49 protein-coding genes and 4 pseudogenes (2 of these 53 running past the window's edge) are annotated in these 57,671 nt (G+C 60.2%); 22 read left to right on the top strand and 31 right to left on the bottom strand.

Annotated elements, in window-relative coordinates; translation table 11 throughout:
• Nucleotides 1-865, top strand: the 3' portion of a protein-coding gene (locus tag JOE56_RS09830; RefSeq protein WP_204515832.1) for a ferrochelatase. The gene continues 233 nt to the left of window position 1, outside the view; only the last 865 of its 1,098 coding nucleotides appear in the window; its start codon lies beyond the left edge, outside the window; the stop codon is at nt 863-865.
• 3 nt (nt 866-868) lie between these two features.
• Here JOE56_RS09830 and JOE56_RS09835 read toward each other — a convergent pair whose 3' ends face one another.
• Nucleotides 869-1,090: a hypothetical protein gene (locus JOE56_RS09835; RefSeq protein ID WP_102238224.1), complete on the bottom strand. Its 222-nt coding sequence runs from the start codon at nt 1,088-1,090 to the stop codon at nt 869-871.
• A 273-nt stretch (nt 1,091-1,363) separates the two neighbouring features.
• On the opposite strand from JOE56_RS09835, the gene JOE56_RS09840 reads away from it, so the two are divergent.
• Nucleotides 1,364-1,666, top strand: coding sequence for a DUF4193 domain-containing protein (locus JOE56_RS09840; RefSeq protein ID WP_102238223.1), 303 nt, complete (start codon nt 1,364-1,366; stop codon nt 1,664-1,666).
• Nucleotides 1,667-1,682: 16 nt separating this feature from the next.
• On the opposite strand, the gene JOE56_RS09845 is transcribed toward JOE56_RS09840, so the two are convergent.
• On the bottom strand, nt 1,683-2,132 hold the full coding sequence (locus JOE56_RS09845; RefSeq protein WP_102238222.1) for a DUF3093 domain-containing protein: 450 nt from the start codon (nt 2,130-2,132) through the stop codon (nt 1,683-1,685).
• Between the two features lie 80 nt (nt 2,133-2,212).
• Between JOE56_RS09845 and dut the strand changes: the two genes are divergently transcribed.
• Genes dut through JOE56_RS09860 form a run of 3 tightly spaced genes read left to right on the top strand, consistent with a single transcriptional unit; the run spans nt 2,213 to nt 3,736 of the window.
• On the top strand, nt 2,213-2,653 hold the full coding sequence (gene dut, locus JOE56_RS09850; protein ID WP_293847569.1) for a dUTP diphosphatase: 441 nt from the start codon (nt 2,213-2,215) through the stop codon (nt 2,651-2,653).
• A gap of 7 nt (nt 2,654-2,660) precedes the next feature.
• Complete coding sequence (locus JOE56_RS09855) at nt 2,661-3,431, top strand: DUF3710 domain-containing protein (protein WP_204515833.1); 771 nt, start codon at nt 2,661-2,663, stop codon at nt 3,429-3,431.
• Between the two features lie 38 nt (nt 3,432-3,469).
• The gene (locus tag JOE56_RS09860; protein ID WP_146004621.1) at nt 3,470-3,736 is read left to right on the top strand and encodes a single stranded DNA-binding domain-containing protein; all 267 of its coding nucleotides are present in this window, start codon (nt 3,470-3,472) and stop codon (nt 3,734-3,736) included.
• Here the strand turns inward: JOE56_RS09860 and JOE56_RS09865 are convergent.
• Nucleotides 3,729-4,382 (bottom strand): potassium channel family protein, encoded by a 654-nt coding sequence (locus JOE56_RS09865; protein WP_102238367.1) that lies wholly within the window; start codon nt 4,380-4,382, stop codon nt 3,729-3,731. The two genes, JOE56_RS09860 and JOE56_RS09865, sit on opposite strands and share 8 nt — an antisense overlap.
• Entirely contained in the window at nt 4,382-5,050 is a 669-nt protein-coding gene (locus JOE56_RS09870; RefSeq protein ID WP_204515834.1) for an NAD-binding protein, read from the bottom strand. The genes JOE56_RS09865 and JOE56_RS09870 overlap by 1 nt, the downstream gene beginning before the upstream one ends.
• Before the next feature lie 130 nt (nt 5,051-5,180).
• Here JOE56_RS09870 and JOE56_RS09875 point away from each other — a divergent pair, with 130 nt between their 5' ends.
• The 3 genes from JOE56_RS09875 to acnA all read left to right on the top strand — a co-directional run bounded on the left by JOE56_RS09875 (nt 5,181) and on the right by acnA (nt 11,194).
• Nucleotides 5,181-7,100, top strand: a complete 1,920-nt coding sequence (locus JOE56_RS09875) for an APC family permease (protein WP_239530427.1) — start codon at nt 5,181-5,183, stop codon at nt 7,098-7,100.
• Nucleotides 7,097-8,350, top strand: coding sequence for a class I SAM-dependent RNA methyltransferase (locus JOE56_RS09880; RefSeq protein ID WP_204515836.1), 1,254 nt, complete (start codon nt 7,097-7,099; stop codon nt 8,348-8,350). The genes JOE56_RS09875 and JOE56_RS09880 overlap by 4 nt, the downstream gene beginning before the upstream one ends.
• Before the next feature lie 156 nt (nt 8,351-8,506).
• Complete coding sequence (gene acnA / locus JOE56_RS09885; RefSeq protein ID WP_204515837.1) at nt 8,507-11,194, top strand: aconitate hydratase AcnA; 2,688 nt, start codon at nt 8,507-8,509, stop codon at nt 11,192-11,194.
• 104 nt (nt 11,195-11,298) lie between these two features.
• Here acnA and JOE56_RS09890 read toward each other — a convergent pair whose 3' ends face one another.
• On the bottom strand, nt 11,299-12,777 hold the full coding sequence (locus JOE56_RS09890) for a DUF5129 domain-containing protein (protein WP_204515838.1): 1,479 nt from the start codon (nt 12,775-12,777) through the stop codon (nt 11,299-11,301).
• 177 nt (nt 12,778-12,954) lie between these two features.
• Between JOE56_RS09890 and dxs the strand changes: the two genes are divergently transcribed.
• Complete coding sequence (gene dxs / locus JOE56_RS09895) at nt 12,955-14,892, top strand: 1-deoxy-D-xylulose-5-phosphate synthase (protein WP_204515839.1); 1,938 nt, start codon at nt 12,955-12,957, stop codon at nt 14,890-14,892.
• A 4-nt stretch (nt 14,893-14,896) separates the two neighbouring features.
• On the opposite strand, the gene JOE56_RS09900 is transcribed toward dxs, so the two are convergent.
• Entirely contained in the window at nt 14,897-16,138 is a 1,242-nt protein-coding gene (locus tag JOE56_RS09900) for an HRDC domain-containing protein (protein WP_239530428.1), read from the bottom strand.
• A complete protein-coding gene (locus JOE56_RS09905) occupies nt 16,057-16,668 on the bottom strand; it encodes a DUF3000 domain-containing protein (protein WP_204515840.1) in 612 nt (203 codons plus the stop codon). The genes JOE56_RS09900 and JOE56_RS09905 overlap by 82 nt, the downstream gene beginning before the upstream one ends.
• 122 nt (nt 16,669-16,790) lie before the next feature.
• Here JOE56_RS09905 and hemE point away from each other — a divergent pair, with 122 nt between their 5' ends.
• Genes hemE through hemQ form a run of 3 tightly spaced genes read left to right on the top strand, consistent with a single transcriptional unit; the run spans nt 16,791 to nt 19,944 of the window.
• On the top strand, nt 16,791-17,837 hold the full coding sequence (gene hemE / locus JOE56_RS09910; protein ID WP_102238213.1) for a uroporphyrinogen decarboxylase: 1,047 nt from the start codon (nt 16,791-16,793) through the stop codon (nt 17,835-17,837).
• Nucleotides 17,834-19,243 carry a protoporphyrinogen oxidase gene (gene hemG / locus JOE56_RS09915; RefSeq protein WP_102238212.1) on the top strand — a complete coding sequence of 470 codons (1,410 nt, stop codon included), beginning with the start codon at nt 17,834-17,836 and terminating at the stop codon, nt 19,241-19,243. The genes hemE and hemG overlap by 4 nt, the downstream gene beginning before the upstream one ends.
• The gene (hemQ, locus tag JOE56_RS09920; protein WP_204515841.1) at nt 19,240-19,944 is read left to right on the top strand and encodes a hydrogen peroxide-dependent heme synthase; all 705 of its coding nucleotides are present in this window, start codon (nt 19,240-19,242) and stop codon (nt 19,942-19,944) included. The genes hemG and hemQ overlap by 4 nt, the downstream gene beginning before the upstream one ends.
• Before the next feature lie 49 nt (nt 19,945-19,993).
• Here the strand turns inward: hemQ and msrB are convergent, their stop codons facing one another.
• On the bottom strand, nt 19,994-20,380 hold the full coding sequence (gene msrB, locus JOE56_RS09925) for a peptide-methionine (R)-S-oxide reductase MsrB (protein WP_204515842.1): 387 nt from the start codon (nt 20,378-20,380) through the stop codon (nt 19,994-19,996).
• A gap of 74 nt (nt 20,381-20,454) precedes the next feature.
• On the opposite strand from msrB, the gene JOE56_RS09930 reads away from it, so the two are divergent.
• Nucleotides 20,455-21,648, top strand: coding sequence for an alpha/beta hydrolase family protein (locus JOE56_RS09930; RefSeq protein WP_180965283.1), 1,194 nt, complete (start codon nt 20,455-20,457; stop codon nt 21,646-21,648).
• Here JOE56_RS09930 and JOE56_RS09935 read toward each other — a convergent pair.
• Together JOE56_RS09935 and JOE56_RS09940 are read right to left on the bottom strand one after the other, a co-directional pair.
• Complete coding sequence (locus tag JOE56_RS09935; RefSeq protein WP_204515843.1) at nt 21,638-22,429, bottom strand: dihydrofolate reductase family protein; 792 nt, start codon at nt 22,427-22,429, stop codon at nt 21,638-21,640. The genes JOE56_RS09930 and JOE56_RS09935 overlap by 11 nt on opposite strands.
• Nucleotides 22,426-23,217 (bottom strand): L,D-transpeptidase family protein, encoded by a 792-nt coding sequence (locus tag JOE56_RS09940; RefSeq protein ID WP_102238207.1) that lies wholly within the window; start codon nt 23,215-23,217, stop codon nt 22,426-22,428. Before JOE56_RS09940 ends, JOE56_RS09935 begins: the two co-directional genes overlap by 4 nt.
• A gap of 83 nt (nt 23,218-23,300) precedes the next feature.
• Between JOE56_RS09940 and JOE56_RS09945 the strand changes: the two genes are divergently transcribed.
• From JOE56_RS09945 to JOE56_RS09960, 4 genes are all read left to right on the top strand, one after another.
• Nucleotides 23,301-24,302 (top strand): DUF6636 domain-containing protein, encoded by a 1,002-nt coding sequence (locus JOE56_RS09945; protein WP_204515844.1) that lies wholly within the window; start codon nt 23,301-23,303, stop codon nt 24,300-24,302.
• Between the two features lie 163 nt (nt 24,303-24,465).
• The gene (leuA, locus tag JOE56_RS09950) at nt 24,466-26,226 is read left to right on the top strand and encodes a 2-isopropylmalate synthase (protein ID WP_102238204.1); all 1,761 of its coding nucleotides are present in this window, start codon (nt 24,466-24,468) and stop codon (nt 26,224-26,226) included.
• Nucleotides 26,223-26,951: a DNA repair protein RecO gene (gene recO, locus JOE56_RS09955; protein ID WP_204515845.1), complete on the top strand. Its 729-nt coding sequence runs from the start codon at nt 26,223-26,225 to the stop codon at nt 26,949-26,951. The genes leuA and recO overlap by 4 nt, the downstream gene beginning before the upstream one ends.
• Nucleotides 26,948-27,724: an isoprenyl transferase gene (locus tag JOE56_RS09960; RefSeq protein WP_204515846.1), complete on the top strand. Its 777-nt coding sequence runs from the start codon at nt 26,948-26,950 to the stop codon at nt 27,722-27,724. Before recO ends, JOE56_RS09960 begins: the two co-directional genes overlap by 4 nt.
• Here JOE56_RS09960 and JOE56_RS09965 read toward each other — a convergent pair.
• The 8 genes and pseudogenes from JOE56_RS09965 to JOE56_RS10000 form a co-directional block, all read right to left on the bottom strand.
• Entirely contained in the window at nt 27,721-28,746 is a 1,026-nt protein-coding gene (locus JOE56_RS09965) for an ABC transporter ATP-binding protein (RefSeq protein ID WP_420867789.1), read from the bottom strand. The two genes, JOE56_RS09960 and JOE56_RS09965, sit on opposite strands and share 4 nt — an antisense overlap.
• Nucleotides 28,747-29,020: 274 nt before the next feature.
• Complete coding sequence (locus tag JOE56_RS09970) at nt 29,021-29,362, bottom strand: VOC family protein (protein ID WP_204515847.1); 342 nt, start codon at nt 29,360-29,362, stop codon at nt 29,021-29,023.
• A 101-nt stretch (nt 29,363-29,463) separates the two neighbouring features.
• On the bottom strand, nt 29,464-30,663 hold the full coding sequence (locus JOE56_RS09975) for an IS110 family RNA-guided transposase (RefSeq protein WP_204515848.1): 1,200 nt from the start codon (nt 30,661-30,663) through the stop codon (nt 29,464-29,466).
• A 301-nt stretch (nt 30,664-30,964) separates the two neighbouring features.
• Nucleotides 30,965-31,878, bottom strand: a pseudogene (locus tag JOE56_RS09980) (transposase); the annotation flags it as partial.
• Nucleotides 31,879-32,697: 819 nt separating this feature from the next.
• Nucleotides 32,698-33,178 (bottom strand): annotated as a pseudogene (locus JOE56_RS11675) (transposase-like zinc-binding domain-containing protein); the annotation flags it as partial.
• Nucleotides 33,179-33,469: 291 nt separating this feature from the next.
• Entirely contained in the window at nt 33,470-34,150 is a 681-nt protein-coding gene (locus tag JOE56_RS09990; RefSeq protein ID WP_102238197.1) for a 4'-phosphopantetheinyl transferase family protein, read from the bottom strand.
• On the bottom strand, nt 34,147-34,392 hold the full coding sequence (locus JOE56_RS09995) for a phosphopantetheine-binding protein (RefSeq protein ID WP_035007435.1): 246 nt from the start codon (nt 34,390-34,392) through the stop codon (nt 34,147-34,149). Before JOE56_RS09995 ends, JOE56_RS09990 begins: the two co-directional genes overlap by 4 nt.
• Nucleotides 34,385-35,698, bottom strand: coding sequence for an MFS transporter (locus JOE56_RS10000; RefSeq protein ID WP_035007433.1), 1,314 nt, complete (start codon nt 35,696-35,698; stop codon nt 34,385-34,387). Before JOE56_RS10000 ends, JOE56_RS09995 begins: the two co-directional genes overlap by 8 nt.
• Nucleotides 35,699-35,823: 125 nt before the next feature.
• Here JOE56_RS10000 and JOE56_RS10005 point away from each other — a divergent pair, with 125 nt between their 5' ends.
• On the top strand, nt 35,824-39,492 hold the full coding sequence (locus JOE56_RS10005) for an ABC transporter ATP-binding protein (protein WP_102238195.1): 3,669 nt from the start codon (nt 35,824-35,826) through the stop codon (nt 39,490-39,492).
• Between the two features lie 245 nt (nt 39,493-39,737).
• Here JOE56_RS10005 and JOE56_RS10010 read toward each other — a convergent pair whose 3' ends face one another.
• Nucleotides 39,738-41,069, bottom strand: coding sequence for a type I restriction endonuclease subunit R (locus JOE56_RS10010; RefSeq protein WP_204515849.1), 1,332 nt, complete (start codon nt 41,067-41,069; stop codon nt 39,738-39,740).
• 15 nt (nt 41,070-41,084) lie between these two features.
• Here JOE56_RS10010 and JOE56_RS10015 point away from each other — a divergent pair, with 15 nt between their 5' ends.
• Nucleotides 41,085-41,438 carry a hypothetical protein gene (locus JOE56_RS10015; protein ID WP_204515850.1) on the top strand — a complete coding sequence of 118 codons (354 nt, stop codon included), beginning with the start codon at nt 41,085-41,087 and terminating at the stop codon, nt 41,436-41,438.
• Nucleotides 41,439-41,578: 140 nt separating this feature from the next.
• Here JOE56_RS10015 and JOE56_RS10020 read toward each other — a convergent pair.
• From JOE56_RS10020 to JOE56_RS10035, 4 genes and pseudogenes are all read right to left on the bottom strand, one after another.
• A pseudogene (locus JOE56_RS10020) lies at nt 41,579-41,932 on the bottom strand (type I restriction endonuclease subunit R); the annotation flags it as partial.
• A 383-nt stretch (nt 41,933-42,315) separates the two neighbouring features.
• Nucleotides 42,316-43,686 carry an MFS transporter gene (locus JOE56_RS10025; protein ID WP_102238194.1) on the bottom strand — a complete coding sequence of 457 codons (1,371 nt, stop codon included), beginning with the start codon at nt 43,684-43,686 and terminating at the stop codon, nt 42,316-42,318.
• Complete coding sequence (locus JOE56_RS10030; RefSeq protein ID WP_204515851.1) at nt 43,673-44,527, bottom strand: siderophore-interacting protein; 855 nt, start codon at nt 44,525-44,527, stop codon at nt 43,673-43,675. The genes JOE56_RS10025 and JOE56_RS10030 overlap by 14 nt, the downstream gene beginning before the upstream one ends.
• A gap of 203 nt (nt 44,528-44,730) precedes the next feature.
• Nucleotides 44,731-45,390, bottom strand: a complete 660-nt coding sequence (locus JOE56_RS10035; protein WP_239272740.1) for a M20/M25/M40 family metallo-hydrolase — start codon at nt 45,388-45,390, stop codon at nt 44,731-44,733.
• Here JOE56_RS10035 and JOE56_RS11355 point away from each other — a divergent pair.
• Nucleotides 45,313-45,537: a hypothetical protein gene (locus JOE56_RS11355; protein ID WP_239530883.1), complete on the top strand. Its 225-nt coding sequence runs from the start codon at nt 45,313-45,315 to the stop codon at nt 45,535-45,537. The genes JOE56_RS10035 and JOE56_RS11355 overlap by 78 nt on opposite strands.
• Before the next feature lie 8 nt (nt 45,538-45,545).
• Here JOE56_RS11355 and JOE56_RS10040 read toward each other — a convergent pair whose 3' ends face one another.
• The 6 genes and pseudogenes from JOE56_RS10040 to JOE56_RS10065 form a co-directional block, all read right to left on the bottom strand.
• Entirely contained in the window at nt 45,546-45,794 is a 249-nt protein-coding gene (locus tag JOE56_RS10040; protein WP_204515852.1) for a thiamine pyrophosphate-dependent enzyme, read from the bottom strand.
• Between the two features lie 378 nt (nt 45,795-46,172).
• A pseudogene (locus JOE56_RS10045) lies at nt 46,173-47,399 on the bottom strand (IS256 family transposase).
• Between the two features lie 273 nt (nt 47,400-47,672).
• Nucleotides 47,673-49,415, bottom strand: coding sequence for an ABC transporter ATP-binding protein (locus JOE56_RS10050; protein WP_102238190.1), 1,743 nt, complete (start codon nt 49,413-49,415; stop codon nt 47,673-47,675).
• A gap of 14 nt (nt 49,416-49,429) precedes the next feature.
• Complete coding sequence (locus JOE56_RS10055) at nt 49,430-51,172, bottom strand: ABC transporter ATP-binding protein (protein WP_201612957.1); 1,743 nt, start codon at nt 51,170-51,172, stop codon at nt 49,430-49,432.
• 35 nt (nt 51,173-51,207) lie between these two features.
• The gene (locus JOE56_RS10060) at nt 51,208-53,535 is read right to left on the bottom strand and encodes an ATP-binding cassette domain-containing protein (protein WP_338028663.1); all 2,328 of its coding nucleotides are present in this window, start codon (nt 53,533-53,535) and stop codon (nt 51,208-51,210) included.
• Nucleotides 53,528-54,121 (bottom strand): ECF transporter S component, encoded by a 594-nt coding sequence (locus tag JOE56_RS10065; protein WP_204515854.1) that lies wholly within the window; start codon nt 54,119-54,121, stop codon nt 53,528-53,530. The genes JOE56_RS10060 and JOE56_RS10065 overlap by 8 nt, the downstream gene beginning before the upstream one ends.
• Nucleotides 54,122-54,414: 293 nt before the next feature.
• On the opposite strand from JOE56_RS10065, the gene JOE56_RS10070 reads away from it, so the two are divergent.
• Nucleotides 54,415-54,672 (top strand): helix-turn-helix domain-containing protein, encoded by a 258-nt coding sequence (locus tag JOE56_RS10070; protein ID WP_041630930.1) that lies wholly within the window; start codon nt 54,415-54,417, stop codon nt 54,670-54,672.
• Nucleotides 54,673-54,779: 107 nt separating this feature from the next.
• The gene (locus JOE56_RS10075) at nt 54,780-55,886 is read left to right on the top strand and encodes a DNA-methyltransferase (protein ID WP_204515855.1); all 1,107 of its coding nucleotides are present in this window, start codon (nt 54,780-54,782) and stop codon (nt 55,884-55,886) included.
• On the opposite strand, the gene JOE56_RS10080 is transcribed toward JOE56_RS10075, so the two are convergent.
• Both JOE56_RS10080 and JOE56_RS10085 read right to left on the bottom strand, forming a co-directional pair.
• On the bottom strand, nt 55,867-57,048 hold the full coding sequence (locus JOE56_RS10080) for an ABC transporter ATP-binding protein (protein ID WP_239530429.1): 1,182 nt from the start codon (nt 57,046-57,048) through the stop codon (nt 55,867-55,869). The genes JOE56_RS10075 and JOE56_RS10080 overlap by 20 nt on opposite strands.
• Before the next feature lie 12 nt (nt 57,049-57,060).
• Nucleotides 57,061-57,671, bottom strand: partial view of a DEAD/DEAH box helicase gene (locus tag JOE56_RS10085; protein ID WP_204516131.1) — the 3' end only. It continues 1,156 nt past the right edge of the window; the window shows 611 of its 1,767 coding nt (coding positions 1,157-1,767); its start codon lies off the right edge, out of view — the gene reads right to left on this strand; it ends in the stop codon at nt 57,061-57,063.

A 57,671-nucleotide genomic window follows, 5' to 3' on the forward strand; every position in this document is an offset into this window, starting at 1 on the left:
AGGTATCACCACTCCAATCCTGTGGGGCAACCGCAACTGGAACCCGTTCCTCACGGACACCATCCGTGCCCACCACCAACGCACAGGTGCCACGAAGTTCCTGGCGATTACCACCTCGGCGTACTCTTCCTACTCATCTTGCCGGCAGTACCGGGAAGACTTTGGCGCAACGGTAGACACCCTGAAAGCCGAAGGTATTGACGTGACCTTCAACAAAGTGCGCCAGTACTACAACCACCCGGGGTTCGTGAACGCTCAGGTGCAGATCATGCGTCACGCGCTCGTAGACTTTGAAGCGAAAGTGGGCGAACTCGACCCGCAAAAGCACCGCATTCTGTACGTCACCCACTCGATTCCCACCTCGATGCAAGAGGCGTCCGAGGTGGCAACGGCTGGGTACGCAGACCAGCACCTGCAGTTGATGAACGCGATCGATCAGCAACTCGACGATTCGCTTCCGCACGAACTGGTGTTTTGCTCACGGTCGGGCCCGCCTCACGTCCCATGGCTTGAACCGGACGTGAATGACCGCATGGAGAAGCTTGCTTCACAAGGCATCACCGGAGTGATCGTGGCGCCCATTGGGTTCGTGTCCGACCACATGGAAGTGAAGTATGACCTGGACGTCGAAGCCGCTGAAACCGCTGAACGTGTGGGCTTGGCGTATGAGCGCGCAGCGACTGTGGGTACCAACCCTGCATTTGTCATGGGTCTTGTGGACTTGCTCGAAGAAAAAGCCGCCCAGGTACGTGGGGAAGAACCACACCAGCCGGCTCTTACCCCTGAAGGCCCGGTTGACGGGTGTACCTTGGCGCAGTCGGGTCAGTGTTGCAAGGGGAGAGTAGAGAAACCAGTTATGCCCTAAGGCTTAGGACTCTTCCTCGACGACGGGGAGCTGACCGGTTTCGGCGGCGATGACCTGTCGGATCTCCGAGGTGTCCAAGTTGTGATCGCGAGCGATCAGTTCGATGTTGCGGAGTTCGTCAACGAGCTGTTCGGCGAGGAATTCGTTGTCGTTTTCGCGAGCCTCGACAATCTTTTCACGTAACAGATCGGCCTTGCGCTCGACCTCTTCGGTAAATTCGCTCATACGTTTTCCCTTCTGAGCCAGTTCGTGATTAAGACAGCATTATGTGAACAAGGTACATGACGATGACCTTCCGTGCGGTGACGGTTTGTCAAATTATGGTCGAATCGACACATATTGACGTGAGTTCATCTGCCGTTTACTCTTATGCGGTAAATCACATGCGCAGTTGCTTTTGTGTTCTTGCCAAAAGCTCACTGAGAATGCAAAATGCTTTAGACATTGCGCATCAACGTGTGCGCATCTGACACTTGTACAGGAGTGTGATTAGGGTTCATGGCCACCGACTACGACGTTCCGCGTAAGCAGGATGAGGATCTTTCGAGCGATTCGATCGAGGAACTGAAGGCCCAGCGCAATCAGCAGCAGGCAAGTCAGGTTGATGAGGACGAAACTGCAGCTGCCGAAGGGTTCGAACTTCCTGGCGCAGACCTCTCCAACGAAGAACTGTCGGTGCGTGTTTTGCCCAAGCAGAACGACGAATTCACCTGCACTGAGTGCTTTCTGGTGCGTCACCGTTCACAGATGTCTGAAGAATCAGAAGAAGGTAGCCCAGTCTGCACGGACTGCGCTGACTAGGCTGACAAGTACGTCTTTAACCTTGTGGGGCGAGGACCCGGGCGAGTTCGTCCGGGTTGTGCGTCGAGACAATCCAGTACGGCGTGGGATCGTTCGGATCTTCGATATCGACTTTGACAAGGGATGAAGCCCACGGGCGTGTCACCAAAAAAGCCCGTGCGTCAAGATCTTGACCGCGTGCCTGAAACGCGTCTTCGCCCGTCATGGGTGTTGCGCCCGTGATGAATGAGCGCTCAATGTGAGCAGGGCCAGCAAACAGCACGTCTTGGGTCACCGTCACTCGTGGAATCAGCGAACGCAAGGTCAACGCAACCGCAATAAAAACGACGATCGGAACGATGATTCCGGCGATCCACGACAGTGGGATCACCATGAGGGACGTCATCGCAGAAAGAACGAGTGCCACAACCCACCACCAGATGGATGGGGTTACGCGTTCTGAATAAAGCGGAGAAGGTGCAGTCATAGGGGCTATTCTTCCATGGCTCACATGTTTCTTCTGCAACTCGGCTTTTCTTACGTTTCCTAGGTCGATAGAGTCAAGGCGTGGAAACCTTACCCATTCAACTCATGCGCGTTCATGAAAGCGCACAGGTCCCCACTTATGGTCATCCAGGGGACGCCGGTGCGGACCTCCGTGCATGCATCGATGTGACAGTCCAACCTTTTGAACGCGTGACCGTTCCCACGGGTATTGCGCTAGCCATCCCCATTGGGTACGTGGGGCTGGTTCACCCGCGATCGGGACTGAGTAGCAAGCACGGTCTTACGGTCGTCAACGCTCCGGGCACCATCGACGCGGGCTACCGGGGGGAAATCAAGGTCGCGCTGATCAACCTTGACCCACACGAACCCGTGCAGATTTCGGCAGGCGACCGAATCGCGCAACTCGTCATTCAGAAGGTTGAGCAAGCAGACTTCGAAATTGTCGATTCACTCGACGAAACCCAACGTGGAGACGCTGGGTTCGGATCAACGGGAAAGTAGACACACAATGGGATTGTTTAAGAGCTTTTTTGGTCGCAAGGACAACGCAGACGACGTTGACATTGAGCCAGAAGACGAGCTCGTGGAAGACGAAGCCGGTGACGCCGCTGACAGCGACGACGATGACAGTGACGACGGAGCTCAGAAGGAAGCACCTCGGGACCGTGTAAAGAACGGGCCCTGGGACGAATCCGAGGAGGCTGGAGAAGCCAACCGAATCGACCTCGGGACACTGCGGATCCCCGTCATTGACGGAATGCAGGTGCAGCTTGAAGCGCAAGAAGAAAGCGGGTTGATCCTCGCTGTTTCGCTCATCCACAAGGGTGGAGCGTTGCGCGTTCAGGCGATGGCCGCTCCTAAGACTGAAGGCCTGTGGTCGCAGGTGCGTAGCCAAGTTTCGGCCAGTGTCACCGCGGCTGGGGGATCGGCGAAGGAAATTTTCACCGACCTGGGATACGGCTTGTCGGCGGCAATCCCACACAAAATTGACGAAGATCAGGTTGGGGTGCAGAACCACGAATACGTGGGTGTTGACGGACCCCGTTGGTTCCTCATGGGAATTATTGCCAAGACCGACGGCTTGCCTGAAGAGGTTCGCGAGGAGCTCGTCGAAGTGTTCCGTGGCATTATTGTGGTCCGCGGTGACGCCCCTATGCCACCCGGACAGTTCCTTGAACTCACTCCGCCTAACCTCGAGCCAGACGCAGACTCCGAAGACTCATCTGACGATGACATCGACCCGTTTGAACGCGGGCCAGAAATCGCAGAAGTGCGTTAAAGGCGGTCGCGCTGAACGCAATCTCAAACTTCGCGGACGTGCGCGCCCGCGAACAGTTGTGCGCCCGAGGTGTCGTGTCCTCGGTGACTCGCTCCACCCCGTTGGAACCACCTCGGCTAGAAATCACCGTGTCAGACGGGCGTACTGAAATTCACGCCGTTTTCATGGGACGGCGCGACGTTCCTGGACTCACGGTGGGCCGCCCGGTCACCGTGTGCGGGCGGTTCACAACCGTGGACGGCGACCTGGTGACGCTCAACCCCGAATACGAGCTGCTCACCAACGTAGGTGGAGAAACTAGCTAAACAGCTCGCGCAAACGCGGTTTTGCCGAGGTGTTCGCGAGGAAGAACAGCTCGTCGCCGTCGACCAGGGTGTCGTCGTCTTGAGGCGCGAAAGCCCGGTCTGAACGGACAACAGCCACCAGAACGGTGTCCTGGGGGAGGTCGATGTCGCCGACCCGTTTGCCCAAGACCTCCGACGCTTCGTGGAGTGTCATCTCCATGAGGGTGGTGCCAGCCTGTTGCAAGGTCAGAAGTTGCACCAGGTTACCCACCTCGACCGCCTCTTCCACCAAGGCGGTCATGAGCCGAGGGGTGGACACCGCCACATCGACGCCCCAGTTGGAGTCGAAAAGCCATTCATTGCGCGGGTGGTTCACCCGCCCAACCGTGCGGGGCACTCCAAATTCGGTCTTTGCCAGCAAACTCAACACCAGATTGGTTTTGTCATCACCCGTAGCGGCGACAACTACATCGCAGTCTTCCAGCTGGGCGTCGGCAAGGCCGTCGAGCTCGCACGCATCCGTGTGAATCCACCTGGCGTCGGGGACCAGGTCCCGGCGGATCGCCTGTTTGTCGTTGTCGATCATGACGATCGTGTGGCCCTTGTCGATGAGTTCACGTGCAACCGAACGTCCGACTGATCCGGCTCCTGCAATCACGACCTTCATCAGTTGTCCCCTTCCGTAATCGGGCCGTCGAGTGACCTCACGACGTCGTCGAGGGCTTCGGACCGGCACATCACGTGTACTAGATCGCCGTCTTGAATGAGAGTGTCAGGGGTGATGTCGATACCTTCGCCCATCCGCGTGAAGTATGCGACGCGGGCGCCACTGTGGGCCTCTAATTCACTGACGGAACGGGCAACCCAGTCGGGGTGAACATGGACCTCCGACAGCACCATGCGCCCGGACGGGTCACGGAACTCGTTGACCGCTCCAGAAGGGATAAGTCGCCGCATCATTTGGTCGGCAGTCCACCGCACTGTTGCCACCGTGGGAACACCCAAACGTTCAAACACCTGGGCGCGCCGAGGGTCGTAGATGCGGGCGGCGACGTGCTTTACGCCGAATGTTTCCCTGGCAACTCGGGCGGCCAGAATGTTGGAGTTGTCCCCGGAGGATACGGCCGCGAAGGCGTATGCGTCCGAGGTGCGTGCCCGCACGAGCGTGTCGCGGTCAAAGCCGATGCCGGTCACCGTAGTGCCCGTGAAGTTCTTGCCCAGCTTCACAAATGCGTCGGCGTTCTTATCGACGACAGCAACAGTGTGGCCCTTGGTATCGAGTCCGCGGGCCAGTTGGGCTCCAACGCGTCCACATCCCATGATGACGAAGTGCACGATCCAAACTCCCTTTGACGTACCATTGGTGCCCGTGGCAAACAATTTTGCTCTTCTCAAGCGAATTATCGTTGGGCGACCTTTCCGCAGTGATCACTTTAGACGCGAAGCTCTCCCAAAACGTTTCGCCATGCCAATTTTCGCATCAGATATGTTGTCTTCTGTTGCGTACGCGCCCGACGCGATTCTTTTGGCCCTATCGCTTTCAGGCTTTGTCGCAATTTCGACGGCACCGTGGATCGGTATCGCAGTTGGTGTGCTCATCCTCATATTGGTGGGAAGTTACCGGCTAAACCTGAAGGCCTACCCAGGTGGCGGTGCCGACTACGATGTGGCCACCCGCAATCTGGGCTACCGCCCTGGACGTGCAGTCGCCGCAGCGCTTCTGGTGGACTATGTTCTCACGCTGTCGGTGTCCATGGCAGTTCTCGCCAGTTACTTAGCGTCGGCCTTTCACGTGCTTGAAGGCTACCTGACCCTCATCACCACGATTGGGATCGCAGTCGTAACGTTGTTTGGGTTGCGCGGTGGGCGCGCAATGCCGTTGCTTTTGGCGATCCCCACCTATTTGTTTGTGGGTGCCGTTCTCGTCACGGTGGGCTACGGGGCGATTCGTATAGCTCGCGGCGATGAGATCCAGGCCGCTACCGCTCACTTGTCGGTGGTGCCGCTCGACGGTGATCTGCACTGGCACGGCGCCGTTGTCACGATCATTATTCTTCGCGCGTTTTCTTCTGGTCTGGTTGCCGTAGCGGGTATTGAAACGGTGGGGACGGCCGTTCCCAAGTTCGCAAAACCCCGAGGTGTCAACGCCGGGAATACCTTGGCGTTTACCGGGCTCTTGAGTGCCGCAATGCTGATTGGGCTCACGTGGCTGGCTACGCAAGTTGGCGTCAAATACGTGAGCAATCCGTCGACTCAGCTGTTTGAGCGTAGCCAGCCAGTGGGGGAGGAGTTCCACCAAGTTCCGGTTCTCGCGCAATGCGCCGACGCAGTGTTCGACCACATGCCGGCAGTCGCCACGGCGATCACCCTCATCACCGCCCTCGTTCTGCTGGTGGCGGCCAACACGTCCATGGAAGGATTCCCCGGCCTGGCATCCAAGCTGGCGCGCGACTCGTTCTTGCCTAAACAGTTGGCGTCCTTGGGTGACCGCATGACGTTTTCGAACGGCGTGGTGGTCCTGTCGATCAGCTCGATCATCTTGGTGATCCTGACCGGCGCCAACGCCGAACGCCTCATCGACATGTATCTGGTAGGAGTCTTCGCCTCCTTGGCACTGGGCCAGTGGGGCATGGTGAAGCACTGGACCAGCCGGATCAGGGCAATCGTGTCGGGTCCAGTGCGCACGCGCATGATGTTTAACCGGGTCGTGAATACGATCGGTGCAATCACCGCAACGGCGATCCTGGCCGTTGTCCTGGTCTCAAAGTTCTTCTTAGGCGCGTGGCTGGCGCTCGCACTCATGCTGGTGGGCTACGTGGCCATGGGACTCATCCACCGCCACTACACGCGCGTGGCACGCGAACTCAACGTCAATCCCAAAGACGGAAGCGTCAAGGCGCTACCACCTCGGACGCGGGCCGTGGTCGTTGTATCCGAAATCAACAAACCTACGATGCGCGCGGTTGCTTTCGCGCGCGCTACCCGCCCCAACGTCCTCACCGCCGTCGCCATTGCCGTGGACGAAGACCAAGCGGCACTGGTGCAAAAACGATGGGACGAACTCAAACTTCCCATCCGGCTCACCCTGTTGGACTCTCCCTACCGCGAACTGATTCGCCCCGTGATGAACTACATCGCCCACATGCACGCAAAATCACCGGACGACCTCATCACGGTGTACGTACCGCAATACATCGTGGGGCGCTGGTGGGAACAGATTTTGCACAACCAAGCACTCTTGGGGCTCCGCAAACGTCTGCTGTTCTTGCCCAACGTGCAGGTCGTCACCGTGCCGTGGCGGCTCAAGTCCTTCAACCGCAACCGTGAATTGCTCATGGGCCGTGGCGGACACGTCGACGAACGCGTCATGAGGATGTACGAATGAACCACGTAGAACTCACGGTAGATGCGCCGGCGGCCGGCGGAGAGTCTGTAGCGCGTACCGAAGATGGCGTCATTTTTGTATCCGGTGCGATCCCGGGTGAGCGAGTCCGCGTCGAAATCACCCAAACGAAGAAGTCGTTTTCGCGTGGCCGGGTGGTGGAGGTGTGTGAACCGTCCCCGCACCGCGTGCCCGATAGGCGCATCGCGTGGGGGTGCCCGGACGTGGGTGGTGTCGAGTACGCCCACGTCACTGTGGAGCATTCGCGCGAACTCAAGCGGTTAGCCGCTATGGATCAGTTCTCCCGAATCGGCAAGTTCGACCGCGATCTCATGGACCGTCTTAAGCGAGAGTTTCGCGTGACGCCTCCGCACCACGATGGGGAAGAATGGCGCACCCGTGTCCAACTTGCGGTGACGGGTGGCCGCATTGGCATGTACCGGGCGGGCAGCCATGAAACCGTTCCGGTGACCCACGTGCCCCTCGCAGCTCCCGCGATCAACGACCTGAACCTGCACCAGATCGATCTCACGGGCGCTGAGCGCGTTGAGATCGCCGTGGGTGACACCGGGGGAGCGGTGACTGTGGTGGGGCGTGAAGAAGTTGCGCACAAGCTCGCCGAGGTCGTTCCCCCTGAGTGGTCGCTCATGAGTCGCGCTGCCGGCAGGCGGAACCGGTCAGCCGGGCGAACCACGCTCATTGCAGGTGCAGGGCGCGTGAGCCATACCGTGCGTGGGGTTACGTTTGACCTCGACGCTGAAGGGTTCTGGCAAGTCCACCCGGACGCGGCTGACATTCTGAGCCGAGGTGTCGTGGAGCGGGTACGTGGCGACGTGGTCGATCTGTTTTGTGGCGCGGGACTACTCGCCATCATGGTCGCCCGCGAAACCGGGGCCCGTGTGTGGGGTGTCGAAGGGTCGTCTCTGGCGATTGCGAGTGCACGTGCTAACGCGCAGCGAGCCGGGGTGGAGGCCACATTCGACGTGAGCAGAGTCGAGAAGTTGGGCGCACTCACAGACGCTGACACGGTCGTGGTGGACCCACCTCGGGCGGGCCTTGACCCTGCCGTTATCCGATTAATTGCGTCTTCGACGTGTAAGCGCGTGGTGTACGTGTCTTGCGACGGAGCCACGTTTTGTCGTGACGCACAACGGTTGCAAAACTCCGGTTTCGAGTGCCGTGACATTCAAGCGTTCGATCTGTTTCCGCTCACCGCACACGTGGAATTTATTGGGTCGTTCGACCGGGTGTGACGGTAGAGAACTACTGGGATATGCGATAGAATTTATCTTGATGTCAAGATACTTTAGGTAACAGATGTGTGCCCTAAATAGATCGTCTGACGGTCCCGGGTACGCGTTGGGACAGACCCGCAGTTGCCGGTATCTTCGCAACCAAAAGAGGAGACCATGAGTACTGTCGACAGCTTTAAGTCGAAGAGCACCCTGGACGTTGGTGCTCAGTCGTACGAAATCTACCGCCTAGACGCCGTAAAGGGTTCCGAAAAGCTTCCTTTCAGCCTGAAGGTGCTTCTGGAAAACCTGTTGCGCACTGAAGACGGCGCTAACATCACCAAGAAGCACATCGAAGCGCTCGCTCAGTGGGACGCGAAGGCTGAGCCAAACACGGAGATCCAGTACACTCCGGCTCGTGTGGTCATGCAGGACTTCACCGGTGTTCCTTGCATCGTGGACTTGGCAACCATGCGTGAAGCCGTGAAGGAACTGGGCGGAGACCCTTCGAAGATTAACCCACTGGCTCCTGCTGAACTCGTGATCGACCACTCAGTTCAGATTGACGCGTTCGGAACTGAGCAGGCAATCGAACGCAACATGGACATCGAATACCAGCGCAACGGCGAACGCTACCAGTTCCTGCGCTGGGGTCAGACCGCATTCGACGACTTCAAGGTCGTGCCTCCAGGTATGGGTATCGTCCACCAGGTCAACATCGAGCACTTGGCTCGCGTTGTCATGGCCCGCGAGGTTGACGGTGTGAAGCGTGCATACCCTGACACCCTCGTTGGTACCGACTCCCACACCACCATGGTGAACGGTCTGGGTGTCCTCGGTTGGGGTGTAGGTGGTATTGAAGCCGAAGCAGCAATGCTGGGTCAGCCAGTTTCCATGCTGATCCCACGTGTTGTAGGTTTCAAGCTCACCGGTCAGATTCCTTCCGGTGTGACTGCAACCGACGTCGTTCTGACTATTACTGACATGCTCCGTCAGCACGGTGTGGTTGGAAAGTTCGTAGAGTTCTACGGTGAAGGTGTGACCGCTGTTCCTCTGGCTAACCGTGCCACCATCGGTAACATGAGCCCCGAATTCGGTTCCACCGCAGCGATCTTCCCTATTGACGACGTGACGCTTGACTACCTCAAGCTCACCGGCCGTAGCGAAGAGCAGATTGCCCTGGTTGAGGCATACTGCAAGGAACAGGGCCTGTGGCACGACCCTAAGAACGAAGTTGAGTACTCCGAATACCTCGAACTCGACCTCTCCACGGTTGTTCCTTCGATCGCCGGACCTAAGCGTCCGCAAGACCGCATCGAACTGTCCGACGCTAAGGCGCAGTTCGCTAAGGACCTGCCTAACTACACCAAGCCAGGTGAAGAAGCGAAGTCCGCTCCAGTGAAGATGGGCGACGGACGCGAGTTCGAACTCACCAACGGTAGCGTTGCAATCGCATCGATCACTTCGTGTACAAACACGTCCAACCCATCGGTCATGATGGCTGCTGGTCTGTTGGCTCGCAATGCCCGCAAGCGTGGCCTGAACTCCAAGCCATGGGTCAAGACCTCGATTGCTCCCGGTTCACGTGTTGTCACCGACTACTACGAAAAGTCGGGACTGATCGAAGACCTCGAAGCTCTCAACTTCTTCGTCGTCGGTTACGGATGCGCAACCTGTATCGGTAACTCCGGTCCACTGGAGCCTGAAATCTCGCAGGCGATCCAGGACAACGACCTCGCTGTGACAGCGGTCCTTTCCGGTAACCGTAACTTCGAGGGCCGTATTAGCCCAGACGTCAAGATGAACTACTTGGCTTCGCCTCCTCTGGTCATCGCATACGCACTTGCGGGAAGCATGGACTTCGACTTCGAATCGCAGCCTCTGGGCAAGGACGCTGACGGCGTCGACGTGTACCTCAAGGACATCTGGCCAACACCTGAAGAAGTCGAATCGGTCATCGAAACCTCGATTGACACTGAAATGTTCGACAGCAAGTACTCCACCATCTTCGACGGTGACGAACGCTGGCAGGCAATCGATACCCCTGAAGGAAACCTGTTCGCATGGGACGAGAACTCGACCTATGTGCGCAAGCCAAACTACTTCGACGGCATGTCGCTCGAACCTGACGCTGTTGCCGACGTCAAGGGCGCACGCGTTCTTGCGAAGCTGGGCGACTCGGTGACCACCGACCACATCTCACCAGCTGGTTCGTTCAAGGCTGACACGCCTGCAGGTCAGTACCTGGTGGCTAACGGTGTCGAACGCAAGGACTTCAACTCCTACGGTTCCCGCCGTGGTAACCACGAAGTCATGGTGCGCGGTACGTTTGCCAACATCCGCCTTCAGAACCAGTTGCTCGACGGTGTTCAGGGTGGCTTCACGCGTGACTTCACGCAGGCAGGCGCTCCTCAGACCACCATTTACGATGCAGCGATGAACTACCAGAAGGCTGGAACGCCACTGGTTGTTCTGGGTGGTAAGGAATACGGTTCAGGTTCGTCACGTGACTGGGCTGCCAAGGGTACCAAGCTCCTGGGTGTTGCCGCTGTTATCGCGGAGTCCTTCGAACGTATCCACCGTTCCAACCTGATCGGTATGGGCGTTCTGCCACTTCAGTTCCCTGCAGGCGAAACCGCTGAGTCGCTGGGTCTGGACGGCACCGAAGTCTTCGATATCGAAGGCATCACCGAACTCAACTCGGGAACCACGCCTAAGACCCTTCACGTCACTGCGACCAAGGAAGACGGCCAGAAGGTCGAATTCGACGCAGTCGTACGTATCGACACACCGGGTGAAGCAGACTACTACCGCAACGGCGGTATCTTGCAGTACGTTCTGCGCCAGCTGGTCAAGAAGGGCTAAGAGCCTCACGTAAAAAGCGCTCCGGGTGTTATGCCCGGAGCGCTTTTTGTTGGTCAAATGCTGGGGAAGTCGCTACTAAACCAACGCTGCTGGAACTTGCGGGTCTAGAACCGCGACGAGCTTCCTGCGCCGGAGAACCCGCCTCCACTGCTGCCGTAGCCAGTTGTGGTTCCGCCACTACCGCCACTGCTGCGCGATTCTTTGTAACTCTCATAGTCGCGGAGCCCGTTGTTGTATCCGGTGGCAAATGCAGCGGGCGCGTAGAAGGAGCGTGTGTCGAAGTACCCGGTCAGTGAGTGGGAGCGCGCCCGGTTACTTCGGAGACTGCGTTCAGTGGCTTCCTGGATGAAACGCTTCTGTTTGCCAGAGCGAAGTAGAACATCTTCCTGAATGTTGTTCATGCGTGACGTGAGCTCTTCCCTGATCCGCGCAATTTGGTCCAGGTAGGCCGAGGTGTTGGTTCCGTCGTCGTAGGACACGCCGTACTCGATCTGGTCGAGCTTCTGGATACCTTCCTTGGCGAATTCGCACAGCGACTGGTACAGGGAGGAGTCCGCCTTGGTTGCGAGTGTGCGGTCGCTCAGCACAGTTTTCAGATGTGAACGGGTGTCGTCGATCTCTTGCTTCCACACGGCTTGCCAGTTCTGTTCGTCACGCGAATATAGGGCAGTTGCCCGGTCCACCATGTCGGTGGCGTTTTCAATCTGGTCTGTTTTGTCAGAAAATGCGTCGATGCGCTTCTTGAGGGGCCGGTTGAGAACATTGAGCGCGAAGAATGACGTGGACTTAATCGAGTCGCGGAGGTCCAGGGCATCCGTGTAATTGCGCAACAGCGTTGCCGCTGCGTTGTGGATTTTGGCCCCGAATCCTTCGTCGAGAATGAAGTCCGTAGCCGCGACGCGTTCGTTGACGTTGACCGTGACGGCGTCGAATACCTTGGCATCGGATTCGAACCGCCTGACACGCCTGAACGCGGAAACGAAGTTCACGACGCTGAAAACGGCGACTGCAAGCGCGATTCCTTGTAAGACGGTGGGGTTGCGTACGGCTGGGCGCGCCATGCGTCTCGCGTTAGCTTCAGTGATCGCAACGACTCCTTGCGACCAGTTGCGTTGTTTGAAGTATTGGTAGCCGGGTTCACGCAGTTCTGTCTGTGCTTCAGCGCTAGCGATTTTGATGTCTTCGCCAAAGTACGTGCCCACTTGGCCCGAGCCGCGGGTCGAGTTGTCCTCAACGGACACGGTGATGATGAACGTGCCATTGGACCACGCAGGGCCGGACATCAAGTTGAGATCTTGGTGCTGGCGTGCCCAGTTGAGTGTTTCGGCGTTGATATTGTCCTGGGGTGAACCGTTTCGAGTCCACACGATGACGCGCGTGTCCTTGAACGTGTTTACCCGCGAGAGTTCTCTTTTGACAAGAGTGGAGTCGAGTATCTGGGCATCGTCGAATATTTCGACGTCTCGCACCGGGTGCATGGGTCCGGTAAACAGGTAAAAGGCAAGGCAACCGATCGCAACCAGTACAGTGACGAGGGTGCCGGCGACAGCCACAAAGGTGAGATTCAAACGTAGTTTCGTCATGCGCAGACCTAATGTGGGGATCATGTGAGGGCAGAGCTTCAGCACCATCGTACATTTTCGGTATCACTCTCAATGCGTGTGACAGGCGACGTCAATGCCTGTGTGGCACGTGCAGTCCGCTTTCTGCAGGCGTTAGGATAGTGACTCGACTATACGACTACAACACGAGGTAAGCCCGTGACGTTTCTTGAACGCATCGCATCTCCTGCCGATGTGCGAGCACTTTCTGTGGCTGAATGCCAGGTTCTCGCAAAGGAGATTCGCGACTACCTCATATCAATTGTGTCGACAACGGGCGGGCACTTGGGGCCCAACTTGGGTGTCGTCGAACTGACAACCGCAATCCACCGCGTTTTTGAGTCACCCCACGACACAATTCTGTTCGACGTGGGCCACCAGGCGTACGTCCACAAGTTGCTCACCGGAAGGTACAACGACTTTCCCACCCTGCGTCAGCGTCATGGACTTTCAGGCTACCCGTCGCGAGCCGAAAGCGAACACGACGTCATCGAGAACTCACACGCGTCCGCCGCGCTGTCATGGGCAGACGGAATCGCAAAAGCACACCAGCTGCGCGGTGAACTGGACCGGCACGTGGTCACGGTGATCGGTGACGGTGCGCTGACCGGCGGAATGGCGTGGGAAGCACTTAACAACATTGGCGCCGACAAGTCGGAACCACCTCGGAAAATGGTCATTGTCGTCAACGACAACGGACGCTCATACGCGCCTACGGTCGGAGGGTTCGCACAACACCTCGACCACCTGCGCACCATGGGGAGCTACGAGAAGCTCCTGTCGTGGGGCAAAGAACAACTCCAAGAGTCCGGGCCTCCCGGGCGAGCCGTGTACTCAGCCATTCACGGCATGAAACGCGGGCTTAAAGACATGGTGTCTTCGCGTGAAGCCGGAATGTTCGACGAACTCGGAATCAAGTACATCGGTCCAGTTGACGGCCACGACCTCGAAGCGATGGAACGCGCGCTCTACCGGGCAAAGAAGTACGAATACGGGCCCGTTATTGTCCACGCCATTACGCAAAAGGGCCGCGGATACGCTCCCGCCATTCAGGACGAAGACGACCAGTTCCACGCTGTGGGTGTCATCGACCCGGCAACCGGGAAGGCGACAACGAAATCCTCAACGTCGTGGACCCAGGTCTTTGGTGAAGAGATCGTCAAGGCAGCGCGCAAACGCACAGACATCGTGGCGATCACGGCAGCTATGCTCAAGCCAGTGGGGCTCGATAAATTCGCCCACGAGTTCCCCGAACGCGTTTTCGACGTGGGAATTGCCGAACAGCACGCCGTGACCTCGGCAGCTGGATTGTCATACGGCGGCCTGCACCCCGTAGTGTGCCTGTACGCCACTTTCTTTGGACGTGCATTTGACCAACTTCTCATGGACGTGTCCCTGCACAATCAGGGCGTCACGTTTGTTTTGGACCGTGCAGGCGTCACGGGCCCCGACGGCGCGTCCCACCACGGAATTTGGGACATGGCAATGCTGCAGATCGTGCCGAATCTGCGACTGGCAGCCCCGCGCGACGCCAAACGCCTGGCGGAAGAGTTCAACGAAGCGATCGAAATTCGCGACATTCCCACGGTTGTGCGGTTCTCCCGAGGTAAAGTCGGTTCCGATATCGACGCGCTCACACGCACCTCGGATGGTGTGGACATTCTGGCCGTTCCAGAAGGCACAGACGCGAACAACGCTGAAAGTGCCGACATCCTGATTGTGTCGGTCGGTGCCCTGGCAGACCGCGCTCTGGCCGTCAAGGAGGCCTTGGCAAAAAAGGGTTTGAGCTCCACGGTTGTCGACCCGCGTTGGGTTCTTCCCGTTCCGCAGTCGGTCCTGGACATGGCCGCTGAACACGAGCTGGTCGCAGTCATTGAAGATGGCGTCAAGGTAGGTGGGATCGGTTCCCAGCTTCGCCAAGACCTTCGCGATGAACTGGTGCGCACGGGTGTTGTTGAACTGGGAGTTCCCGATTCGTTCTTGCCCCACGGAACCCGTGAAGAGATCCTGTCTTATGCCGGTCTCGACATTGACGACATGGTGGAAAAGATCATGGACATGCTTCCACCGGATCTGCTCAAACAGGTCAGCGAGTAGCGTCCTACGACCCCGAGGCGTGTGCTGCCTTGGCCAGGGGTTCTGTCACCAGCTCGATCTGCCAGGGCCGTGCTCCTTGGTCCCGCAAGAAATCGGCAATGTCACTTTCGTCGCCAATCGTGGTGAGTGACGCGAGGCGTTTCACATAGCGCGGAGTCACCACCAGGTCGTGTGGCATGTCCAGTTCCTTGGCAATCTGAGCAATTGCCGGTTTCATGTGCTCTAAACGCTGTTTCGAGGTCATCCTATCTGCGCGCTTGACTCGAGGTGTGTTCCGCACAGGCGGCATAAACGAGTCGGGCAGGCGGTCGGCTGCCTTGATGACGCGGAAGAACTCGCCTGCATCCTCGGAGTCCATGCGCGAAAACTGACGCTTGAGGTCTCTTTCAGACTTCACCGACTCCACTGCGAGCGCAATCATCGCGCGGTCGGGCAGAATTCGAGACGGGGCGATGTCGCGTTCTTCTCCAAGGTCGTCGCGCAGGGCCCACATGGCACGGACGCGACCCAGACCTCGGGCGGTTTTGACTCGTCCCAAACCGTGGGTGCGTCGCCACGGTTCGTCGTGAACAGGAGGCGTAAACGACAGCAGGTGGTCAAACTCCTGCTGGGCGTATTCCCATTTGCCGCTTGAGCGTAGGCGGTCAGCGAGTTCGGTGCGCAGATGGCCCAGGACTTCGACGTCGAGTGCCGCATAGGCGAGCCATTCGTGGGGGAGTGGCCGGGTGGACCAGTCGACGGCCGAGTGTTCTTTAGCCAAGGTCACGCCCATGATCTCTTCGGTCAGTGAGGCCAGTCCGAAGCGTTCAAAGTTGAGCAGACGAGCGGCGAGTTCGGTGTCAAAGAGTGCGTCGGGGCGCATCCCTTTTTCGGCCAGGCACCCCAGGTCTTGCGTTGCCGCGTGGAGGATCCACTCGACCCCGTGGAGGGCCGCGTTTAAGGAGGACAGTACGGGGAGCGCTTCTGAATCGATCAGGACGATCCCTGCGCCTTCGCGTTTGAGTTGGACAAGGAATGCACGGTTGCCGTATCTGATTCCCGAGGCGCGTTCCGTGTCGATCCCTACCGGCCCGTGACCGTGTTCGAGTTGGGTAGCAACAGTTTGGAGGTCCTCCGGGGAGTCGGTGACGGGAGGGACCCCTTGCTCAGGTTCAGACAGCAGGGTTAGCGGAGGCGACCCGGAAATGCCGAGACTCCTTCCGGAAGAGGGGGAACCCCAGCCACTGTGGACAGCAGGTGCGCCCATGCGTGAACGTGGGACTTAAGTTCTTTGGGGTGTTGGATGACGGGAGTCCAGGAAGCCCGCATTTCTAAGTCGATCGTGGCGGGTCGTGCTGCCAGGGTGCCAAAAGACTCACTCAAGGCACGGGTGGTGGTGCCTCCCACCTCGGTCACGTTACATTCGTGGGATTCGAGGGCATCCGTGAGCCATGACCACGCGACGGGCCCTAAAAGAGCTTCGTGGCCCAGTTCGTGCTCGAGTTCGGCGCGGATATAGGTGACCAGCCGGAACTGCCCCTTCCACGACTCTGGTTCGGACGGGTCGTACAGGAGGACTACCCGGCCCGTGGCGACTTCATCTTCGCAACTGGGAGTGTGGGGGACGGCATTGGCATCGACGTCTCCGTTGAGGGCAAAGGCCCAGGGGGCTAAGCGACCGGGAGCGGGGATCTCTTCCAGGCTGATGTGTGGTGTGGACCCGGATTCGCAAAATGTGCGCAACACGTCTGAGGCTTGCGCAAACGGCTCTGGAGTAAAGGGGACTGGAGCGACCACGTTTCTAATGTACGTTTTGTGGGTAGGGGAGTGAAGCTCCCACGCGGAGGTCTTGTGAGACTTGGCATATTGCAGAGTGAGCGTGTGGCGACCCGCTGGGTAAGTCTGAAAAGATGAAGGGCATGGTAACGCTTACTCGTGCTGCATTGTCTGAGCCTGTCAGTCGTACTCCCGTGTGGTTTATGCGGCAGGCTGGCCGGTCGCTTCCGGAGTACCGGGAGGCACGCGAAGGAATTGCGATGCTCGACGCCTGCCTCATGCCCGATCTCACCGCGGAGATCACCTTGCAACCGGTGCGTCGGCACGGCGTGGACGCGGCTATCTTCTTCTCCGACATTGTTGTGCCTTTGAAGATCGCCGGAATGGACGTCGAGATCAAACCGGGTGTGGGCCCAGTGTTTGCCCACCCAGTGCGCACGCGTGAAGACCTGGCCCGAATCCCAGACCTCACAGCAGAAATGTGCCACGCGATTTCCCAGGCGGTGACCCTCACCCGCGAAGGTCTTCCAGACGACACCGCGCTGATCGGGTTCGCGGGAGCGCCGTTTACGGTGGCCAGCTACCTCATTGAGGGTGGCCCCAGTAAGAACCACGAGAAAACCAAGGCCATGATGCTGGGGGAGCCGGAACTGTTTTCGGCGATCCTGAGCAAACTCGCCCACATGTCCGCGACGTTCATCCAGGCTCAACTTGACGCGGGGGCGCACGCATTCCAGCTGTTCGACTCATGGGCTGGATACCTGAACCGTACTGACTATGAGCGCTATGTTCTCCCACATTCGCGCACCGTGTTTGACGCGCTCGCCCACAACGACGTCCCGTCCATCCACTTTGGTGTGACTACGGGAGAACTGTTGGGCTCCATGTCCCGTGCGGGGTCCTCGGTCATGGGCGTCGACTTCCGCGTGGCACTGGAAGATGCTTCGAAGCGGGTCCAACCCGGCCAGGCACTACAAGGGAACCTGGACCCGGCCCTGGTCTTCGCGCCGTGGGAGGTCATCGAATCAAAGATCGAAGACATTGTGCGGGCCGGTCTGCGTCACGGTGGCCACATTTTCAACCTGGGCCACGGGGTTCTCCCCACATCTGACCCAACCGTCCTCACCCGGATCGTGGAAGAGGTCCACACTGTGTCGTCACGACTCATTGCATCGGGTGAGTTCGCGTGAGCACAGCCGTTATTGGCGCCGGTATTTCTGGCCTGACCGCGGCGTTTGAGCTGGCTCAAGCGGGTGAGAAGGTGACTGTTTATGAGGCGAACCACCGGGTAGGTGGAAGCCTCGTGGGTTCTGATCTTGGCGGTTATGCCCACGGCGATGTGGGTGCTGAAGCGAGTTTGTACGCCCGCCCTGAGACCCGGGAACTTATGCAACAGCTGGGTCTTGAACCTCAGTATCCGTCCACGGAACACAAGTCGCAGCTCTTGGTGGGCGGCCAGTTGATGAAGATTCCCGCGGGTACTCTTATGGGCGTGCCCGGCCGTCACACGGATGTGACTGGTGTGGTGAGCCCGGCTGGGGTTGAGCGTCTACAGCAGGAACAGCTGAACGGGTCGCAGGACGACCCGTCTGTGGGAGATTTCATTGCCCAGCGTCTGGGTGCCGAGGTCGTTGACACTCTGGTGGACCCCCTCCTTGCCGGGGTGTACGCGGGGTCGGCGTACCACTTGTCGTTACGGTCAACCCTGCCAGCTTTGGAGACAGCGGCGCGGGAGAACACCTCGGTCTTGGACGCTGTCGATCAGATTCTGGCGTCCCGGAAAGTGACCCAGGGTGCGAACATTCCGGGAACCACCGCCCGTCCCGTGTTTGTGAGCCTGGACGGTGGCATGAACGGTTTGGCGCGTGCCCTCTATGAGCGCTGTCGCGAACTGGGCGTGACGTTCCGGCTGGGGGAGAAGGTGAGCCGTGTGCGGGCTGGGTATTCGCTGACGGTGAGTGGTCCGCAGGGGGAACGCGCCGAGGTGGCAGACCGTGTGTTGGTAGCCACACCTGCGCCTGTTGCGGGGCAGCTACTGGGGTCGTTGGGTGAGGACCTGGGAAATTCTGAGCTTGCGGGCGCCGGCGTGGCCCTTGAGCGGGTGGAGACTGCCGATTCGGCAGTGGTCACGGCCGTTCTGGAGTGTGCGTCGGAGCTTACCGGTTCGGGTTTTTTGATTCCGCCCAATGAACCCACGTTTATTAAGGCCTCTACGTTCGCGTCGAACAAGTGGCCGTGGTTGCAGGGGCGTATTCCAGACGGCACCGCTGTTGTGCGCATGAGTGTGGGCAGGTACCGAAGTACCGAACTTGCGACGCACACGGATGAACAGCTTGCCCAGAAGTCGGTGGCTGATTGGATGTCGATCACGGGGCGTAGCGACCGGGTTCTGCACACCGAGGTGTGGCGTCACGTGGGAGCGTTGCCACAGTACCAACCTGGTCACGCCCACATGGTTTCTGGCGTAGATTCAGTTGTGAAACGGATTCCCACGCTGGGGCTTGTGGGGAACGCGTTCGAAGGCGTGGGGATCCCAGCCTGCATCAACCGAGCAAGAAGTGAAGTACAGCGTCTCATAACAGAAAGGACAGCATGAAAGACTACGAAGCGCCCTCGAGGCACGAAGCTGAAGAGCTCAACCAGCAGATCCGTTACTTGTCGTATTCGGTTTTCCGGGTCGCAGGTGACTTGGGTGATCTGAACCGTGAGGACTTGGCTAACGAGCTCACGGAAGCGATTTCGCAGGTGGACAACGTGGTTGTGCGCGGAATCTACGACGTGTCGGTTTTCCGCGCCGATGCCGACATCATGTTCTGGTACCACGCACCTGCGGTAGAAGACCTGCAGAAGGTGTACGCCGCGATCCGCACCTCAGCACTGGGGTCGGTTCTTGAACCCGTGTGGTCCGTGGTGGGAATCCACCGCCCAGCCGAGTTCAACCGCTCGCACGTTCCTGCGTTCCTCACCGACGACGACCCAGGCGAATACCTGTGCGTCTACCCGTTTGTCCGTTCGTACGAGTGGTACCTGCTGGAACCACGCGAACGTGGCAAGATGCTTCACGACCACGGAAAAGCGGCGTCGGGCTACAAGGACATCAAGGCCAACACCGTGTCGGGCTTTGCCCTGGGAGACTACGAATGGTTGCTCGCGTTTGAGGCCCAGCACCTTGAGCGCATCGTTGACCTCATGCGCGACCTGCGCAACACCGAAGCGCGGATGCACGTGCGCAAGGAGATCCCGTTCTTCACTGGTCCCCGTAAGGAACTGGTCGACATCATTTCCGGCTGGCGTTAAACACGCCTGAGCCGTTCAGGCGCCTAGCCAGACACCCCCAGACGCCCGCTTAATCCTCGAGTGTCAGACACACCGAGTTGATGCAATAGCGGGCGTCTGTGGGTGTCTCGAAGCCTTCACCGTAGAACACGTGGCCCAAGTGGGAGTCACATGCCGTACACCGCACTTCCACGCGTTCCATGCCTAGGGACGTATCGCGGATGTAGCGCACGCGGTCTTCTGCCAGCGGGGCGAAGAACGCGGGCCAGCCACACATCGCGTCAAACTTGGTCTCCGAACTGAACAGCGCAGCCCCGCACGCGCGACACGAGTACGTGCCAGTGCGCGTCTCATTCACATACTCACCCGTGTGGGGCCGTTCGGTTCCCGCTTGGCGCAGAACATAAAACTCCTCGGGACTTAAGATCTCTCGCCATTCTGCTTCTGATCGCTCCATGTTTTCCTCCTTTATGTGAACTTTATGTCTTTCTGGTTTTGCGTGACGTGTTTAGGATTGACAAGGAGGTTCTTATGACAACGCACGTTTCACGCGGATGGCGGTACGCCCTGACCGGAATCGGTGTGGGGGCCGGAATTGGTTTGCTCGCTTCGGTCGCGTCGTCGGGGCTGGCGGTGTACTTTGCACGTCGCCTGATTGTCCCAGAAACTGCTCCCGAAGATGTCGAGATCCTTCACGTTGAAGGCTTTGACGACGACATGATCGTCCACTTGAGCGCCGACGACGACGTTTTGGTTAACGGAACGTACGGCCTGTTCTTCAACTCAGGCCAAGGGCATGCTCAGATCGGCGACATCATTGAATATGACCCGGTTTCCCAGACCGTGTCGCGCGAAGTCATCTCAGTCACCCGAGGTGATTTGCGCACCGCCCGTTGGGGTCGGCTGACCGGGGTCGTTTACCCGCACCCCAGTGCTACCGGACTTCCATACCAAGACATCACACTGCGGTCCGACGCAGGTGAACTGCCCGCGTGGTTCCTCCCCACAACCGACCCCACCCCGTCGGACACGTGGGCGATCCTGGTTCACGGGCGTGCAGGTTCCCGCGCGGAAGGCCTGAGGGCAGCGGGCGTCCTCAACGACCTCGGCGTGCCTTCCTTGGCCATTGCGTACCGCAACGACACCGAGGTGCCCCGCGAAAGCACGTCCCGTTACGGCCTGGGGGATACCGAATGGCTGGACGTGGATGTTGCGATCGACTGGGCGCTGGCCAACGGCGCTAAGAACGTGGTGCTGTTCGGCTGGTCGATGGGTGGTGCGATCGCTTTCCAGGCTGCGTCCCGAGGTCGTCACATCGACCGCGTGAAAGGCATGGTTTTGGACGGCCCGGTTGTCGATTGGTACAACGTTTTGGACCACCAGGCCCGGAAGAATTTCCTGCCCACGCCGGTTGCGCGTTTGACCTTGGACATGATCACTCGCCCGTGGGCGCGTCCGTTTACCGGTTTGGAAACCCCGCTGGACCTCGACCGGATGGACTGGGTGCGCAGGGCGGCGGAACTGGCCGTGCCCGTGCTGTTGATCCACTCCGATGACGACGAGTTTGTTCCGGTAGGGCCGTCGCGTGCGTTGGCGGCTGTGCGAAACGACCTGGTTACCATGCCACCGTGGAAAAAGGCGCGTCACACAAAAGAGTGGAACGTGGACCCCGTGCAGTGGAACGACGACGTCGCTAACTGGATGACGCGGTTGCTCAACGACTAGAGTCGCGGGTCTGTACTTTGAGCCGGTACATCATGGACTGGCCGTCGGTGACCAGGCTCAAAACCTCAACGTCTCGCGCAGTTACAATCCCCTGACCGAACAACCGGGGAGCGCCCGGGGTGCTCAGCAGTTTAGGTGAGACGGTCAGGCACATTTCATCGATGAGCCCGGCATCCATCCACTGTGCTAACACGCTGGGGCCACCTTCGCACACAAGGCGACGCAGACCTCGGGCAACCAGGGCGTCTTTCACCGCTTGCGGGCTCAGATCGCACGTGAGTACGTCGTCAGCGTGACGGTTCAGGTCTGCAAGGACGTGCGGGTCTGAGGTGTTCGTAGCCACCACAACGGGTGACGTTCCGCGCGCATTGATGCGATCCCACGGAAGGTTCCCACTGGAGGTCACAATCACCATGACGGGGACATGGGCCTGCCCGCGAGCGTGGCGTTGGTCCAGGTGGGCCGGCTTGGCAGACATCCGGGTGAGGCGTTCGGTGCGGACGGTCTGAGCGCCCACCACCACCGCATCGGCAAGTGACCGCACTACGGAAAACACCCGCATATCGGCTGGGGTGGATACGGAACGCGACAGGCCGTCGGCGCCAGCTACGGCGCCGTCCACGCTGATGACCATGTTGGACTGCACGCGGACACTGTCAGGTGGCATGTGGGAGTCGTAGAGTTCGACAAGATGGGGTTCGCCCGAGGTGGGAGGCAGTGGGCGGTGTTGAGGCAGGACCGTCCAGAGGTCGGTGGTTGGGTCCGTGGTTGCTGGGGTCACTTGGAGATGAACGCCTGGTCACCCATGACGATGTGAGGGTTCTTGCCCGGGTCAAGATTGCGCAGAAGCCAGGCCATTTCATCCTTTTGCACTGTCACACACCCGTTGGTTCCTTTTCCGTGGTCGACGTGCAACCAGATGCCACCACCGATCTTCTTGCCGTGCGGGCGTTCGGTGTTGGTGGGTGCGGTGCCCGTGACGCGGTTGAAGTCAATTGCGATGACGTAGTCGAAAACTTCTGCGTAGTCGGGCCCGTACACGTTCTGCGCGGTTGCCGACAAGTTGGTGTCCTGAGTGTACGGCAGTTTAGAACCAGGGTTCTTCAGCGTTCCTCCGGCATCCGACAAGGAAAACACGCCAGCGGGAGTGGTTTCGTCGCCTTCGGTACGATTTTCACGCCAACCGGCGCGCCCGTTGTGGGAGGCAAAAGCTTTAACGTGCTGCCACTTTCCGTCACGGTATTCGTATAGCCTGAGCGACGAAGCTGTGTCGGAAGGTTGAGCCGATGTCGCGACCAACACCTGGCGGGCGTCGCTGGGAAGCTGGGCCATGGTGTTGGGGCCAACGCCCGGAATGAGCCCCTGCGTGGTGCGGTCCGTTCCCAGGTTTACCCGAGGTGCTTCCAGGTATGTGCTCTGGGAAGGGTCGTCTTTCAGAGCTGGGGCGGGCGTGCGCAACGCCGGTGGCTGGAGTTCTTGCTGTTCGTCGGAAACTGCAGGGTAGGCAGTGATGGCGGCGAGAACGCCACCTGTACACAGCGCAAGGGTCACAGTTTTCTTTACGAACATGCGCTCATTATGTCATGATCGCACCCTGTGATTTGGGGGAGCCACGCGGGAAAAGATTCCCGCAGTCTGTAAACTACAGGGTTATGAGCAACCGTGACCACGAGCGTGAATCACTCACCCGTCAACTCTTTGTGCGTCCCCAAACGTCGGACGCGGCGGGCGAAAGCTCTCAGGAAGCTACACGTAGCTTAAGCCTTGAAGAACTCCAAGAAATGGGTCGCCAGAGCAAGACAGACGACTACTCCGCACCCACCACCCAGTTCACCCCTTCTGACCTTGGGTCGTACGGGCCCTCCAACCAGTCACAACGCTCAGAGCAGCCACAACAACCCCAGCAACCACCTCGGCCTCCTCAGTCGCCTCCTCAGCAACCCATTCCTTCTCCACCCCAACAGCAACCACCGTCACAGCCCCAACCACAGGCTTATCCTGCGGCTCAGCCACAAGCTCAACCACAGGCTCAGCCATACGTAGCACAGCCCGCAAAACCCAAGCGGAAAGTTCCAGGGATAGCGATCGCCATGATGGTGGTCGCTGTGCTCGCGGCACTGGGGATCTGCGGGTACATCGTGTTCGACCAGATGCAACGGTCAAATGCGAACTCGCAGGCTGACAATCAAACCAGTGGTGACGGCGGAAGCATCGGCGGTGAAGAGTCGGAGGACACTGACGGCGAGGACACTGAAGGCTCCGGCGAAGACGGCGCGACTGATGACTCCGAGGACGGCAAAGGCGACGAAGCAAAAGACGTGAAAGCGTTCATGTCGCCTTCAAGCAACATTGTGTGCACGATTGATGCCGACAGGGCGCGGTGTACGATCCGCGAATTTGATTACGACCCCGGCGACGCCCCTAAGGAATGCGACGTGGATCCGTACGGCTCCGTTGTCGTGGTGGAAAAGAACGCATCGGGTTTCTCCTGTGTGAAACGTGGACTACCTACAGAAGCGAGCGTCCTGGACTACGGCGAAACAGTGAGCGCACACGGCTTCACCTGCCGTTCCGGCGAAGACGGTATGACGTGTGAGTCCTCCGAAGGGCATAAGTTTCGGGTAGCGCGAGCTACTGCCGACTTCGACGGGTGATGAGCGCAATCTCACATGGTGTCGTGCCTATGAAACGAACTGACAGCGTGCATAATATGGCCCCATGTTCAGTCTCCTCCTTATCAGCCGCGACGAGCTTTCCTAGGCCAAGCCTCGTCGCGGAGTTTGTCATGGCCCCAAACTTCACAACGAGGAGACGCTCATGAACAACCAAAAACCCACCCCCATGCCGTTCCACAAATACAAGTCGTTCTTTGACCGCATTCAGATCGACATGAAGGACCGCACGTGGCCAGATCAGCGGATCACGAAGGCACCTCGGTGGCTCTCAACGGACCTGCGCGACGGTAACCAGGCGCTCATCGACCCCATGACGCCGGAGCGCAAGCGCAAAATGTTCGACTTGTTGGTCAAGCTCGGTTTCAAAGAAATCGAGGTGGGGTTCCCCGCAGCCAGCCAGCACGACTTCGACTTCGTACGCCAGATCATTGAAGAAGACGCAATCCCGGACGACGTGCGGATCTCCGTTCTGACACAAGCACGTGAAGACCTCATCGAACGCACTGTCGAGTCGCTGATAGGAGTTAAGAAACCAACCGTCCACATGTATAACGCGACGGCTCCGGTTTTCCGCAAAGTCGTGTTTGGGTTCAAAGGCAACGGGTACGCCGAAACCACAGACATTGCGGTGCGAGGCACACAGGCCGTGATGAAGTACGCCGAATCGATGCTGGGAGATGCCGACTTTGGCTACCAGTACTCGCCAGAAATTTTTGTCGACACGGAACCCCAGTTCGCGGTGGACATCGTGGGAGCCGTCATGGACCAGTGGGGACCAGACGGTGAACGCGACACTGTGGTGAACCTTCCTGCGACGGTAGAACGCGGAACGCCAAACACGTACGCCGACCAGATCGAATGGTTCTGCCGCAACATCGACAACCGCGACAAGATCGCAATCTCCCTCCACCCGCACAACGACCGCGGAACCGGTGTCGCTGCGGCCGAAATGGGACTCATGGCAGGAGCCGACCGCGTAGAAGGGTGCCTGTTCGGAAACGGTGAGCGCACCGGTAACTTGGACCTGGTCACGGTTGCGATGAACCTGTACACGCAGGGCGTGGACCCTGAACTCGACTTCTCCAACATCGACGAAGTGATCCACACGGTGGAGGAGTGCAACCAGATCGGGGTTCACGAACGCCACCCATACGGCGGAGACCTGGTGTTCACCTCGTTCTCGGGGTCGCACCAGGACGCCATTAACAAGGCGTTCAAAGACCGTGAAAAGAAAGCCCAGGAAGCCGGCATCGCGGTCGACAACATGGAATGGGACATGCCGTACCTGCCGGTGGACCCCAAGGACTTGGGCCGTTCATACGAGGCGGTTATTCGCGTCAACTCGCAGTCGGGCAAGGGTGGAGTCACCTACCTGCTCAAGAGCGAATACGGATTGGATCTGCCACGGAGGATGCAGGTGGAGTTCTCGAAAGTCGTGCAGAACCGCACAGAATCGGGCGGAGAAGTTTCGGCTCGCGACATGTGGCAACTGTTCCGGGATGAATACCTGCCGGCCGAGGCGTCTGAAATGCAGTGGGGTCGTTTCCGTCCGCTGAGCTTTAAGACCGAATCACAGTCCGAAGAGTTCGACTCGCGTTTGACCGAACGCATCGAGCTGGCCTTCTTGGTAGACGGCCAGGAACGTTCCTATGTGGGCCATGGCAACGGTCCTCTTGACGCAACCGTGAACGTGCTCAACGAGCACTTCGGTCTTGACGTCCGCATTCAGGACTACACCGAACACGCGATTGGTGCCGGAGCCGACACCATGGCAGCCGCCTATGTTGAGCTCTCCGTTGGCGACCGTGTGCTGTGGGGTGCTGGAATGCACCCGAACATCACACGAGCATCGATTCGTGCTCTCATTTCCGCCGTCAACCGGGCAGTTCGCGACGACGCGTGAGGTTTTATCGGGATACGGGCATTGTGGTTGGCCACACCAAACTTGGTGAGGCCGACCTCATTGTCTCGATCCTGACGCGCGACCACGGTCTGGTCCGTGCCGTTGCGAAAGGTGTACGTCGCACCAAAAGTCGCTTCGGGTCACGTCTCGACCTGTTTATGATGGTCGACTTCCAAGCCCACATTGGGCGCAACCTCGACATCGTCACGCAAGTAGTACTTGTCGAACCGTTTGGACACGGGATCGTGGGGGACTATGACGTGTTTGCCGCGGCTGCCGCTATGGCCGAAACCGCGGCGAAACTGACCGAAAACGAACCCAATACGCGCGATCAGTACCTGCTGCTGTCAGCAGCGTTACGGTCGTTGTGCAACCGGGAACATCCACCTCGGCTAGCCCTGAATGCCTACCTACTGCGCGCCATGCGCACGGCGGGCTGGGAGCCGGGACTCGATGCATGTGTCAGTTGTGGCGCTCCCGGGCCCCACCGCGCGTTCTCCTTTTCCAGCGGGGGAGTCGTGTGCGTTGCGTGCCGAACTGCGGCCGATGCGAACGCCGGGGAAGACGCGACCGTTCTTTTGCACAACCTGCTCAATGCGAACTGGGCCGACGCGCACCTCGCTCACACACACGCCGTCAACCGTGCGTCTCGGATTGTGTACGACTACGTACAGTGGCACTTGGAACGTCGCGTGAAATCCCTCAACCTTGTGGAGGTCCAATGAGCCAAGCAATCCCGCGCCACCCCAGTGGAGCAACCCCACCGGACATCCCGGCTGACATTCTGCCCACGCATGTGGCAGTGGTGATGGACGGAAATGGTCGCTGGGCCAACGAACGTGGACTTGCTCGAACCGAAGGGCACAAAGCAGGCGAAGCGTCCCTGCTCGACGTGATTTACGGGGCCATGGAAATCGGCGTGAAGTATTTGAGCGCCTACGCTTTTTCCACTGAAAACTGGAAACGGTCCCCAGAAGAAGTCCGCTTCCTCATGGGATTTAACCGCGACGTGATCCGCAGGCGCAAGGAAGAACTTCACGCCGCCGGGGTCCGCATCGTGTGGGCGGGTCGTCGTGGCCGCCTCTGGCGCTCGGTGATTAAAGAACTGGAAGACGCTCAGGAACTCACAAAGAACAACACGGCACTCACCCTCCAGTTCTGTGTGAACTACGGTGGACGAGCGGAACTCGTCGACGCCATGAACGCTGCGGTCGAAGATGCGATTGCCGGCAAGATCAAGCCGGGGAAGCTCACGGAACGTAGCCTGCACAGCAGACTCTACAACCCCGACATTCCTGACGTGGACTTGTTCCTGAGGTCATCGGGGGAGCAGCGCACCTCGAACTTCCTCTTGTGGCAGTCCGCGTATGCGGAAATGGTGTTCCAAAACGTGCTGTGGCCCGACGTCGACCGGCGGACCCTGTGGGACGCGATCCTCGAGTACGCTCAGCGTGACCGGCGTTTCGGCGGGGCCGTGGATAAGCCCCAGAACACTTAGGCGAGGGTGTCCCTCCACGCGCTGTGGAGCTGCGAGAAGCGCCCGCGGGCGTGAATGAGCTCATCGGGTGTACCGTCCTCAACCACCCGACCGGCGTCGATGACTAAGACTCGGTCGGCGATCGCGACCGTGGAGAGACGGTGCGCGATGATGATCGCCGTGCGGTCAGCAAGAACCGATTCGAGCGCTTTTTGCACGAGCCGCTCGGTGGGAATGTCTAGATGCGCTGTGGCCTCATCCAGCACGATCACTCGCGGATCGGCCAGGAACACTCGCGCAAACGACACGAGTTGTCGCTGCCCGGAGCTTAACCGACCGCCACGTTTCTTCACATCGGTGTTGTAACCGTCCGGGAGCCCAGCCACATAGTCGTGAAGGCCCACAGCACGCGCGGCATCTTCCACCTCGGCGTCCGTGGCGTCTGGTTTACCCACGCGAATGTTGTCGGCAATCGATCCAGAAAACAGGTACGACTCCTGCGTCACCATGACGATATTGCGGCGTAGTTCGGCATCGCTGATATCGCGTATATCCACACCGTCGACGCTCACGAACCCCGCCTTGGGGTCGTAAAACCGGGTGATAAGTTTGACCAGAGTGGACTTCCCCGCACCCGTCGCACCCACCAGGGCCACCGTCTGTCCAGCGTCCACAGTGAGATTCATACGAGGAAGAACGGTCGCGCCGTCGGCATACGCGAACTCGACACCGGTCAACTCAATCCGGCGTCCCGAGGTCGTCTCCGGCAGTTCTTTCTCCGAACCCGGTCGGGTGGTCACGGTGGGGGGGGACACGGCGAGGACCGCGGCGACCTTTTCCAACGCGGCCTTGGCCGACTGGTACAGGTTGAAGTTCTGGATCAGTTCATTCAGCGGCCCGTAAAAACGGCGAAGAGACATGAGGAATGCGGTCAGAACGCCCACCTCAGTGTGTCCCTTTATCACCATGAACGTACCCACGAGAATCACGGCGATCTGGCACGCGTTGGTCACCAGACGGGTGAGGCCCGAAAAGGCGGCCACAGTACGCAGAGCGTGCGCATTGGCGTCTCGGTAGCCACTGTCTTCGGTAGTGAGCTTGGCCCTGCCCGCCGGTTGGCGCGCACCGGACGCAACGTCGGTGAAGATCCGTCCGCCCCCTTCCGCTTCGAGCGCGACAGATTGCGCCTTGAGCGACTCCGCTTGTGACGAGGCGGAGACACGGGCGCAGCCGATCCCCGTGGGAACCGTGCGCGTTTGTTACACATCGTCATCGTCGCTCTCAAGGGGGTCCGCACTGCGGACCATTCTCGGCTTGTCAGGCTCGAACCCAGACAGCCAGCTCGTTGCCGCCGGGCTCTCGGAAGTGCATACGTCGTCCGCCTGGGAAGTCGAAGGGTTCGACAGTAATCGTCCCACCCGCGGCTTCGATGTCGGCCCGGACGGTCGTCAGGTCATCTACCTCGAGAACCACCAGCGGCGCTGCGGGTGCCTCGCCCGCATCGCTCTGGAAACCGAGCGTTTGCTCTGCTCCCAACTGCACGTCTGTGTATTGGGGCCCGTACGCCAGATGCTCCAAGGCGAACGCGTCTTTGAAAAACTGGGCGGACGCGTTTGCGTCGTTGGAAGGGAACTCGATCATGGTGAGCCTCGTCGTCATGCCCCTTATGCTATGGGCGGAGTCAGAAGAAGTTCAAGTCCCTTTGTGTGGTGTAACGGTTCATCGGGCTGCTTGTAAGGGGGGTGTCCCTCTGGTGTTTGTCAAGCCGCGGTCGGGGTGCGGGGTTCGTATAGGGTGCTTGTTTTCATCATCGCGTACATGACGTTTAGTCGGCGCCGGGCTAGGCACATGATCGCTGCGTTATGGCGCTTCCCTTCGGCTCTTTTCCGTTCGTAGTACGCCTTTGATACCGGGTCGTGGCAAGACGCAGCCCATGCGGACCGAAATAACGCGTTCTTCAACTTCTTGTTCCCGGCACGGGCAGGGAACTCGCCTCGGATTGACGTCCCGGATCGTCGGGTTACTGGAGCGATTCCGGCATAGGCGGCCAGGTGTCCTGGAGTGGGGAAGGCGGACAGGTCGCCAGCGGCCAGGAGGATTTGCGCTGCGGTCTTGACTCCGACTCCTGGCATCGAGGTCAAGACCGTGGAAAGAGGGAAGTCATCGACCAGCTTTTCTACCTCTTCGGCGACGATGTCCCGTTGATGCTTAAGCTCTTTGATCTGAGCTGCGACCCTCGGGATGATGAGTTCAACAGCGTCAGCACCTGGCACTGTGACGGTCTGCTCTGACAGTGCTGTGAAGACCTGGTCGATGAGCGGGCCGGGGTCTTTGCGGCTGTGGTGACGTGCCCACCGTTTCACTCCGGCTTTGCCTGCAGCTTTGAGTCCGGCGGGACCGTGGTAGCGGATCAAGAGATCCAACACGATCGCACGAGTGAGAACGACACCGGGGAATACACGTTCCAGTGATGGGTAGATCTGGACCAAGAGAGACCGTAGCCGATTGATCGCGCGCGTTGATTCACAAGCGAGGTCTTCATCGAACCCTGAGAGCACCTTCAGTGCTGACAAGACCTCGGAATTACGGTCCACGGCTCGTAGCGTGTGTGGCATTGTCCGGGCGGTATCAGCGATGATGAACACGTCCCTTGCGTCGGTCTTCGACCGTCCCGGATACAGGTCTGCGGCCTTGCGCATTGCCAGTCCGGGCAGGTAGGCGACGTCCGCACCGAGATCACGGGCGACAGCGATTGGCAGTGCCCCGATCGTGTTCGGCTGGTCGACCACAACCAGCACCGGACCGTGCTGCTGCAAATCGGTGATGACCTTCCGTAGCGCGGTCTCATCTTGAGGCAACTCTTGGTCATACACACGTTGCCCCACGGGTGTGAGCGCGCACCCATGATGGGCGGTCTTACCGACATCGAGTCCTAGTGTGATGGAGTATTCGGTTGTCATGACAGGTCCCCCTCGTCCTGTAATACCCGGGTCGCTGATGTCACGACACCCGATGCTGGCACCCACGTTACGAAGAGACCTCGAACAAAGCCGGGCCACGTCCCTATCAGCAGTCAACGCGCGTCCTGGACTCCTGGCGGCAACACCCCCCGGATCATCGATGACAGGGCAAAAAAGCCATACCAGGACCAGCGACCAGATCCTCTGATGAGGACCTACAAATGAATGTAACGGGGTAGGCGGTCAGAGCTGGGAGGTGCTGGTCGGTGATGGTTTCGGTTTCGTTGGTGGGGACGATGTGGAGGCGGCAGCGGGCCAGGACGTCGAGGCTGAGGTAGCGGCATCCTTCGGCCCACTCGTCGGTCTGCTCGGCCAGGACCCCTCCTAGGAGGCGGGTGATGGCGTCGCGGCGGGGAAGATTCCCACGGAGTCGGTGCGGCGGCGGATCTCCTTGTTGAGGCGCTCGTTGGGATTGTTGGGCCAGATCTGGACCCACACGTCCTTGGGGAAGGCGGTAAAGGCCAGCAGGTCGTCTCGTGCCGCGTCCGGGTGCTCGGCGACGGCGTGGAGCTTGTCGCACACGTAGTCCAGCAGTCGGTCGAACTGGGCGTTGACCGCGGCGGCGCCGGGCTGGTCGTACACCAAGTGCAGCATCGCCTTGACGGCGGGCCACAGGCTCTTGGGGGTCACGGCCATGAGGTCGGCGGCTTAGTGGGTGCGACAGCGCTGGCACGAGGCGCCGGGGATGTTGGCGCTGATGGCCTCGACCAGACCGGCGTGAGCGTCACTGGTGACCATCCGCGAGACCTGCGACTTGGACAGGGAGTTGATCCCCAAGGTCTTGACGAGCTTATCCATGCGGCGGGTGGAGACCCCGGCGAGGTAGCAGTCGGCGACCACGGTGATCAGCGCCGCCTCGGAGCTCTTGAGTCGTTCCATGAGCCACTCGGGGAAGTAGGTGCCCTTGCGCAGCTTGGAGACGGCGACATCGATGGTGCCGACGCGAGTGTCCAAAGGGCGGTGACGGTAGCCGTTACGCTGCGCGGTGCGCTCGGGGCTGGGCCTGCCCCACTCGGCGCCGCACACGGCATCAGCGTCCGCCGACAAAAGCGCGTTGATCACCGTCTGCAGCAGGTCACGCATCAGGTCCGGGGACGCCTCAGCCAGGACTTCGCCCAGCAGGCCAGCAGGGTCGAAAATATGAGGAGCGATCATTGTGATGACTCCGTTCGAGAGGGTTGTAGGAGATTCCTCGAAGGATTACACGGTGACCGCGCCGACCTTCACGACGGGACCGACCACCGAGTGGCTACACACCACTATGCGGGACTCCACTGCCACGCCACGCTAGGAATATTCGGCAAAGACGCCCTAAAGAGCAACGGGTACTTCCAGTTTCTTGCTGATGGCCTCGATCTGCCGCTCAAGCAGAGGTGACAGTTTGGTAAGCGACCTTTGCCTACTGGAAGTGAACCAATCAAGCGGCTAAATCGCAGTTCGCGCGCGTTTGTATCCATCGTGGTGTGAAATTTTCGCATAACCGGTCACGATGGATACAAGACCAAGATTTGCGATAGGTACGGCAGATAATGCAGATACCGCTTACGACTAGGGTTTTCTCGAGATTTCAGCGGGATTGATGTGGGCCAGTTACAGCCCTGTTGAGACGATGCGTCGCCGCCCTGACTGGTCACCGAAGTGGGGTGAACCAACCGGGATTTCGCGCGCAACGCTTGTCAGACCACCTTTTCGGCTTGCCGTGGTCCTCACCCTGACCGCCCAGCTCTACCTAGGGGCGGAGTTCCATCTGAACGCCTATTTGACTACAAAGCCCCGTAGTTCCGGCAGCAGGGAGCCATGTGGGAATTTTCGCTTGTCGGGGTGGGTCTCTGGGCGCAGCGCGGCGCCAGCGCCGGGGCTGATTGCCTTCTTGAGGGCTCGTGGAGCCTAGGAGAGCCGATCCGGCGGCTCCCGTACCCGCTTCCACTAGGAGGCGTCAAAAAGTATGGGGTCGAGTCAAAAGGTTCGAGACCCGACAGCGGCCGCTACCCCGCGGCCACCATCGACGACCACCATCTCCGGGGCCGGGAGGCGCTCCAGCAGTGCGGTCCAGGCCGGCTTGGACTCCCGATCGCACCACTGCCAGCCCAGCACGTGCTGGCCGGAGAACGCGATCAGCAAGCACCAGCCCTGCAGGTAGGTGCCGTCGAGCATGACCGTCGGCAAGACCTCGCCGGTGACCGTCGGCTGGGGTACCTCGACGTTCCAGCACCACGCCGTCGATGCACGAAACGAGCGTCCCGTCCCCCCGAGGCTGCACTGGGGCGAAGGGGTTCAGCAACCACCCGACGAAACGGTCGAGCTGGGCACGCCGGGTAACGTCTACGCGGCTGCGTACCGTCGACGCGCCGCATGCTTTGCATCGCCATCTCGTGCGCCCCGCGCTGGTGGTGCCGTTCTTGACCAGCTTGGTGCCACATACACCGCACCGGGGGTGATTCCTCGCAACTTGCACCGAACATGCTCCCAGAGCATGTTCAACCCCGCATCACGCCTAGCCGTCGCACATGAAATCAGTCATTCCATACACACATTCCTGCCTATAACCCCCCACACGTTCATGTACTGAGCCAGTGTCCGGCAGAGATTCCGGTAGAAGCGCGGACCGCCACCGGCGTGGGGATACACGATCACGTGCGCATCGCCGTCACCGTCGACAGCCGGGACATGCTGCAACCATGGGGCAGGTGTGGATGTCTTCAAGGCTAGCCTCTCGTCGCCGGGAATTAGGTAAGCCTAACCTATATCAGGGATTTGAGAAGATGTCCTCGATGTGGGACGCAGGGTCGCGGGACAGCATGACAACCCAGCCAGACGCGAACCCCGGAGCTTGGGATGGTTGGTGGGGTCCGGATTCCTGTAGCCCCTGGAATGCGTGATAGTGACGGTGCAGGTATTGGGCAGGGGGCAGGGCGGGGTGGGAGGGGGTGGTGCCGCGCCGGATGTGGTCGAGGGCCGATCCGAGATCGGTGTAGCCCGCCTTCGTCCAGCACTCGGCCAGCGACCACCGTTCCTGGCGTTCGGCAGCCGTGCCGGGGCCGGTGATGTCGACGGGAATGGCGTGTGTGTTGGTCTCGATGTCGATGGCGACAGGGGCTGTGCCGACGATCGCCGCAACCAGATCGCCGGAGTGGCTCCAGCTGGGCCAGAGTTCGGTTTCACCGACGATTCTTGGGCGTCCGTGCGGTCCGCCGCACTCGGAGCATGTTTGCTGGAAGCAGCACGTGTCAGGATCGCGTCCGCGTAGGCGTCCCCACAGGATTGCGGTCAGGACGCGAGCAACCAAGAAGCCGTCCCGATCGCGTCGGTGTCGAAATCGCCTCCATCGTTTCAACGCGTGGGGTTCAAGCCAGAGTTCAGCATCGAGGGTGCCGAGGGTTGCACTGGAACATACGGCAGCGAGGGTACTTGGTGCATTGCGGGTCATGTCGTCTTGGAGGCTCCTTGGAGCGCATCCCAGAAGCCGGCGGGAGTGGGTTCGTCGAGCAGTGCCATGGGGTCCACCGTCGCTCCTGCCTGCGCCCAGCGATCGGTGAGGTGCATGAGTCGGATCGAGTCCAGGCCGGCCGTGAACAGGTCATCGTCAGCGGCGAGCGGCTCGTTCGGAGAGCCGAGCGTTTCTCGGATCTGGTCGATGAGCTGGTCCAGACTTGTTGGAATGTCATCCATTGCTGTTCTCCGATTCGGGAATGGCTCCGGCTGTCGCCAGTGCTTCGGCGCGCTGTATGACCGGTCGGGCCAGGAGTGTCGCGATCGCGATACCGGCGGCGCTGACGGCTGTGGCGCCGATGGCCACCACGGTGAAACCGAGCACCCCCGCCAGAGCGATTCCCAAGCCGCCGCCGATGACCATGACGATCTGAATGAGCGTCGAGAACGCGGTGAAGTCCGTGCCCGAACTCTCGGGCCGCGTCAGATCCATCGCGATCGTGTAGAGGAAAGCGCCGGTTGCGGCGAAGGAGGCATTGGAGATGGCGGTGACGAACGCCGCAACGGCAATCGAGGTCGGAGTCAGCGTCAGCCAGATCGTTACTGCGGTACCGATGACCTGCGCGATGCCCAGCAGGACCATCGAGCGCTGACGGCCGACGCGGCTGATGAGCCAGCCGGCAGCCACGCCGGCGAGCACCCCGGCAGTGCCGCCGCCGATGACCACAATGGTTCCGATGCGGGCCTCGCTCCACCCGGCGTCGGTGAGCAAGGGCCGGATGACGTTGTAGGTGATCACGCCACCCACGACGTACAGCGGTAGTACGGCGAAGGTCCACCGAACGACGCCGGGCTGGCGGAAGAACGACAGGACCTGTCGGGTCGAGACATGGGGCGTCGGAAGGTGGTCGGTGGTCTCCGATTCACGCCACCGCGCAACAAGGATCAGCGGCAGGCCACTGAAGACGGCCAACGTCACCATGGCGGCGCTCCAACTCACGCTGCCCGAGATCAGCAGCAGCAGGCCGCCGCCGACAATCTGTGCGAAGGAGGCCCCTGCCGATTGGATTCCGTTGCCGATGCCGCGATCCTGTGGGTCTAGCAGCCGGGTTGTGGCGGCATCCGTGGCGACATCCTGTGTGCCGGCGAACAGGAAGATCAACGCGAAGACAATCATGATCGACGCGAAGTGTCGGCCCGGGTCGAGGGCTGCGAGTGCCAGGGCGCCGATCGTCAGGGCCGATTGACACGCGATGATCCACCCGCGGTAGTGCCCCAGGCTGCGTGACCCGACTCGGTCGACCAACGGCGCCCAGACGAATTTCAGCACAAGGATCATCGCGACGCCGGTGGCGGCGCCGATGAGTTCGAGGGAGACACCCGCGTTCTGCGCTGCGATCAGGAAGGTGTAGTTGAACGCTGCGAGTGACAGGTTCTGCGTGCTGTAGAGACTCGCGATCAGTGCGAGTCGTGAGCCGCGAGCCATGGTTTGTGATCTCGTGCGGGAGGATCCCGCGGGATCCTGCAGGGCAGTGTTGTCGGCCATCGATTGGTCTCCTGTCGGGCAAGCGCTACGCCGGATCGGGCAGTGGCGACAACCCTAGGCGATATGGTTAGGTAAGGCAAACCTAAAGTTATGTCCGTCCAGCCCGGAGAACGAAGAGGAGTCCCATGCCTGATCACGTGCAAGCAAGCGGGCAGCAGCGCATCGCCCACACGATTGGCCGACGCAAGGGTGCCCTGATCGCCAGTGCGATCCTGGCCATCGTCGGAGCATTGCTGGGGCTGGCGCCGTATCTGATCGTCCACCTCGTGGCGACCGAACTCTTCCTGAGCGACGAACCGGATCGTTTCGCGTTGATCACGCTCGCGGTCTGGGCAGCGCTGGCGGTCATCGCCAAGGTGGTGTTCAAGGCACTGGCCAATGCTGTGTCGCACAACGCCGCCTACCGGATCCTCGCTGATCTCCGCGTCGCGCTGGCCGAGCGGTTGGCCCGCATGCCGCTGGGCCGCGTTCGCGCTCGAAGCGCTGGTCACCTCAAGAAGGTTCTGCAGGACGATGTGGAACAACTGGAGCTCGGCCTGTCGCATGCCATCCCCGACATCGCCGCGGCGATCGCGGTGCCGGTGGCAAGCATCATCGTCATGTTCATCATGGGCTGGCAGGTCGGTGTGGCGGCTGTTCTCGTGGTCGTGCTGGCTGTTGCGCTGATCGTTTGGGGAGTCAACCGTTCTGCTGGGTTCGCCGAGCAGGAATCGACGATCAAAGCCGACCTCAACACCAGCGTCATTTCGTATTTGCGCGGAATGCGCGTCCTGCGCGGCTTCCTGGCGGGGCGGGCCGGCCACGGTGCCACCGATGCCGCTATAGCGGCGACCGCAGATATCGAGAACCGGAAGGAGGCCCGGGGCAAGTGGCAGGCTGTGGCCAGCACGGCGCTGTCGTCGAGTCCGGTTCTACTCATCCTGCCCGTCGGATTGTGGTGTACCGCGCAGGGCATCATCAGCCCGGCGACGCTGGTGTTCTTCCTGCTGGTGGGTACTGGCTTCGCGCAACCACTTATGGGTCTGCTGATCAGCCTCGCGGTCCTGCAGTATCAGGTCGAGGCCGGGTTGAAGAACATCGCCGAGATCCTTGACGAACCCGATCTGCCGGTGCCGAACGAAGCCCATGAGCCGGAGGGGTTCGCTCTGGAGTTGCGCAATGTGTGGTTCCGGTACGACGACGATGAGCCCGATGTGCTCTCCGATGTGAACCTGGACATCCCGGAGAACACCTCGTTGGCAATCGTCGGCCCCTCTGGGGGCGGCAAGTCGACGCTGCTCGGCCTGCTGGCTCGGTTCCACGATGTCTCCGAGGGCTCCGTGCGCCTTGGTGGTGTCGACGTGCGTGATCTCGACCCGGTCGAGCTGATGCGGCGCGTCGCCTACGTCCAGCAGGACGACTACCTGTTCGCCGACACCATCATGGAGAACATCCGCATGGCTCGCCCCGGGGCCAGTGACGATGAGGTGATCGCCGCGGCCGACCGGGCGCGCGTAAGCCAGTTCGTCGCCGAACTGCCCGAGGGCTGGCACACCGTCCTGCCCGCCGGTGGTGGTCAGCTCTCGGGCGGACAGCGTCAGCGGCTCTCGGTGGCCCGGGCCCTGCTCAAGGGTGCCAAGATCGTGCTGCTCGACGAAGCGACTGCTTTTCTGGATGCGGAGAGCGAATCGGCTGTGAACGAAGCCCTTGCCGAGCTCCGCGCCAGCGCCACGATGATCACGGTCGCCCACCGGCTGGGCACCATAGCCAGCCATGACCGTATCGCCTACCTCGCCGAGGGGTGCATCGTGCATTGCGCCCCCCACGACGAGATGATGCAGGACTGCCCAGACTATGCCGAACTCTGGTCGGACTACCTGGATGCCCAGGGCTGGCAGTTGACCGGTGGCGCGGGCGAAACCGGCATCCACGCTGACCGTTCCGAGCGCTCGAGCGATGCGTCCGACATCGACAGGTCGGCGAACCGTGACCGAGAACTCGGTGAGACGCCTCGTGTCCATGGTCTGGGCTCCATGAATCCGGTACGGCAGTGGCTGGCGATGCTCGGCCACCAACGCCGCGACCTGTGGCGTGGTGGGCTCTGGCTCATCATCGCCGACGGCATGCTCACCAGCGCACCCATCGTGGTCGTGGTGCTGGCCCTGCTCGATGTGCTCGGTGGTGAGCCCTCCGCGGGGGCCTGGTGGCGTCATGGCCTGATGTTGCTGGGGATCTTTCTGCTGCGATGGTTCATCGGCGTTGGGCTGGCCAGCACCTGGTGGCCGAAGGCCAATCGGGCCTGGATGCAGTTGCGTCGCTCGGTGCTGGGACATCTGCGTCGCATTCCGTTGGGTGAATACGACCGCCTCGACGTCGGGCGGACAGCGACGCTCGTCGTGTCTGACCTGCCGCTGGTCGACTTCATCAATCTGCCGGCGAAGATCATCGTGGGCCTGCTGCAGCCGCTGCTGGCAGCCGTGGTCCTGTTCATCTTCGATTGGCGTCTTGCCGTGGCTGCACTCGTGGGCGTGCCAGTGTTCGGGGTCCTGCTCTGGGTCTCCGATCGAGTCGAAAAGAATGTGCTCACACGTGTGATGCAAGTGCGTTCGCGCGCCAGTGGCGACCTCCTCGAGTTCGTGCAGGGCACCGCTGTGATCCGAGCCAATCCCGACGCGCCCCAAGCGGGTCGTTATCGCGCCACCGTCGAGGAGCTGCGTCGCCGAAGCGTCGCCATGGCCGTGCGTACCAGCCCGCTCACATCGCTGGCGTCGGCCGTGCTGGAGTTGGGATTCGCTGCGCTGATCTGGGTGGTGTGCCTGCGGCATCTCGATGGGGGATTGCCCCAGCAAATCGCGCTGCTGATGCTCGTGGTCTCGTTGAGTCTCTACCGGCCCTACCAGGAAATGTTGGAGCTCTCGAGCTACCGACACCTGCAGGGGCGCATCGCCGAGCACATCGGCGAGCTGTGGGACATCGAGCCGCTACCTGAGGGCCACCTCGAAGCTCCCGTGCACGCCGAGAACGGCGTGCCGGTGGAATTGCGTGATGTCGGCTTCTCCTATCGCGACGGTCACCGGGTGCTCGACGGCGCCAGCATGATTGCTCGACCCGACACCGTCACTGCGCTCGTGGGCCCGTCGGGTTCCGGCAAGTCCACCGTCGCCAACCTCGTCGCCCGTTTCTGGGACGTCGACGATGGATCGGTACGGTTCGGTGACACCGATGTGCGGGACTTGACCTCGGCAGGGCTGGCTGCCCAAGTGACAACCGTGTACCAGGACGTCTACCTGTTTCCCGCGACCGTGCGCGACAACCTCACAATGGGGACAGCCATCAGCGATGACAACCTGTGGCATGCTCTCGAACTTGCCCAAGCACATGATTTCGTTGCCGCCATGCCCGGCGGACTCGACGCGATGATCGACGAGGCCGGTGGAAACCTCTCCGGTGGCCAGCGTCAGCGGCTCTCCATCGCTCGTGCCCTTGTCAAGGACGCCCCGGTCCTACTGCTCGATGAGGCCGTCGCGTCGGTTGATCCCCGGACAGAGGTGCGCATCCAGCGAGCCATCTCCTCGCTAGTCGCCGGCCGCACGGTGATGATCATTGCCCACCGGCTGAACACCATTCGCTCCAGCGAATGCATTGTCGTGCTCAGCGAACATGGCGTGGAAACAACGGGCACCCACGAACAACTCCTGAGCAGCAGCCCCACCTACCAACGGCTGTGGCGTGCCCACGAGTTTGCCACGGCCTCGGCCGGTGTGGTTTCAACGCCTGCTTTTCCAGTCGGAGATCCAGGGAAAGACCCGCGTTGACGTGGTCCACGGAATGGCCAGCTGGCCTGGATGCCAAAGACTCGCACAACTGGTCACGATGGATACAAGACCCCAGTGCGGAGTGGTGCTATCCGATAGCGCCGAGACCGGCTATGAACTGGGAATTCGTACCGTCGCCGTCGTTTGGAGATTAGGCTGCTTAACCGTTGAGTGTCCGGCACGCCGCTACCCCGGCTGTCTTCCGTAGAGGGGTGAACCAGTCGGGATTTCGCGCGCAGCAATTGCTACTCCTGGTCGACGTCATCCTCTTCATCGTCTTGAGGCTGTGTATCCTTCTCAGCCTGGTGGCGAAGCTCCCAGTAAACAAGGTCGGAGATCTCTTTAATGATCTGGCCCTTACGATGAGCGCTTTCGAAGAACTTCTCCATGATGTTTTGCTGGGAGTCCTGGTGATCGAGCACCGCATTCGTGACGGCAGTTTCGATCGTCTGCGACTCACGAAACTGCTCCTTGGTGTTTGCGTTGACCTGATCCTTAATCTCTTCATTCTGAACCAGAATCGTGACGACGCCCTGTCCCCAAGACTCCACTGAACCAGGGTCAAACTCTTCGTCCTCAAACAGGGAATTGATGTTGTTCAGGGTTTCTTCCCAGGCCACCAGGTGCGGGTCGCGCGAACGTCCACCGCCAACTCCCATCGGGTTGAGCTTCTCGCCGTCGCCGCCGAGTGAAATAGCTCCTTCGCTCTGGCGCGTCTGCTTGATGAGGGTGAGCTCGATGTTGTTAAAGTCCAGCTCTTCTGGAGTCTTGCGACCAGTAAGTCGCGGTCGTAGTAGCCGGAGGAACAGGGCGAGGTTCTCGAGGTCGGTGTCCTGATAGTCGACAACCTGAGACAGGAAATCGTAGAGGCGCACGAATGAGCCAACGTCCTTGCGGAAGAGGTCAAGCTCGTCAATCTCGGCCTTTGTGTTGTCGGCCAAGGCTGCGACGTAGTGGTCATTGAACCGATCAGCGGCTTGCTTCAGCGGTGCAGTGTGCTTACCGTGCTTCTTCTCGATGATGAATGCCTGCGCGAAGGCATCCACGTCATCCTTCGTATAGATCCCGGCAATTTCAAGCTTCCGCGCAAGGTCATGCACGAGGTCTGGGTCGGTAGTTTCAATGATTTCGGCAGTGCGGTAGTACGGCAGGAGTGCGTCGAGGATCGTGTCCGTGTCGTTGACGAAGTCAAGAATGTACATGTTGTCTTTACCCCTCGACGGCAGGGTACGGTTCAGACGGGAAAGCGTCTGGACCGCTTCGATCCCGTCAAGGCGTTTGTCCACGTACATCGCGAACAGCAACGGCTGATCAAAGCCCGTCTGGTACTTGTTGGCAACAATCAGAACCTGGAACTGATCGCCCGCGAACGCCTGTGGAATCCCGCGCCCGCGCAGGTCAGGGTTCATGTTCGTTTCTGTATATGGCTCCTGCACTCCGGGCACGAAATCATCAATCTGCTCAGCGGTTAAGCTTCCGGAGAGCGCCACCAAGGTTCCCAATGGGTAATTGTGTTTCTCAACATAAGCATCGATTGCCATCTTGTACTTCAGCGCAGCGGCTCGGCTCGAGGTCACCACCATCGCCTTAGCGTGTCCATCGAGGAGCTCAGCAACATTCTCGCGGAAATGCTCGACGATGATCTGAACCTTCTGAACAATGTTTGCCGGATGCAGACTCACCCACCGCATGAGGCTCTCTTTCGCGGTGCCCTCATCGACGAGATCTTCACCACCAACAGCACCACCAGCTCTCTGAGCGAGCTGGAAAGCCGTCTCATAAGTCGTGTAGTTACGCAGCACATCAAGGATAAAACCCTCCTCGATGGCCTGCTGCATCGTGTACACGTGGAAAGGCTGTGGCAACCCATCCGCACCAGGGCGCCAAACATCTCCAACGACTTGCCCTTCGGCGTAGCAGTAAATGCATGGAGCGAGATGTTCTGAGCTGTCGCCCGCGCTGCCATCTCACCGGCAAGCACGTCCTCGACGCTTACCTCGCCACCGCCCTCGAGGGCTTCGACCTCTGCTTGTGAAAGAACCTGTCGCAGCTTCTGAGCACTTGTACCGGTCTGAGATGAGTGCGCCTAGTGCGCGATTACCGCAAACTTGCGATCCGTGAGCCCACCCTGCTGCGCAAGCGCCTCAAGCACTAACGGGAAAGTCTGGAACGTGACGATGATGATGAGCTTGCCGCTACTCAGTTCCTTGGCTAACAGGTCCGATTTTGAGGTAGCTGACGCTTTACAAACCTCGTCAGCGTTAATCGTTTCGACCAAACCCCTCGTGCCCTCAATTGCCTTGATTGCCTTCTGAAGCTGGTCATCGAGCACGGTACGATCTGTCACGACAATCACCGAATCAAAAGTCTTCGAAATATCGGCGTTGTGGAGGTTCGCCAGCCCGTGAGCCAGCCACGCGATCGAGTTCGTTTTTCCTGATCCTGCAGAGTGCTAGATCAGGTACTTACTACCCGCCCCCCTCAGCGCTCGTGGTCTCGAGCAAACTAGTGACGGCCTCCCACTGGTGGAAGCGCGGGAAGATGATCTGCCTACTACGCGAGCGAACACCAGTGATTGGATCGACCTTCTCAGTGATCTGCAGGAGTATCACTAGGACTGGCTCACCGGACCCAATCCGGGCTACGGCTTTGCCGGCGGGACCTATCCGTCTTCCACGCTGACGGATGAGGACCACATCGAGGCGATCCGCGACTTCCTCGCCGAGATCGACCCGGAGACCGGTTACCTCTCAGACGACTGAAGCCTCGGCCGGCACGACTTGGCCCTGCACCCCGCCGACGGAACACGCGCAAGCGCCGGGTTCAGCGTTCACGTTCCTTCCGGTCAGGTGCAGTCGCGCTGAGAGCGGTGCTGACGACCGATTCGGGCCCCGCAGCGGCCGACTCGACCGGCAGCACGGCGCGACCGGCGCCGTGGTTGAGCGTCTGCGTCCGGTATCGCCGCTGGTGCCACACGGTCAGTGCCGCGCCGATGGCGTAGAGGATGCTCGAACCGACGAACACCGACACGTAGCCCAGCTGGCCGGCCACAGACAGGGAGACCGCGCCAGCGCCGAAGGACACGAGCATGGCGAACGAGGCGAGCGTGGTGTAGTCCGACCCAGCGCTGCCCGGACGCGAGTAGTCCATGTTGATCGAGTACACGATGATGGAGCCGGCGGTGTAGCCGAGGAAGAACACGATCGTCACCGCGACGATGTAGACCGTGGATGCTACACCCGAGATGACGGGGAGGAACGCGACCATTCCGATAACCGCCAGTGCACAGCCGACCAGCAGGACGCGCTCCCTGCCGAAGCGCTGGATCAGCACCCCTGTGCCGAGGGCGGCAGCTGTCCCGCAGACACCAGCGAGCAGCGTAGTCAGGGTGGCTGTCTCTTCGGCGCTCCAACCTTGGTCGATGAGGCTCGGGGTGATGAGACTGTAGCCTGCAGTGAGGCCCATCCACGTTATCGGCACCACAAGCAGCATCCAGATCCCCGCGCCCCGCTGGCGCACCACCGTCCAGATGGTGTTCACCGAGATCCGCGCGGCCCACGCCTCGGCGCTGGCTGGGGGTTCAGGGCTCACGGCGATCAGCAGCGTCGGCAGGAGGGTGAGCACAGCAAGAGTCGCGAGGGCGGCGAACCAGCCGGCCCACCCGTAGATCACGGTCGTGAGTCCGCCTCCGACGATGAGGCCGATGTAGCTCCCGGCAACCTGGACGCCGTTGGCGAATCCGCGTTCATCACTGCGGATCGAAGAGATCGCCAAGGCATCGGCCGCTACGTCCTGCGTCGCCGAGAGGAGGATGTAGACGGCGGCCAGCAGCAGGAAGACCCCGAACTGTGCGCGCACATCCGGCAGGCAGGCGATGACCGCAAGGACGCAGGCGAGAAGCGGCTGAAGAACGAGCAGCCAGCTGCGGTAGTGGCCCCCGGCCCGGTTGCGGCCGAATCGGTCGACCACTGGTGCCCACAGGAACTTCACCGCCCAGAGCATCCCCAGGGCACTCACGGCTGCCATCGATTCGAGTGCGACCCCTTTCTCGCGGAGGATAGCCGTAGCGCCGGTCATGAGGAACCCGATGCCGAAGTACTGGGAGGCATACAGCGCAAGAAGCAGCAGGAAGCGCCGTTCGCTGAGCCGGGTTTTCGAGGATCCGTTGCGGATTCGTGTGTCAGAGGCGCGCACGACCAACCTTCCAGAAGCCCGAGCTCATCACCTGACGGCGGGGGACATCGCATTCCTTGACCAGGAAGCGCCGTCCGAGCGCGGCAGTCTTGGCCTCGGCACACACCCATCCGTAGTCAATCCTGCCCAACTGCTGCTGGCCGAGTTCAGCGGCGAGCGCAGAACCGGGGTCGTCTCCACCGCGGCACACGACGGCGATGCCGGCTTCGCGCGTACCCGGCAGGACATGGTCCTCGCTCGGCACCTCGACGATCGCACTGAAGCGTAGCTCGGGGTCCGATTTGTGAGCGGAGAGGATTTCGAGCACACCGGGAAGACCGGTCTCATCGGCGATCAGCACGTGGTGCCCGACATCGGGAGCACTGCCGTAAGGCGCGGTCTGAAAGCGCAGGCCGACCGGATCGCCAGGTTTCACCCGTGTGATCCAGCGGGCGCCGGGACCGTCGTGTCCGCGGCTGACGATGTCGATGTCGATCTCAGCGAGCGCCGCGCGATGTTCGCGCACTGTGTACCACCGCAGATCGGGGCGGGAGGCCTCCGGAATGCGCGAGAGAGTCGATCGTGGGTTGAGACCTGCGTAGTCGGGCATCTGGAGGCCCTGCCCGGACGGCGGCATGAAGAGACCCACATACTCATCCGGACCCATCAGCGCCACGTCTGAGATCTCCGGGGCTGTGATCGTGACGCGGCGGAACGCCGGCGTCAGGTCGGTGACGGCGGTGACGCGAGCGGAGAACTGGGGGCAGTGGTCGCGCTCCGGTGGCAGCGCCATGGACCGCGAGTAGACCGCACGGATCGTCGACTTCGCGGTGCTCTCAAGCAGATTGCCTCGTTTGGACATGTAAGCCTTTCTTAGGTTAGCTTAACCTTAAGAGGGATCGTACACCGGAACCCACGGCGATGTCGACGCGACCGCGAGCAGCTTCTGGCGCTGCCTGGACAAACGGAATCCCGGAGGCCAGCAGCCTCCGGAAGAAGCAGGAAGCGGCGAGGATGCACCTCGCCGCTTCCGCATGTCGTTCTGTTCGAGCCCCTATGCCAGCATTAGCCGTTCCCGGCCTCGGCCACCACCGCGGGATCTGTCACGATCCGTCGCAGCACCTCGGTGAGGTGGTCGAGACCGGCGAGCAGGTCGTCGTCCTTGGTGAACTCGTTGAGGTTGTGCGAGACGCCTTCGAAACTCGGCACGAACAGCATCACCGTCAGCACAAGGTCCTTCATGTTCGTCGAATCGTGACCGGCCACGGTCAGCACCTCGCCATGGGACAGGCCGAATGCCTTGGCGACGGAACGCGGTGCCCTCCGGCTGGTAGGGGTTCTGGTCCCAGGCGTGCTCGTGGACGATGTCGATCTCGACAGCGACGGTCTCCTCCACCTCGGCGATGCTCGTCCGCAGCTTCGCAGCCGCGCTGTCGATGACCTCCATGCTCGGTGAACGCAGGTCGAGCAGGATGCGGGCCTCGCTGGCGACGACCGGGGAGTTCGGGTAGACGGCGATCTCACCGACCGCGGAATGCAGAACGCCCTCTTCGTAGTCGTCGACGAGCTCGCGGGCGGCAACGATGAGCGTGGCCGCCCCGAGCAGCGCGTGACGCCGTCCTCGTCCATGTTGCGGCCCTGCTCGACGTGGATCTCGGCATACGCGGCCAGGTCGAGTTCGACCGGCCCGAACTGGTTGCCGATCTCATCGCGGACGACCTTCATCCCGTGGCGCTGCAGGAGCTCTGCGAACCAGCGGCGCTGCTGGCCGTCGGGCTCGGTGGCCTCCTGCCGGTCGACCCCGTGGGTGCCGGGCACCGCACCGAAAGTGCAGTGGACGTTCCAGTCGGCGAGGAATGCCTCAGCCTGTGACGTGTGTGTCATGGTCGGTCTCCGTTCATTACCCCGGCCGGCACCTCCGGGGAGGGGGCGCGCAGCGTCGGGTCGGTGATGACGTGCAGCAGTGCACCGGTCGGGCTCATCAATGCCCGTTCGACAGTGTCGACGATCTCATCGGTCGAGCGCACGGTTTCGCCGTGCAGACCGTAGGACTGCGCCATGAGCGCGAAGTCCGGGTTCGTCAGTAGTTCGCGCGCGTTTGTATCCAGCGTTGCATGAAAGTTTCGCACAAGTGGTCACGATGGATACAAGACCCCAGTGCGGAGCAGGGCCATCGAACAGCTTCGATACCGGCGATGAACTGGGATTTCCGGCTGCCGCGGACGTTTGGAGATTAGCCTGCTGTACCGCTGAGTATCTGGCACGTCACTACCCGGATGGCGTCCGTAGAGGGGGTGAACCAGTCGGGATCTCGCGCGCAAGAATAGACGCGGGGTCTCGACAAATGATGCGGGTAGCACCTCTACCTGTAGACGATACCGCTTGCTATTCGTTCTTGCAGGTGGGCCGACGACCATCTGCACTCCTAGTCAACTACAAAGCTTTTAGCAAGTTGGGGGTCAAGTCCCTTGTAGTGGTGTAACGGTGTTTTCCTCTCGTTTGGGGTTTTAGCCTGCGAGTGCGGGCATGTCGGCATCGGTCGTGGTTGTGGGTGTGGTGATCAGGTTGAGGCGGCTCTTGGCGAGGACTTCCAGGCCGAGGTAGCGGCGGCCTTCTGCCCATTCATCGGTTTGCTCGGCCAGGACGGCGCCGACGAGCCGGACAATCGCTTCCCGGTTTGGGAAGATCCCAACCGCATCGGTGCGGCGCCGGATCTCGCGGTTCAGCCGTTCGGTGGGGTTGTTCGACCAGATCTGCTGCCAGACCTCGGTCGGGAAGCTGGTGAACGCGAGAATGTCAGCGCGGGCGGCATCGAGGTGGTCTGCGACGTCGGGGAGTTTCTCGGCGGTGTAGTCCAGCAGCCGGTCGAACTGGACGTGAACAGCATCGGCGTCAGGCTGGTCATAGACGGAGTGGAGCATGGCCTTGACCGCCGGCCACAAGCTCTTGGGAGTGATGCTCATCAGGTTCGCGGCGTAGTGAGTGCGGCAACGCTGCCAGACGGCACCGGGCAGGTTCGCCGCGATCGCTTCCACGAGGCCTTGGTGGGCGTCGGAGGTGACCAGCCGGACCCCGGACAGTCCTCGGGCGACCAGATCGGCGAAAAACTCGTTCCAGGCCGGGCCGGTCTCGCTCGTGGCGACCCGCATCCCTAAGACTTCGCGATGCCCGTCGGCGTTGACCCCGGTCGCGAGCATGACGACCGCGTTGACCACACGACCTCCCTCGCGAATTTTCATCGTCAACGCGTCGGCGGTCACGAACGTGAACGGCCCAGCATCGCCTAGTGGACGGTGTCGAAACTCGGCGACGTGCTCGTCCAACTCGGCGGCCATGCGAGAGACCTGGGACTTCGACAGCCGGTCGATTCCCAACGTCTTGACCAACTTGTCCATCCGGCGAGTACTGACTCCAGCGAGATAGCAGTCGGCAACAACAGTGATCAATGCGGACTCGGCGCGCTTGCGACGCTCCAGCAGCCACTCAGGGAAATAGGTGCCCTGGCGTAGTTTCGGGACCGCGATGTCCAAGGTCCCAACACGGGTATCGAGAGGCCGGTGGCGGTAGCCGTTGCGCTGGGCACGTCGGTCAGGATCTGGGCGGCCGTACTCGGCACCTGCAACCGCATCAGCATCCGCAGACAGCAACTCGTTGATCACAGTCTGCAACAGGTGACGCCTCGGCAAGCAGTTCGCCAAGCAGCCCGGCAGGGCGACAATATGGGTAGCGGTCATCGTGTGGCCTTTCGCGAGTGAGTTGTAGGGGACGAAACTCGAGGACCACGCGGTGACCGCCCTGCTGTCCAGCACGACCACCCCGCTACACCACTATGAGGGACTCAACTCCCTTGGTGATTAGTAGCGCCCTCGCTCATCAGCGAGATGCTGTTCGCAAATGATCCCACTAGCGCCATGTTCGCGACAGCACCACGTGTGCCAAACGTGTCGAGGTACTCCGATTCGAGCTGTGGGTTTAGGGCTTGGCGCCTGGCACCGGGACCGCGTCCGCTAATCTGAGGTGTGTCTCAGCTGCCAACGATACGACGCATCGGCGGCAGCCACGAAATCGTGGAACCGTCCGGGCCGACTAGACAATTCCTTAGGCGTGCCGGTTTCGGCGACGATAGCACCATCCGCTAAGGGTTCGAGGAAGACCACCTGATCGGCGCTATCTATGGTGGATAGTCTGTGCGCTACCACGATCACAGTGCGGCCCTCAGATAGTTGACTGATGACGTCGCTAATCGCCGATTCATTCTCGCCGTCCAGCGCCGAGGTAATCTCGTCGAGCAGCAGTATCGGAGCATCCTTGATGAATGCCCGAGCGATTGCCACTCGTTGGCGCTCACCTCCAGACAGGCTCTGCCCGGCAGGCCCCACTTCGGTATCCCAACCGTGAGGCAGCGCCTCAATCACCCGATCAAGTCTCGCCTTGCGAGCTGCCTCTTCCAACTCGGCGTCCGTCGCATTGGGACGGGCAATCCGCAGATTCTCCCGGATCGTGGTGTCAAACAGGTAGGTGTCCTGGAACACCATCGAGGTCAGCTCCATGATCCGCGTGGTTGGAATCTCGCGCACGTCCACCCCGCCGATGGTCACGCTACCGGCGTCGACATCCCAAAACCTTGCGGTGAGACGCAAGATCGTCGACTTCCCGGCCCCTGACGGCCCCACTAGTGCGGTGACTGCTCCCTGCGGGGCGGTGAGCGAGACATCGTCTAGGACAGGCCGGCCTGACTCGTAGGAAAACGACACTCCTCGGAAATCAATCGACGTCCCACGCGGTTCCCGTGCCTGCTCGGAATCAGGTTCGGCAAGTGGCGCGGCATCAAGGATTATTCCCATCTGGCGCAACGCCACTGCGGCGTTATCGACCTCAGATGCGTAGAGCGCGGCTTTTGTGAGCGGCAGCAGCATGCGCGCACTGACCGCCGCGATCACCAGATACGCAATCGGGTCCAGACGCGCTCCGGTCACGAACGACAGCCCCAAGGCGAGCACCACCGCGAAAGTCACGTTAGCGATGAGGTTGAATCCTTGGGCAGGTCGGCCCTTGATCCGAAGCCCGGCCAACGTCGCCTCAGAGTCGGCTTGCAGAGTCTCTTGTACGGGGTCCCACGACGTCGCGGCACCCGTGGCTCGAAGCACCGGTTGTAGCCTGGCGAACTCAATCAACCGGCCGGCTGCGGCGGCCGAGGTACGGTCTTCCATGTCATTGGCTCTGGTTGTTGCCGCCGACATTTTCCGCCACGTGAGAATAAACGGCAAGATCGACACTGCCATGACCACAGCTAACGGCCACTCAATGAATGCGGTGGCAACGAGCATCACCAACGGCACGATGAAGGCGTTGCACAGGTTCGGGATCACCATTGATGCCAGATGCGACAGGGTGTTGATCTCCTTGGATGTCGCATTAGCCACGTCCGCTTCGCGTTTGGCATTAAACCACCCAAGCGGCAGCTGCAAGACATGATCTGCTACGCGATCAATTAAGGTATCGCATACTTCATAGACGCTGATCCGATAGGAGCGGTACATCGCGAAGGTGTCGACCGTCACCGTGATCGCGCCGAGGATGGCAACGACGACGAGCCAGGTGCCAAGGGTTTCAGAGCGGGAGAATAATGCCCGAAGGAAGGGGATCATCAACGCCAGTGTGATGCCTTGTAGGACAGCGGAGAAGGCGAACCAGCCCACCAACGTACGCAACTCGGCCCTGTTGACGACCCTGATCATTAGTTTCCACATGAGCGTGTCTCTCCTTAGGCCATGTAATGGAGTTCTTGGGCCCGCCACATCTCGCTATAGGTCCCCGCTTGGTCGACCAAGTCCTCGTGCCTACCACGCTGAGTGATGTGGCCGTCCTCAATCACGAGGATCTGGTCGGCGTCTCGGATGGTGGCGAGTCGATGCGCGATGATGATCACCGTGCGCCCGGATGCCAAGGTGCTGAGCGCTTCGTGGATCGCACGCTCCGACTGGGGGTCTGCTTGCGCGGTGGCCTCGTCGAGAATCAAGATCGGCGCATCCTGCAAGTATGCTCGCGCCAGGGTGATGCGTTGCCGCTCACCGCCCGAGAGGAAGCCACCAACCTCGCCAAGCACGGTGTCATACCCCTCGGGCAGACGCATAATGCGATCGTGGATGCATGCCGCACGGGCTGCTGCCTCGACCTCGGCGCGCGTTGCCGACGGTTTCGACAGCGCGATATTGGTATGGACCGAATCGTTCGACAACGTTACGTCCTGTAGGACGATCGCGACGCGGGAAAGTAGCCACGAAAAACTCGCCTCGCGCACATCCACACCGCTGATGCGTACCACGCCATCATTGACGTCGTAAAAGCGCGCAATTAGCCGGGCCAGTGTGGACTTCCCTCCGCCCGACGGGCCCACCAGAGCCGTGACCGTTCCGGGCTCAGCCGTAAAGGAGACACCGTGCACAACGGGCACGTCAGGCTCGTAGGAGAAGGAAACCTCACAGACCTCAACTTGGCCGGGGTTTGGGCCCTCTTCTTGGGTGCGGCTGCCTTCGGGCATGGGTTTCTCGGAAAGCAGCTCTGCCGTGGTGCGAGCCGCCAGCTGCGACTCATAGATATGCTGCATCAGACCGACTAGCACCGTGAACCCCTCCGGGATACCGGGAGCGATCAGGAAGAATGGCAGCGTCGCCGACAGCGTGCTCCAATCCTGTGCGACGAATAGCGCCGCCAGTAACGCGACCGTGACGAAGACCGTGGCTGGACGCAGTAGCGAACCGAGCAGACTAATCGCTCTGCCGGAGCGACGAACCCAGTCGAAGGAGATGGCAGAAAATTGCTGGCGAGCGGCGTTAAAGCGCGTTCGGGTCGCATCGGTGGCCTGGAAATTCTTGATCTCCTTAATGCCCTCAAGCATTTCGACGGTGGCTGCGGCCAGTGCGGTCTGGGCATGTCCGAATCGCTCGGTGATATCGCTATAGCCGCGCATGGTCGTGCTGACGATGATCATGATCGCTACGGCCCACGTTCCAAAGAGCGCGAGCGCCAGTCGCCAATCGACCCACACGAGATACCCGAGGCCTACGACCATCGAGACCACGGCGTTGGTGACATCACCGGGAACATGCGCAACGAGAGTATGGATGGCTGCGGTATCGTCACACACCATCTTGCGGATGGCCCCGTGCGGCACCTGCGAGACCCTACCCAAGGGCAAACTGCCCAGCGCTTGGACCACATTGCCGCGCAACCGATGTCGGAGCTTGGCTTCTGCCTCGTGGGTGACACCCAATCCAAACAGGTAGAGCAATTGGCCCACGAACAGCGAAAGCACCGCTATCACGGCCCAAACCCACGGCTTTCCGGTCCAGCCGGTGCGCACCTGCCCGTCAAGCCAGATCGCGGCCATGTTGTGTAAGGCGACGAACGGCACCAGCGTGACGATAGCGCTTAAGGCTGTGAGGACTGCGGAAAGGACCATCGCGCCCTTGGCCGGGCGGATTAGTGCGGCGACGGAAATACTCACATCAGGCTCCTGTCGAGTCGAGTCTTTCGAAACGTTCATTGGCGCCACCACCACAGCAACGCAGTAACGGCCCAAAGGAGGCCCACCAGGCACCAATCTCGCACCTGCCACGGTGTGTGTTGGAGTTCCGTGCGCCGCGGATAGGCGCCAAAGCCACGTGAATCCATCGACAGGGCAACCCGTTCGCCGTGCTGGACGGCGAGGATCGCCAGCGGCACGAGGGAACCCACCCATCGAATTGCGGGCGCTAACGGCCCCCATGATGCCCCAATACCCCGCAATGCCCGCGCTGTGCGCAACAGCTGGAAATCTTGCCGGAAACGAGTGACGAAGGCGACAGCCGCAGTTCCCGCCGCAGTGACCCGATAGGGAAGCTTGAACGTCGTCGTCAACGTGCGAAGCAGCGTTTCCGGATGAGTGCTGATGCCTGAAAGCAGCATGAGGGACAACAGTGCCCCGGTGCCGCTCGCTGCCGCAAGCTCGCCACCGTGATTGTAGAGTGGGCTGACCTCTTCAATGGTGTAGTTGTAGCGGAACACCGGCAGTAGCACAGCTGCGATGACCCAGGGTGCTAGCAGTGACATGACCGTTCGAGCGCGACTCGCTCTCGCGGCTACCATGGCCAGGCTCGCTGCGATGAGCACTCCAACATTGACGGCCGGGTCCTTGCATACGAACACCATGACCATCGCCGGGATTAGCGCCAATAGCAACGTCACAGGATTGAACGATGAGAAGAGTCCACGGGGCACGGACGGTGAAGGCGGGTTCGCTGGTGCTGCGGATGCGGCGTTTTCACGAGTTTCGCTAACGGCAGCAGGTAGCGCGATGATGTGGCTGCAGCGTGATAGGGCAAGTTCTAGGTCGTGGGTGGCCATGATGACGGTTCTGCCCTCAGCGCGCAGTTCGTCGATGAAGGCCATGAGTTCGCAGGTATTCGCCCAGTCCTGGCCGTACGTGGGCTCGTCAAGGACAATCACATCGCGGCTCTCGGCGACCATCGTAGCCACCGATAGTCTACGAATCTGGCCGCCTGAGAGAGTCAACGGGTGTTGGTCTCGATACTGGGAGAGATGGAATTGCTCCACAATAGCCTCGGCTTTAGACGCGGAAACATCCCCCGTGGAGATTTCGCCAGCCACGGTGGAACAAACCATCTGATGTTCCGGGTTTTGAAACACGTAGCCGACCTGGTGCCGCCCTCGCCGCACAACCTCTCCGCAGACCGTAGCGCGTTGTGCCTTTGATGGTATGAGACCCGCCAGCGCCGCGAGCAGGGATGTTTTGCCTGCGCCATTCGGCCCTATAAGCGCGATAAACTCGCCACCCCGTAGCCGCATAGAGATAGCTGGGGAGCGTCCGGGAACACAGAAATCTGCCAGCTCTACCGTGGCGCTGCCTCCACCGTCGAGCGTGTCAATCGCATCGATGGTTTCCCATCCTGCTTCGGTGCGCCGCTGATATTGCACCGAATCACCACAGATATCCGTGATGCGGGGAACTCGAATGCCCGCCTGCTCGCAGGTCAAGGCGTGGTGCGGGGATTCGTCGCGTAACGCACGGGGCAGCCACACTCCGCACGCCTCAAGTTCCGCGGTATGGCTGAGAAAAACCTCATGTGGAGTTCCCTGCGCGATCACCGCGCCCTGCGCGTTGAGCGCTATGACTTGATCGCACAGGGGTAGGACCGGGTCGAGGTCATGGTCGATCACCACGATGCCCACGCCATCGCTAACCAGCTGTTGGATGACGCTGTAAAACTCGTCCGTGCCTTGCGTGTCAATAGTCGATGTTGGCTCATCGAGGACAAGTAAGCGGGGCTGTATAGCCAGTGCTACTGCGATCGCTAGGCGCTGGCGTTGGCCGCCCGATAATCTCCATGGGCTCTCCCACAGCTTGGTCTCCAGACCAACCGCAGCCAATGCCTCGCGTACCCGTCGATCAATCTCAGGAACAGGCAGGCAGAGGTTCTGCAGCGCAAACGCGACATCGTCATACACCGTACGGGTAATGACTGCGGCATCCGGATTTTGTCCCACGTAGGCGACATTGGTAGCGATCAACTGGACCGTGGCGTCGGCGATTTCGGCGCCGGCAATTTGAACGCTGCCGGAGTATTCGGACGGCAGACAGTGGGGCACAAGGCCGCACACGGCTCGGACGAAGGTAGTTTTACCGCATCCAGAGGGCCCAATGACGGCCGTTACCTGACCGCTCAGGTGGACCAGGCTTGGACGTTGCAGCACCCACCGGTCCTGACCCAAGTAGTGAACGGAAAGATCCTCAACCGCCAGGAGCGCCCGCGCGGACTCGCTCACAGACCGTTGCTCGCTACTCAAAGTGGAGGCCAGCCTTTCACTCACGATGGTCTACGCCTACGCCTGCATTGTTGAGCAAACGGGTTAGTCCGACGACGGCCAAACTGCCAATGACGGACGACGTGACTCCCACCAGCACGATCAGTCCCGATACCGAGATTCCCACCGCGTGCTTGAGCAGCGTGAGGTACAACAGGCTGTTAAATGCCCCGAAGAATGCGGCGGAGATCAGATACGCCCACCACGTCCACTTTCGGTACAGCATCAACGCCATGGGAAACTCAACCAGGAGCCCGCCAATGACGTTACCGACAATCGCGGCAGGCCCAGTGGGAGTAGTAAATACGCTCACAACTCCGATGATCAGCGCGGCCAGCAGCGAAGCGCCCGGCCTTCGCACAACGGCCAGAGGAAGGAGGTAGGGAATGACCCAAAGTCCGAGAAGGGACACCCCGAGCCAGACTGCGCTCTGCGAAGCCGCACCCGCCGGCGCGATGTAGCTCAGTGGGATGAGGATGATGAGGCCGACCACCGACAGGGAGGCCACCATCATGAGATTTCGGGTACCTAGAATTGAGTCGGTTAATCCCCCGCGAGCTGAGCGTCGAACTGTACCGGATCGGTCTGTCACAGCAAACCTCCTTCCACTTAGGTAAGCCTAACCTAACTCCCGACCGGGGTCAAGTCCCTTGAGCTAGACGTTGAGCCTACGTAGAGGCGCAGCTCGAGGGGTTTCTCGCGTTTTGAAAGGACGCAAAGTGACCGCTGAGGATCTCTGGGCAGAGCTGATCCGAGTTTGCGAGTCACTGCAGCACCCGAGGGTGTAAAAAGTATCGGTAGGGCGTCATGCGATACCCAAATGTACACCTTGATCAAAGCTGGCTGTATCGCACGAATAGTCATGCGATATGGTATTCTGGCTGCATGGTTGACACATCGAACGCGCCTCGCGAGGACTATAGAAACCTCTGGAAGTTGCTTATCGACAGAGGAATTCGGAAGGGCGAGCTTAGAGACCTTGCCGGTCTGAGCTCATCAACCATCACGAAGCTGGGTCGAAATCAGACGGTTACCACCGCGACACTTGGGCGGATTTGTAAAGCGTTGGATTGTTCACCCAACGACATTCTGGCTTTTGAAGACTGTTATGAGGAAGGAACCGGCGACGGTCGTAATGAGTGAGATGAAGCAGGCATATACCATCAAGCCTCAAACGGCGGTCGCCTCCCCCGACAGCAGTGCTACCGACTTAGTGTTCCCCATTGAGCTTGTTGCCCCCCGTTGTGGGCATGACTCACAGCTTCATTAGGCGTGCCCTTGGCAGGAAGTCAATCTTGTCCGAGGCCGACGTTCGGCAACTTCTAGATCAAGATGCATTCTCCGAGACGTTCGTTCCTCGCAGCAGAGTTCTTGAATATCTCCGTCGAGCCGTCACCGGAGCCGTGCTCGTTGCCGAGAGTCAAGAGGTCATTCAAAAGGACTCCTTCGTTGTCGGAGACGCTCTCCAGTTGATTGGAAGACTGAAAGATGGTTCGGTGAATACTGTTGTCACCTCAACGCCGTACTGGGCTATGCGGGTCTATGACGAGCCTGGTGAGCGCCTTTGGGCGGATGGCGAGAACTGCTCGTTTGGTCTCGAGCAGACACCTGAAGGGTTTATTCGCCATTCGGTCGAGGTCTTGCATGCATTGCTTCCGAAAATTGCTGCAGATGGCTCCGTGTGGTGGAACATCATGGATTCGTACAACACTCGCACTCAAATCCGTGGTAGTGCAGTTGAGACACTGCATGCGATGCAAGGCAAGGATGGTCGATCGTGGAAAGATCACGAGTACTTGCGGTATTCCGCCGTACACTCGTATCTGAAAGATGGTGAGCAGTGTTTGATCCCGCAACGGATTGCTCAGCGTGCTGCCCAAATCGGCTACTACGTAAAGAGCACGATCTCGTGGTGCAAGCAGGCCACAACTCCTGAACCCCAGCAGTCGCGAGTCAGCAGAAATGTTGAGTACATTCTGCATCTCACTCGGGAACGAACCCCCAAGTTCAACAAGGCCGCATACTTGGAGCTACCTTCAGACCTTGGTGGGCGACAGCTGCTTGAGTCGGACAAGCTTAGTGACTTCTGGTACTTGCCAACCTCTTCTGGCCGAGATGGGCATGGGGCTCAGTTCCCGGTTCAGCGTCGTCCTGGGCGCTGCATCGCGATCTCAACGGACCCTGGTGATGTGGTTCTTGATCCATTCATGGGTGCTGGAACTACCGCCGTTGCAGCGAAGAAGCTCGAGAGGAGCTATATCGGTTTTGATGTAAGCGCAGAATACCTCGCCACTGCTGAGCGAGTGTTGGCTTCAACCACCGTGCAGCAACCCCTCTTTACCGCAGAGCTTCGATAACCCTCGAAGCAAGTGCGTCGACGTCTATCGCATAACTGCTATCCAAACCAAGGCATTTGATTCGGTGACCGTCGAACGTCTCGACCACGTCTCCAGTTCGAACGGAAGGTGAGATGATATAAGCCTCGTTGAGACGCGCAAACTGCATGTATGTATAGATCTGATACAGATCCTTCGCATCGGGTACCTTGTACTTTACGTCGGCAATGCTGACGGGGAGGTCCATGACTTCCCAATATCGTGTGGCTACGGTGACCGCCATGAGGAAATCCGACAGTAAGAACCCGAAACTTTCGATGGGGATGCGCATCACCATGGTGGTGGTGACGGCAGCGACTACCTGACCCACGGTGATCCAGCCTTGCACCACACCCCAGGTGCCTAACCCTACGATCGCGATCTGGGCGAGCGCGGTTGCAACGTTGATAAAGCTGAACAGCCACGAGTCCAGCTTCGTTTTGCGGATTTCGCGCGAACGAACCGTGAGCGCGAGCGCTTTAAACCGTTGCGTCATCCATGGGGAACGACCAAACGACCGGATGACCCGCAGGCCGTGGATGGACTCTTCTACAGCGGTGGTCACTTCGCCCAGCGCGTCCTGCGTCGCCCGGGACGTGATCCGGTACTTGCGTTCGAACACCACAACGACGATCACGGTGGGTACGGCCGCTATGAGCATGATGAGCCCAAACCACGGACTGATGACTGTGAGGATGATTTCTCCGGCGATGATTGCCAAGGGCGAACACACCAAAAACGGCAGATCGAACGCAAAGAACCGGCGCATTTGACTCATGTCGTTAACGGCACGAGACAGCAACTGTCCGGACTCCCATGCGTCGTGCGTCGACACTGGTACGTATTGCAAATGGTCGAACAGTCGATGTCGCCACGTGATCTCCCACTGCGACACAATCCCGGCAACGGCGTAATGGCGTATCCACAGGGCAACGACCTCGGCGATGGACACGACCATTAAGAACGCGACCGGCCCCCACAGGCCCGTCACATTACCGTGGGCCACAGGACCGTCAACGATACGCCCGGTGATCACCGGCACCACCAGGGGTAGCGCGACGACTACAAAGGTGAGAACGCAGACGAAAGTGTATGTGCCTGCTCGCGCACGAAGATCGGGCCAAAAACGTGCGAGGCTCTTCATGCGCGAATTCTCCTATTTCTTGAACTTCTTCCCGCCGAAGCCGCCACCTTTGCGACGGTCCTTGCGGAACCCGTCCTTCCCGAACTTGCGCCCTTCACCAGCACCTTTGTCGTTGCTGCGCTTTTTGAACGGGCGGCCGGGACGACCTCGGTCCGGGCGGATATCGATGTGCCGGCCAGCGACCTTGGTCTTGCTCAAACGTTTGAGAACGCTCGCATCAAGGTCTTGCGGAAGGTCGACCAACGAGTGGTTCGACCGGATCGAAATGTTGCCGATCTGCTGAGAACTGATGCCGCCTTCGTTGGCGATCGCACCCACGATCGCGCCGGGGTTTACCTTGTCCATCCTACCCACGGCCAGGCGGTAGGTGGTCATGCCTTCGGCCGTGCGCGCGCGTTCGTTGCGGCTGGCCCGGACGTGCGGTTCCGGAAGTGGCTCGGCGGTCAGTGTCGCCCCATCCAACACGAGGCTCGCCAGGGCGGCCGCGACGTCTTCAGCAGGGACGTTGTGCGTGTTGACGTATTCCTCGATGACGGGACGCAGTTCGGACAGGTCCTGTGAGTTCAGCGTGTGCGAAATCCGGTCTTGGAACTTCTGCGTGCGCGTGACCGTGAGTTCTTCTA

This window comes from Brevibacterium paucivorans, from assembly GCF_016907735.1.
Lineage (GTDB): Bacteria > Actinomycetota > Actinomycetes > Actinomycetales > Brevibacteriaceae > Brevibacterium > Brevibacterium paucivorans.

What these genes read in the sequence shown, in the direction of transcription:
- JOE56_RS09835 (WP_102238224.1), bottom strand. Translation starts at nt 1,090, where the DNA reads ATGAGCGAATTTACCGAAGAGGTCGAGCGCAAGGCCGATCTGTTACGT.
- JOE56_RS09840 (WP_102238223.1), top strand. Translation starts at nt 1,364, where the DNA reads ATGGCCACCGACTACGACGTTCCGCGTAAGCAGGATGAGGATCTTTCG.
- JOE56_RS09845 (WP_102238222.1), bottom strand. Translation starts at nt 2,132, where the DNA reads ATGACTGCACCTTCTCCGCTTTATTCAGAACGCGTAACCCCATCCATC.
- JOE56_RS09855 (WP_204515833.1), top strand. Translation starts at nt 2,661, where the DNA reads ATGGGATTGTTTAAGAGCTTTTTTGGTCGCAAGGACAACGCAGACGAC.
- JOE56_RS09865 (WP_102238367.1), bottom strand. Translation starts at nt 4,382, where the DNA reads ATGAAGGTCGTGATTGCAGGAGCCGGATCAGTCGGACGTTCGGTTGCA.
- JOE56_RS09875 (WP_239530427.1), top strand. Translation starts at nt 5,181, where the DNA reads ATGCCAATTTTCGCATCAGATATGTTGTCTTCTGTTGCGTACGCGCCC.
- JOE56_RS09880 (WP_204515836.1), top strand. Translation starts at nt 7,097, where the DNA reads ATGAACCACGTAGAACTCACGGTAGATGCGCCGGCGGCCGGCGGAGAG.
- acnA (WP_204515837.1), top strand. Translation starts at nt 8,507, where the DNA reads ATGAGTACTGTCGACAGCTTTAAGTCGAAGAGCACCCTGGACGTTGGT.
- JOE56_RS09890 (WP_204515838.1), bottom strand. Translation starts at nt 12,777, where the DNA reads ATGACGAAACTACGTTTGAATCTCACCTTTGTGGCTGTCGCCGGCACC.
- JOE56_RS09900 (WP_239530428.1), bottom strand. Translation starts at nt 16,138, where the DNA reads ATGGGCGCACCTGCTGTCCACAGTGGCTGGGGTTCCCCCTCTTCCGGA.
- hemE (WP_102238213.1), top strand. Translation starts at nt 16,791, where the DNA reads ATGGTAACGCTTACTCGTGCTGCATTGTCTGAGCCTGTCAGTCGTACT.
- hemQ (WP_204515841.1), top strand. Translation starts at nt 19,240, where the DNA reads ATGAAAGACTACGAAGCGCCCTCGAGGCACGAAGCTGAAGAGCTCAAC.
- msrB (WP_204515842.1), bottom strand. Translation starts at nt 20,380, where the DNA reads ATGGAGCGATCAGAAGCAGAATGGCGAGAGATCTTAAGTCCCGAGGAG.
- JOE56_RS09930 (WP_180965283.1), top strand. Translation starts at nt 20,455, where the DNA reads ATGACAACGCACGTTTCACGCGGATGGCGGTACGCCCTGACCGGAATC.
- JOE56_RS09940 (WP_102238207.1), bottom strand. Translation starts at nt 23,217, where the DNA reads ATGTTCGTAAAGAAAACTGTGACCCTTGCGCTGTGTACAGGTGGCGTT.
- JOE56_RS09945 (WP_204515844.1), top strand. Translation starts at nt 23,301, where the DNA reads ATGAGCAACCGTGACCACGAGCGTGAATCACTCACCCGTCAACTCTTT.
- leuA (WP_102238204.1), top strand. Translation starts at nt 24,466, where the DNA reads ATGAACAACCAAAAACCCACCCCCATGCCGTTCCACAAATACAAGTCG.
- JOE56_RS09960 (WP_204515846.1), top strand. Translation starts at nt 26,948, where the DNA reads ATGAGCCAAGCAATCCCGCGCCACCCCAGTGGAGCAACCCCACCGGAC.
- JOE56_RS09970 (WP_204515847.1), bottom strand. Translation starts at nt 29,362, where the DNA reads ATGACGACGAGGCTCACCATGATCGAGTTCCCTTCCAACGACGCAAAC.
- JOE56_RS09975 (WP_204515848.1), bottom strand. Translation starts at nt 30,663, where the DNA reads ATGACAACCGAATACTCCATCACACTAGGACTCGATGTCGGTAAGACC.
- JOE56_RS09990 (WP_102238197.1), bottom strand. Translation starts at nt 34,150, where the DNA reads ATGACCCGCAATGCACCAAGTACCCTCGCTGCCGTATGTTCCAGTGCA.
- JOE56_RS09995 (WP_035007435.1), bottom strand. Translation starts at nt 34,392, where the DNA reads ATGGATGACATTCCAACAAGTCTGGACCAGCTCATCGACCAGATCCGA.
- JOE56_RS10000 (WP_035007433.1), bottom strand. Translation starts at nt 35,698, where the DNA reads ATGGCCGACAACACTGCCCTGCAGGATCCCGCGGGATCCTCCCGCACG.
- JOE56_RS10005 (WP_102238195.1), top strand. Translation starts at nt 35,824, where the DNA reads ATGCCTGATCACGTGCAAGCAAGCGGGCAGCAGCGCATCGCCCACACG.
- JOE56_RS10030 (WP_204515851.1), bottom strand. Translation starts at nt 44,527, where the DNA reads ATGTCCAAACGAGGCAATCTGCTTGAGAGCACCGCGAAGTCGACGATC.
- JOE56_RS10035 (WP_239272740.1), bottom strand. Translation starts at nt 45,390, where the DNA reads ATGAAGGTCGTCCGCGATGAGATCGGCAACCAGTTCGGGCCGGTCGAA.
- JOE56_RS10050 (WP_102238190.1), bottom strand. Translation starts at nt 49,415, where the DNA reads ATGTGGAAACTAATGATCAGGGTCGTCAACAGGGCCGAGTTGCGTACG.
- JOE56_RS10070 (WP_041630930.1), top strand. Translation starts at nt 54,415, where the DNA reads ATGGTTGACACATCGAACGCGCCTCGCGAGGACTATAGAAACCTCTGG.
- JOE56_RS10075 (WP_204515855.1), top strand. Translation starts at nt 54,780, where the DNA reads ATGACTCACAGCTTCATTAGGCGTGCCCTTGGCAGGAAGTCAATCTTG.
- JOE56_RS10080 (WP_239530429.1), bottom strand. Translation starts at nt 57,048, where the DNA reads ATGAAGAGCCTCGCACGTTTTTGGCCCGATCTTCGTGCGCGAGCAGGC.